The sequence below is a fragment of the Micromonospora sp. DT68 genome, from assembly GCF_049847245.1.
GTDB lineage: Bacteria > Actinomycetota > Actinomycetes > Mycobacteriales > Micromonosporaceae > Micromonospora > Micromonospora profundi.
Window position 1 is genome coordinate 222,398 of record NZ_JBNCNZ010000007.1, and the last position, 57,342, is coordinate 279,739.

General features: G+C 70.1%; 51 protein-coding genes (2 of these 51 only partly in view). 36 read left to right on the top strand and 15 right to left on the bottom strand.

The window, feature by feature from the left end; genetic code table 11:
* The 8 genes in view from ACPXB1_RS15660 to ACPXB1_RS15695 are tightly spaced (at most 12 nt apart) and all read left to right on the top strand, a layout consistent with a single transcriptional unit that may run on beyond the window.
* Positions 1-420 carry the 3' portion of a CoA transferase subunit A gene (locus ACPXB1_RS15660; RefSeq protein ID WP_355596239.1) on the top strand. Its footprint begins 399 nt before the window's first position, so 420 of the gene's 819 nt are visible here — the last part of the coding sequence; its start codon lies off the left edge, out of view; its stop codon occupies positions 418-420.
* The gene (locus tag ACPXB1_RS15665; RefSeq protein ID WP_425735456.1) at positions 417-1,220 is read left to right on the top strand and encodes a CoA-transferase subunit beta; all 804 of its coding nucleotides are present in this window, start codon (positions 417-419) and stop codon (positions 1,218-1,220) included. The genes ACPXB1_RS15660 and ACPXB1_RS15665 overlap by 4 nt, the downstream gene beginning before the upstream one ends.
* 12 nt (positions 1,221-1,232) lie before the next feature.
* Complete coding sequence (gene pcaH, locus ACPXB1_RS15670; RefSeq protein ID WP_355596237.1) at positions 1,233-1,985, top strand: protocatechuate 3,4-dioxygenase subunit beta; 753 nt, start codon at positions 1,233-1,235, stop codon at positions 1,983-1,985.
* Positions 1,978-2,550 carry a protocatechuate 3,4-dioxygenase subunit alpha gene (gene pcaG / locus ACPXB1_RS15675; RefSeq protein ID WP_355596235.1) on the top strand — a complete coding sequence of 191 codons (573 nt, stop codon included), beginning with the start codon at positions 1,978-1,980 and terminating at the stop codon, positions 2,548-2,550. The genes pcaH and pcaG overlap by 8 nt, the downstream gene beginning before the upstream one ends.
* Complete coding sequence (pcaB, locus tag ACPXB1_RS15680) at positions 2,525-3,865, top strand: 3-carboxy-cis,cis-muconate cycloisomerase (protein ID WP_355628762.1); 1,341 nt, start codon at positions 2,525-2,527, stop codon at positions 3,863-3,865. Before pcaG ends, pcaB begins: the two co-directional genes overlap by 26 nt.
* Positions 3,862-4,641, top strand: a complete 780-nt coding sequence (gene pcaD / locus ACPXB1_RS15685; protein WP_355596231.1) for a 3-oxoadipate enol-lactonase — start codon at positions 3,862-3,864, stop codon at positions 4,639-4,641. Before pcaB ends, pcaD begins: the two co-directional genes overlap by 4 nt.
* Positions 4,638-5,018 carry a 4-carboxymuconolactone decarboxylase gene (pcaC, locus tag ACPXB1_RS15690; RefSeq protein ID WP_355596229.1) on the top strand — a complete coding sequence of 127 codons (381 nt, stop codon included), beginning with the start codon at positions 4,638-4,640 and terminating at the stop codon, positions 5,016-5,018. The genes pcaD and pcaC overlap by 4 nt, the downstream gene beginning before the upstream one ends.
* Positions 5,015-5,872, top strand: coding sequence for an IclR family transcriptional regulator (locus tag ACPXB1_RS15695; RefSeq protein WP_355628765.1), 858 nt, complete (start codon positions 5,015-5,017; stop codon positions 5,870-5,872). Before pcaC ends, ACPXB1_RS15695 begins: the two co-directional genes overlap by 4 nt.
* Before the next feature lie 58 nt (positions 5,873-5,930).
* Here the strand turns inward: ACPXB1_RS15695 and ACPXB1_RS15700 are convergent, their stop codons facing one another.
* From ACPXB1_RS15700 to ACPXB1_RS15715, 4 genes are all read right to left on the bottom strand, one after another.
* Positions 5,931-6,635, bottom strand: a complete 705-nt coding sequence (locus ACPXB1_RS15700; protein WP_355596225.1) for a DUF4386 domain-containing protein — start codon at positions 6,633-6,635, stop codon at positions 5,931-5,933.
* 194 nt (positions 6,636-6,829) lie between these two features.
* Positions 6,830-7,864 (bottom strand): hypothetical protein, encoded by a 1,035-nt coding sequence (locus ACPXB1_RS15705; RefSeq protein ID WP_355596223.1) that lies wholly within the window; start codon positions 7,862-7,864, stop codon positions 6,830-6,832.
* A gap of 73 nt (positions 7,865-7,937) precedes the next feature.
* On the bottom strand, positions 7,938-9,083 hold the full coding sequence (locus ACPXB1_RS15710; RefSeq protein WP_355596221.1) for an SPFH domain-containing protein: 1,146 nt from the start codon (positions 9,081-9,083) through the stop codon (positions 7,938-7,940).
* Positions 9,084-9,463: 380 nt separating this feature from the next.
* Complete coding sequence (locus ACPXB1_RS15715) at positions 9,464-10,798, bottom strand: cellulose binding domain-containing protein (protein WP_355596219.1); 1,335 nt, start codon at positions 10,796-10,798, stop codon at positions 9,464-9,466.
* 790 nt (positions 10,799-11,588) lie between these two features.
* On the opposite strand from ACPXB1_RS15715, the gene ACPXB1_RS15720 reads away from it, so the two are divergent.
* From ACPXB1_RS15720 to ACPXB1_RS15780, 13 genes are read left to right on the top strand one after another with little or no spacing between them, the layout of a single operon-like run.
* A complete protein-coding gene (locus ACPXB1_RS15720) occupies positions 11,589-13,244 on the top strand; it encodes an ABC transporter substrate-binding protein (protein WP_355596217.1) in 1,656 nt (551 codons plus the stop codon).
* A gap of 14 nt (positions 13,245-13,258) precedes the next feature.
* Entirely contained in the window at positions 13,259-14,269 is a 1,011-nt protein-coding gene (locus ACPXB1_RS15725; protein WP_355596215.1) for an ABC transporter permease, read from the top strand.
* Positions 14,269-15,153, top strand: a complete 885-nt coding sequence (locus tag ACPXB1_RS15730; RefSeq protein WP_355596213.1) for an ABC transporter permease — start codon at positions 14,269-14,271, stop codon at positions 15,151-15,153. The genes ACPXB1_RS15725 and ACPXB1_RS15730 overlap by 1 nt, the downstream gene beginning before the upstream one ends.
* A 2-nt stretch (positions 15,154-15,155) precedes the next feature.
* Complete coding sequence (locus ACPXB1_RS15735; RefSeq protein WP_355596423.1) at positions 15,156-17,192, top strand: ABC transporter ATP-binding protein; 2,037 nt, start codon at positions 15,156-15,158, stop codon at positions 17,190-17,192.
* Positions 17,189-19,240 (top strand): hydantoinase/oxoprolinase family protein, encoded by a 2,052-nt coding sequence (locus ACPXB1_RS15740; RefSeq protein ID WP_425735457.1) that lies wholly within the window; start codon positions 17,189-17,191, stop codon positions 19,238-19,240. The genes ACPXB1_RS15735 and ACPXB1_RS15740 overlap by 4 nt, the downstream gene beginning before the upstream one ends.
* On the top strand, positions 19,237-20,925 hold the full coding sequence (locus ACPXB1_RS15745) for a hydantoinase B/oxoprolinase family protein (protein WP_355596209.1): 1,689 nt from the start codon (positions 19,237-19,239) through the stop codon (positions 20,923-20,925). The genes ACPXB1_RS15740 and ACPXB1_RS15745 overlap by 4 nt, the downstream gene beginning before the upstream one ends.
* Positions 20,918-22,582: a hydantoinase B/oxoprolinase family protein gene (locus ACPXB1_RS15750; protein ID WP_355628770.1), complete on the top strand. Its 1,665-nt coding sequence runs from the start codon at positions 20,918-20,920 to the stop codon at positions 22,580-22,582. The genes ACPXB1_RS15745 and ACPXB1_RS15750 overlap by 8 nt, the downstream gene beginning before the upstream one ends.
* Positions 22,579-23,844, top strand: coding sequence for an amidohydrolase family protein (locus ACPXB1_RS15755; RefSeq protein ID WP_355596205.1), 1,266 nt, complete (start codon positions 22,579-22,581; stop codon positions 23,842-23,844). Before ACPXB1_RS15750 ends, ACPXB1_RS15755 begins: the two co-directional genes overlap by 4 nt.
* Positions 23,841-24,254 (top strand): nuclear transport factor 2 family protein, encoded by a 414-nt coding sequence (locus ACPXB1_RS15760; protein WP_355596204.1) that lies wholly within the window; start codon positions 23,841-23,843, stop codon positions 24,252-24,254. Before ACPXB1_RS15755 ends, ACPXB1_RS15760 begins: the two co-directional genes overlap by 4 nt.
* Positions 24,251-25,255 (top strand): zinc-binding dehydrogenase, encoded by a 1,005-nt coding sequence (locus ACPXB1_RS15765; RefSeq protein ID WP_425735458.1) that lies wholly within the window; start codon positions 24,251-24,253, stop codon positions 25,253-25,255. The genes ACPXB1_RS15760 and ACPXB1_RS15765 overlap by 4 nt, the downstream gene beginning before the upstream one ends.
* A complete protein-coding gene (locus ACPXB1_RS15770; protein WP_355596200.1) occupies positions 25,252-25,581 on the top strand; it encodes a TIGR04076 family protein in 330 nt (109 codons plus the stop codon). The genes ACPXB1_RS15765 and ACPXB1_RS15770 overlap by 4 nt, the downstream gene beginning before the upstream one ends.
* Positions 25,578-26,576 (top strand): LLM class flavin-dependent oxidoreductase, encoded by a 999-nt coding sequence (locus tag ACPXB1_RS15775; protein WP_425735459.1) that lies wholly within the window; start codon positions 25,578-25,580, stop codon positions 26,574-26,576. The genes ACPXB1_RS15770 and ACPXB1_RS15775 overlap by 4 nt, the downstream gene beginning before the upstream one ends.
* A gap of 5 nt (positions 26,577-26,581) precedes the next feature.
* The gene (locus ACPXB1_RS15780) at positions 26,582-27,676 is read left to right on the top strand and encodes an alpha/beta hydrolase (RefSeq protein ID WP_425735460.1); all 1,095 of its coding nucleotides are present in this window, start codon (positions 26,582-26,584) and stop codon (positions 27,674-27,676) included.
* Between the two features lie 89 nt (positions 27,677-27,765).
* On the opposite strand, the gene ACPXB1_RS15785 is transcribed toward ACPXB1_RS15780, so the two are convergent.
* Positions 27,766-28,401, bottom strand: a complete 636-nt coding sequence (locus tag ACPXB1_RS15785; RefSeq protein ID WP_355596421.1) for a helix-turn-helix domain-containing protein — start codon at positions 28,399-28,401, stop codon at positions 27,766-27,768.
* Positions 28,402-28,582: 181 nt separating this feature from the next.
* The gene (locus ACPXB1_RS15790; protein ID WP_425735461.1) at positions 28,583-30,616 is read right to left on the bottom strand and encodes a nuclear transport factor 2 family protein; all 2,034 of its coding nucleotides are present in this window, start codon (positions 30,614-30,616) and stop codon (positions 28,583-28,585) included.
* 275 nt (positions 30,617-30,891) lie between these two features.
* Between ACPXB1_RS15790 and ACPXB1_RS15795 the strand changes: the two genes are divergently transcribed.
* Both ACPXB1_RS15795 and ACPXB1_RS15800 read left to right on the top strand, forming a co-directional pair.
* A complete protein-coding gene (locus ACPXB1_RS15795; RefSeq protein ID WP_425735462.1) occupies positions 30,892-31,836 on the top strand; it encodes an acyltransferase domain-containing protein in 945 nt (314 codons plus the stop codon).
* Between the two features lie 160 nt (positions 31,837-31,996).
* Positions 31,997-32,389, top strand: a complete 393-nt coding sequence (locus ACPXB1_RS15800) for a YybH family protein (protein ID WP_425735463.1) — start codon at positions 31,997-31,999, stop codon at positions 32,387-32,389.
* 120 nt (positions 32,390-32,509) lie between these two features.
* Here the strand turns inward: ACPXB1_RS15800 and ACPXB1_RS15805 are convergent, their stop codons facing one another.
* Positions 32,510-32,839 carry a TraR/DksA family transcriptional regulator gene (locus ACPXB1_RS15805; RefSeq protein ID WP_355598627.1) on the bottom strand — a complete coding sequence of 110 codons (330 nt, stop codon included), beginning with the start codon at positions 32,837-32,839 and terminating at the stop codon, positions 32,510-32,512.
* An 836-nt stretch (positions 32,840-33,675) separates the two neighbouring features.
* On the opposite strand from ACPXB1_RS15805, the gene ACPXB1_RS15810 reads away from it, so the two are divergent.
* A complete protein-coding gene (locus ACPXB1_RS15810; protein ID WP_355628795.1) occupies positions 33,676-35,217 on the top strand; it encodes a non-reducing end alpha-L-arabinofuranosidase family hydrolase in 1,542 nt (513 codons plus the stop codon).
* 81 nt (positions 35,218-35,298) lie between these two features.
* Here ACPXB1_RS15810 and ACPXB1_RS15815 read toward each other — a convergent pair whose 3' ends face one another.
* Complete coding sequence (locus ACPXB1_RS15815; RefSeq protein WP_355598347.1) at positions 35,299-36,015, bottom strand: hypothetical protein; 717 nt, start codon at positions 36,013-36,015, stop codon at positions 35,299-35,301.
* A gap of 106 nt (positions 36,016-36,121) precedes the next feature.
* On the bottom strand, positions 36,122-36,997 hold the full coding sequence (locus tag ACPXB1_RS15820) for an alpha/beta fold hydrolase (RefSeq protein ID WP_355598349.1): 876 nt from the start codon (positions 36,995-36,997) through the stop codon (positions 36,122-36,124).
* 153 nt (positions 36,998-37,150) lie between these two features.
* On the opposite strand from ACPXB1_RS15820, the gene argG reads away from it, so the two are divergent.
* From argG to ACPXB1_RS15855, 7 genes are all read left to right on the top strand, one after another.
* Positions 37,151-38,602: an argininosuccinate synthase gene (gene argG / locus ACPXB1_RS15825; RefSeq protein WP_355598351.1), complete on the top strand. Its 1,452-nt coding sequence runs from the start codon at positions 37,151-37,153 to the stop codon at positions 38,600-38,602.
* Positions 38,603-39,073: 471 nt separating this feature from the next.
* Complete coding sequence (locus ACPXB1_RS15830; protein ID WP_355598353.1) at positions 39,074-40,639, top strand: pectate lyase family protein; 1,566 nt, start codon at positions 39,074-39,076, stop codon at positions 40,637-40,639.
* A 212-nt stretch (positions 40,640-40,851) separates the two neighbouring features.
* Positions 40,852-41,259: a YciI family protein gene (locus ACPXB1_RS15835; RefSeq protein WP_053657123.1), complete on the top strand. Its 408-nt coding sequence runs from the start codon at positions 40,852-40,854 to the stop codon at positions 41,257-41,259.
* Positions 41,256-42,395, top strand: coding sequence for an RNA polymerase sigma factor (locus ACPXB1_RS15840; RefSeq protein WP_355598355.1), 1,140 nt, complete (start codon positions 41,256-41,258; stop codon positions 42,393-42,395). The genes ACPXB1_RS15835 and ACPXB1_RS15840 overlap by 4 nt, the downstream gene beginning before the upstream one ends.
* A gap of 113 nt (positions 42,396-42,508) precedes the next feature.
* Positions 42,509-43,489 (top strand): DUF2804 domain-containing protein, encoded by a 981-nt coding sequence (locus ACPXB1_RS15845; protein ID WP_355598357.1) that lies wholly within the window; start codon positions 42,509-42,511, stop codon positions 43,487-43,489.
* A 115-nt stretch (positions 43,490-43,604) separates the two neighbouring features.
* Positions 43,605-44,048 carry a DUF6010 family protein gene (locus ACPXB1_RS15850; protein WP_355598359.1) on the top strand — a complete coding sequence of 148 codons (444 nt, stop codon included), beginning with the start codon at positions 43,605-43,607 and terminating at the stop codon, positions 44,046-44,048.
* A gap of 17 nt (positions 44,049-44,065) precedes the next feature.
* A complete protein-coding gene (locus ACPXB1_RS15855; protein ID WP_425735464.1) occupies positions 44,066-45,007 on the top strand; it encodes a GlxA family transcriptional regulator in 942 nt (313 codons plus the stop codon).
* 8 nt (positions 45,008-45,015) lie between these two features.
* Here the strand turns inward: ACPXB1_RS15855 and ACPXB1_RS15860 are convergent, their stop codons facing one another.
* Positions 45,016-45,456, bottom strand: a complete 441-nt coding sequence (locus ACPXB1_RS15860; protein ID WP_425735465.1) for an iron chaperone — start codon at positions 45,454-45,456, stop codon at positions 45,016-45,018.
* A gap of 210 nt (positions 45,457-45,666) precedes the next feature.
* Between ACPXB1_RS15860 and ACPXB1_RS15865 the strand changes: the two genes are divergently transcribed.
* On the top strand, positions 45,667-46,689 hold the full coding sequence (locus tag ACPXB1_RS15865; RefSeq protein ID WP_355598365.1) for a LacI family DNA-binding transcriptional regulator: 1,023 nt from the start codon (positions 45,667-45,669) through the stop codon (positions 46,687-46,689).
* A 27-nt stretch (positions 46,690-46,716) separates the two neighbouring features.
* Here ACPXB1_RS15865 and ACPXB1_RS15870 read toward each other — a convergent pair whose 3' ends face one another.
* The 4 genes from ACPXB1_RS15870 to ACPXB1_RS15885 form a co-directional block, all read right to left on the bottom strand.
* Entirely contained in the window at positions 46,717-48,429 is a 1,713-nt protein-coding gene (locus ACPXB1_RS15870) for an amylo-alpha-1,6-glucosidase (RefSeq protein ID WP_425735466.1), read from the bottom strand.
* 32 nt (positions 48,430-48,461) lie between these two features.
* Positions 48,462-49,286: a carbohydrate ABC transporter permease gene (locus ACPXB1_RS15875; protein ID WP_355598369.1), complete on the bottom strand. Its 825-nt coding sequence runs from the start codon at positions 49,284-49,286 to the stop codon at positions 48,462-48,464.
* Positions 49,283-50,122, bottom strand: a complete 840-nt coding sequence (locus ACPXB1_RS15880) for a carbohydrate ABC transporter permease (protein ID WP_355598371.1) — start codon at positions 50,120-50,122, stop codon at positions 49,283-49,285. Before ACPXB1_RS15880 ends, ACPXB1_RS15875 begins: the two co-directional genes overlap by 4 nt.
* Positions 50,123-50,275: 153 nt before the next feature.
* Positions 50,276-51,511 carry a sugar ABC transporter substrate-binding protein gene (locus ACPXB1_RS15885; RefSeq protein ID WP_355598373.1) on the bottom strand — a complete coding sequence of 412 codons (1,236 nt, stop codon included), beginning with the start codon at positions 51,509-51,511 and terminating at the stop codon, positions 50,276-50,278.
* Between the two features lie 295 nt (positions 51,512-51,806).
* On the opposite strand from ACPXB1_RS15885, the gene ACPXB1_RS15890 reads away from it, so the two are divergent.
* Positions 51,807-53,642, top strand: coding sequence for an RICIN domain-containing protein (locus tag ACPXB1_RS15890; protein ID WP_425735467.1), 1,836 nt, complete (start codon positions 51,807-51,809; stop codon positions 53,640-53,642).
* Between the two features lie 207 nt (positions 53,643-53,849).
* Entirely contained in the window at positions 53,850-55,436 is a 1,587-nt protein-coding gene (locus ACPXB1_RS15895; RefSeq protein ID WP_355598377.1) for an arabinofuranosidase catalytic domain-containing protein, read from the top strand.
* A gap of 124 nt (positions 55,437-55,560) precedes the next feature.
* Here ACPXB1_RS15895 and ACPXB1_RS15900 read toward each other — a convergent pair whose 3' ends face one another.
* Complete coding sequence (locus ACPXB1_RS15900; protein WP_355598379.1) at positions 55,561-56,181, bottom strand: TetR/AcrR family transcriptional regulator; 621 nt, start codon at positions 56,179-56,181, stop codon at positions 55,561-55,563.
* Between the two features lie 106 nt (positions 56,182-56,287).
* Between ACPXB1_RS15900 and ACPXB1_RS15905 the strand changes: the two genes are divergently transcribed.
* Together ACPXB1_RS15905 and ACPXB1_RS15910 are read left to right on the top strand one after the other, a co-directional pair.
* Positions 56,288-56,755: a MarR family winged helix-turn-helix transcriptional regulator gene (locus ACPXB1_RS15905; RefSeq protein ID WP_355598381.1), complete on the top strand. Its 468-nt coding sequence runs from the start codon at positions 56,288-56,290 to the stop codon at positions 56,753-56,755.
* A protein-coding gene (locus ACPXB1_RS15910) for an MDR family MFS transporter (protein ID WP_355598383.1) crosses the window boundary here: on the top strand, positions 56,752-57,342 show its 5' portion. 1,047 nt of this gene lie beyond the right edge of the window; 591 of the gene's 1,638 nt are visible here — the first part of the coding sequence; the start codon lies at positions 56,752-56,754; its stop codon lies off the right edge, out of view. Before ACPXB1_RS15905 ends, ACPXB1_RS15910 begins: the two co-directional genes overlap by 4 nt.

Here is a 57,342-nt window from a genome sequence, read left to right on the forward strand (position 1 = left end):
CACACGACCAACATCCGGCCCATCACCTGCCCCTTCACCGGCGAAACCCTCACCGCCGTTCCCGCCCTGCGCCCCGACGTGACAGTGGTGCACGCGCAGCGCGCCGACCGGGCCGGCAACGTGCAGATGTGGGGCATCACCGGTGTGCAGAAGGAAGCGGTGCTCGCCGCCCACCGCTCGCTTGTCACAGTCGAGGAGATCGTGGACGAGTTGCCGCCCGTCCCGGGGCAGGTGGTCCTGCCGGGTTGGGCGATCACGGCAGTGGCCGAGGTGCCCGGCGGCGCACACCCCTCCTACGCCCACGGCTACTCCGTACGCGACAACGACTTCTACCGGGCGTGGGACGCCGTCAGCCGGCACCGCGACACCTTCCGCGACTGGCTGGACCAGCACGTGCACCGGGCCGGGGCGACAGCGTGAGTGACGGCTCGGCGGCCTGGACCGCTGACGAGATGATGACCGTCGCGGCGGCCCGCCAACTGCGCGACGGCGCCGCCTGCTTCGTCGGGATCGGGTTGCCCAGCACCGCGGCGAACCTGGCCCGGGTCACCCATGCCCCGAACCTGGTGCTCGTCTACGAGTCCGGCTGCCTCGGCGCCAAGCCGGACCGGCTTCCACTGTCCATCGGGGACGGCGTGCTGGCCGACACGGCCGACGCGGTGGTGTCGGTGCCGGAGGTGTTCAACTACTGGCTCCAACCCGGCCGGATCGACGTGGGCTTCCTCGGGGCCGCGCAGCTCGACAGGTACGGCAACATCAACACCACTGTCGTCGGGGGTGACTACGACGCCCCGGACGTCCGCCTGCCCGGCGCCGGGGGAGCCCCGGAGATCGCCGCCTCCTGCCGGGAGGTCGTGGTGATCGTCAGGCAGAACCGCAGGACGTTCACCGAACGCGTCGACTTCGTCACCTCGGTCGGCTACGGCTCGGGCCCGGGTGACCGGGAACGTCTCGGTCTACGCGGCGGCGGGCCACGCCTGGTGATCACCGATCTCGGCGTCCTCGAACCCGACCCGGTCACCTGCGAGCTGACGCTTACCCGCCTGCACCCCGGCGTGACCCGGGAGCAGGCGCGCGCGGCCACCGGCTGGGACCTCGCCGTCGCGGAGCCGCTCACCACCGGCGAGCCGCCGACGGCACACGAGTTGGCGGTGCTGCGGGCGCTGGAGGCGACCAAGCAGCCACTGCCGCAGCGGCAGGCCGTGGCACCGGAAGCCTGACGGGAGACGACAATGACCCAGAACTCCGTCCACCCTGCCGACGCCGGCCTGGTGCTGCCGCAGTACCGGCGCGACGACATCGACGCCCACCCGCCGCTGCTCAGTCCCGGCTACAAGTCCACAGTGGGGCGTGCGCCGAAGCAGCCGCTCACCTACCTGCCGCAGCGGCTGACCGAGATCACCGGGCCGCTCCTGGGGGAGGGTCGGCTCGGCGAGCTCGACCACGACCTGACCCGGCAACACGACGGGGAGCCGCAGGGGCAGCGGATCATCGTGCACGGCCGGGTCCGGGACGGCGACGGGCAACCGGTGCCCCACACGCTCGTCGAGATCTGGCAGGCAAACGCCGCCGGCCGGTACCGCCACGCGAGCGACACCTGGCCTGCACCGCTCGACCCCCACTTCGAGGGGGTGGGCCGGGCGCTCACCGACGAGCGGGGGCGCTACCGGTTCATCACAGTGCAGCCCGGCGCCTACCCCTGGCGCAACCACGACAACGCCTGGCGGCCGGCGCACATCCACTTCTCTCTCTTCGGCCGCGCGTTCACCCAGCGCCTGGTGACGCAGATGTACTTCCCGGGTGACCCGCTCTTCTTCCAGGATCCGATCTTCAACTCGGTCCGCGACCCGGACGCCCGCAACCGGATGGTCGCCCGGTACGACCACGCCACGACGGTGCCGGAGTGGGCGCTGGCGTACGAGTTCGACATCGTGCTGCGGGGCCGGGCGAGCACTCCCTTCGAGGGCGAGGACGACGATGAGTGAGCGGTTGGGTGTGACGCCGGCGCAGACCGTCGGGCCGTACCTGCACATCGGTCTGCGCTGGCCCGACGGCCCGTACGCCGTCCCCGAGGGCACGCCCGGGGCGTTCTGGATCCGCGGCCGGATCCTCGACGGCGCCGGGGAGCCGGTTGTCGACGCGCTCGTGGAGAGCTGGCAGGCGGACCCGGACGGCCGTTTCGACCACCCGGACGACCCGCGCGGGGCACGACCGCCAGCGCTGGCGGGCTTCCGTGGCTTCGGGCGCAGCGAAACCGACGGGCAGGGGTGGTACGAGCTGCTGACCGTGAAGCCGGGGCCGCTGCCCGACCCGGACGGCGGCACCGAGGCACCCCACCTGGCCCTGTCGGTCCTCGGTCGAGGGCTGCTGCACCGTCTCGCGACCCGGCTCTACTTTCCCGACGAGCCGGCGGCGAACGGCGACGACCCCGTGCTGCGCAGCGTCGACGCCGCCCGCCGGGACACACTGATCGCCAGTCCCGCGCCGGACGGGCTCCGCTTCGACATCCGCCTCCAGGGTGACCGTGAGACAGTCTTCTTCGCCGTCTGACGGGCTGCTGAGCAGCCTCTCCGGCGCATCCGACGTCGACCTGGAACTCGGCGACGCGGCAGTGCTGCGGGCCCTGCTCGACGCGGAGGCCGCGCTCGTCCACGCCGCTGCGGACGCCGGTGTCCTACCCGCTACCGCGGCCGACGCGATAGTCGAGCAGTGCCGCGCCGAACGGTACGACGCGGCGTCCCTCGGCCGGGCGGCCGACGCCGCCGGCAACCCTGTCGTCCCGCTGGTGCGGGAGCTGACCGCCGCAGTGCCGGAGCACGCCCAGGGTTGGGTGCACATCGGCGCGACAAGCCAGGACATCCTCGACACCGCGCTGAGCCTGGTGGCCGTACGGGCGCTCGGACCGCTGCTGCGCCACCTCGACGCCGCAGTGGATGCCGCCGTCCGGCTCGCCGACACCCACCGGGACACCGTCCTGGTCGCCCGGACCCTCGGGCAGCAGGCGGCACCCACCACGTTCGGGCTCAAGGCCGCAGGCTGGATGACAGGCCTTGTCGACGTCCGGGACCGGCTCCGGCAGGCGGGTGCCGCCCAACCCGCGCAACTCGGCGGCGCGGTAGGCACCCTTGCCGCGCTCGGCCCGGCCGGCCCGGACATCGCCGAGCGGTTCGCCGCGCACCTGGGTCTACCAGCCAGCCCGCTGCCCTGGCACACCCGCAGACAGCCCCGGCTCGACCTGGCCGCCGCCCTCGGTGGGCTCCTCGCGGCCACCGGCAAGGTCGCGCTCGACGTCGGGCTGCTGGCCCAGACCGAGATCGGCGAGGTCGCCGAGGGCGGGGCCGGGCGGGGCGGCTCCTCGGCGATGCCGCACAAGCACAACCCGGTGGACTCGGTGCTCATCGGCTCCGCCGCGCGGCGCGGTCCAGGCCTCGTCGCCACGCTGTTCGCCGCCGCCGTGCAGGAGCACGAACGGGCCGCCGGCGCGTGGCACGCCGAGTGGGAGCCCCTGCTCGACCTGCTGCACCTTGCCGGCGGCGCGGCCAGCCGGTGTGCGCGGATGCTGGCCGAGCTCCAGGTCCGCCCGGAGCGGATGCGCAGGAACCTCGATGCCACGGGTGGGCTCGTTCTCGCCGAGGCAGTCGCCGCGCGGCTGGCGCCCGCCCTCGGCCGCAGCGCCGCACACGACCTGGTCACCCGCGCCGCCGCCGCGCCCTCGTTCCGGGCGGCACTGCTCGCCGACCCGCAGGTTCGCGCCCACCTGTCCGAGGCGCAGGTCGACGAGGCGCTCGACCCGCACCACTGGCTCGGCTCGGCCGGCCGGTTCGTCGACAGCGCCCTGGCCGCCGTGCGAGGGCCGCAGACGTGACATCGCGACTACACAACTCTGAGGATGGTCCGGCCGCCGCGCCGGTGCTGCTGCTCGGCAGCTCCCTCGGCACCACGGGCGCGATGTGGGAGCCCCAGGTGGCGGCCCTCGCAAAGCGGTTCCGGGTCATCCGGTACGACCACCTGGGCCACGGCCGCTCGGCGGTGCCGTCCGGCCCGTACACGATGGATCTTCTGGGCCGTGAGGTGCTGCGGACGCTTGACGACCTCGACGTGCCGTGGGTCCACTACGCGGGCCTGTCCCTCGGCGGCATGGTCGGCATGTGGCTTGCCGTACACGCGCCCGACCGGGTGCGGCGGCTGGCGCTGCTCTGCACGTCGGCGTCGCTCGGCCCACCCGAGCAGTGGCGGGATCGGGCGGCGACGGTACGAGCCGCCGGGCTGGAGGCGGTCGCCGACGCTGTGGTGGCCCGCTGGTTCACTCCCGGCTTCGCTGCCGACCAACAGGGCGTGGTCGCCACCCACCGTGCCATGCTCACCGCGACGTCGCCCGCCGGTTACGCCGCGTCCTGTGAGGCGATAGCCACAATGGACCTGCGCCCCGATCTGGCCCGCATCGACGTGCCGACACTTGTCGTCGCGGGCGCCGACGACCCGGCCACCCCCGTGGAGCACGCGCGCGAGATCGTCGGGCGCATCCCCGGCGCCCGGCTGGCAGTGGTCGGCGCGGCGGCGCACCTGGCAAACGTCGAGCAACCCGAGCAGGTGAGCCGACTCCTGTTGGACCACTTCGACAAGAGACCGGGAGACCGATGAACGACAGGGAACGGCACGAGGCAGGCATGACGGTACGCCGGCAGGTGCTGGGCGACGCGCATGTCGACCGCGCGGTGGCCGGCACCGACGAGTTCACCGCCGACTTCCAGGACTTCATCACCCGCTACGCGTGGGGGGAGGTGTGGAGCCGGCCCGGCCTCGACCGACGTACCCGCAGTTGCATCACCCTCGCCGTGCTCGCCACCCTGCACCACGACGAGGAGTTGGCGATGCACGTCCGCGCCGCGCTGCGCAACGGACTGAGCCCGGCGGAGGTGGCGGAGGTCCTGCTCCAGGTCGGCGTCTACGCTGGCGTACCGGCGGCCAACCGGGCGTTCAAGGTGGCCCGGGAGGCCCTGCGGCAGGAGGCCGGGTGAGCGTACGCGCGGAGGCGACGAGATCGCCGGAGTTCGTCCAATCGCTGGAGCGCGGGCTCGCGGTGATCCGGGCGTTCGACGCCGACCACCCGCAGCTCACGCTCAGCGACGTGTCCCGCAGGACCGGGCTGACCCGGGCCGCCGCGCGCCGGTTCCTGCACACCCTGGTCGAGTTGGGCTACGTGCACACCGACGGCCGGCTCTTCTCGCTGCGGGCGCGGATCCTCGACCTCGGCTACGCGTACCTGTCGAGCCTGAGCCTGCCCGAGGTCGCGCAGCGGCACATGGAGGCGCTTGTCGCGCAGGTGCGCGAGTCCTGCTCGATGTCGGTGCTCGACGGCGACGAGGTTGTCTACGTGGCCCGCGTACCCACCAAGCGGATCATGACGGTGGGGATCAGCGTCGGCACACGTTTCCCCGCGTACGCCACGTCGATGGGCCGGGTGCTGCTCGCCGCGCAGCCGGCGGACTGGCTGGACGCCTACCTCGCCACGGCGGACCTGCGGCCGTTGACCCGGCGGACCATCACCGACCAGGCCAAGCTACGCGCCGTCCTGACGAAGATCGCCGCCCAGGGGTACGCGATAGTGGACCAGGAGTTGGAGGAGGGACTGCGGTCGCTCGCCGCGCCGATCCACGGCGAGAACGGGACGGTGATCGCCGCGGTGAACGTCTCCGCGCACGCCAGCCGCGGGTCGTTCGAGACGATCCGTCGGGACCTGCTCCCGCCGCTGCTGGCCGCCGCGAAGCGCATCGAGGAGGACGTCCGGGGCGGCCACACCCGGGCAGGTGCCGACCCGTCCGCCACCCACGTCGGCGGAGCGGGCCACCTGATTCGACAAGCCAGCCGATGAGCGAGGTCCGGCGGCGCGCGGGCCTGAACCGCGGCCGGCGGCAGCCGCTGCCCCTCGGTCAGACGGTGGCGTCCTGGACGGGCCGGACGCCGTTGACAGCCAGGTCGGCGGTGACCGGCGAGGGCTTGAAACCCTTGACGATCAGATAGACGCCGAGCGAGAACTCCCATACGGCGATGGGGAGGGCGGCGACCGCCGTCACCGGGGACAGCCGGTCCCAGAGGTCGAACAGGATGCCGAGGTCGGCGGCGACGAGCAGTGGCGCTCCGGCGAGCCCGAGCAGCGGCAGAACCCGTGGCACGAGGCGTGACTGGTACAGCAGGGAACCCAGCAGCAGGGCGTTCACGGCCGGCAGGAAGCTCTGGCTGAGCAGGAAGACCGAGTCGTAGAAGGCGACAAGCATCTGACCGGTGACGAGCGCGTCCGCTCCGGCGTCGGCCCGCCGCAGGGCCACGACCGTCAGGAGGCTCGCGACGCCGATGAAGATGCCTGCGGCTTCGAGAACCCGGGCGCCGACGAAACCCAGCGCACGGCCCTCACCCTGCCGCTTGAGCACCGGATACAGCGCGATGGCGGTGCCCATGCAGGCGAGGGCGACGATCACCTCGAGGGCGGCGCCCACGGCGACCGAGGTGTCCGACGTGGCGGTCACGATGAAGTCCGCCTCGCGCGCTGGCGCGTACAGGGAGAGAGTGGGGATCGAGACGAAGGTGAGCAGGTAGAACACGCCCGCGGTCAGCGAGGTCTTTCGCAGTGGATCCATCGGGGCACCTTCCCGTCGCTGCCGCTCAATCGATTGTGGTCATGCCGTCACCCTCCTGCGGATCGCGGCGGTCGCGAATCGCCCACTCGGACAATCCTCGCCGCGCCCGCCGAATCACCGCGGCGGCAGGAAAGCGCCAACGGCACGGGCAACCGGTATCCGTTCCCGGTGGCCCGTGCCGCGTTGTGGGGGCGCTAGCGGCTCATCACGTACGCCACCACGAGCGCCGCGACCAGCGCCAGCGCAGCCAGGACCGCCGCCGCGATCTTCGCCGCGCTGTACGGACGCTCACCGATGACCTCACCGGTCCGGGCGTTGACAAGAACCTGGTACGACTTGCCGGCGTGCAGGTACGCGGCGATCCACACCGGCAGCAGCATCAACTTGTACGCCACGTCCGAGTAGGCGGTGTCCACCGAGGAGACCCGCTGCTCGTCCCCGCCGATGTCCGACCGGCAGTCCCCCTCGATGACCGGTGCCATCCGCGACTTCGCCTCGACGAGCCCCGCCTCGGGCTCGGTGTCGTAGCGCAGCGCGTGATATCCGGCCAGGTAGTCGCTGTGGTAGGCGACCGCCTCGGTCAGCGGCCACGGGGCCAGCTCGTCGAGCTGCTTCGCCGGCAGGTGCGTGGTGGCGGGCACCAGCACGTCGTCGAAGTCCCGGCGGACGGTGCCGCTCGCCGGGTGCCACCGGGTGTGGCGCACCTGTCGGGTGCGCGTCTCCTGCCGGCCGTCCACAGTCACCGTGTACGTCTCGGTGACGTAGTAGTGCTCACCGCGCTGACCCTGGTAGTCCGACACGGTTCGCGCGTCGAACGTCCAGTGCGGCAGGTAGGTGCCCTTGAGGGTCTCCGCCTCGCTTACCTTCTTCAGGCTCCCCGGCGCGAACCAGCGGCTGCGGCACCAGGTGCCCAGGGCGGTGCGCACGCCCGCCCGGTCCACAGCGAACGGCAGCACCGCCTCCGGCGCGATCAACTCGCCGGTCACGTTCTCCGCCACAAGCGGGGTGGCGCAGAACTGGCAGCGCTTCGCGATAGCGTCGCTCTCGGTGTGAGCGCCGCAGGCCGGGCAGACGTACGCGTGCGCGGCGACGCTCGCCACCGGCTTGCGCGGCAGGCTCGCCAGTTCGTTGTACGCGTGCTCGCGCACCTCCCGGCCGGCACCGGCGATTTCCTGCCGGTACCCGCAGTACGGGCAGCTCAGCGCTGCCGCGCCCGGCGTGTACTCCACGCGTGCGCCACAGCCCCCGCACCCGTACGAGGGCGGGGAAACCGCAATCTCGCTCATGCCGGCACTCGCCTCCTCACTGCGGCGGCAGCGGTGGCGGGACGCTTGCCAGCACCGCCGCCAGCTCCGGCACCTGCCCGGCGGGCTGCCACTGGGCCATGCCGGCCTGCCAGACGAGCGTGTCCGGGCCCAACGTGCCCGCACCGACCTGCTCGGCCAGACCACCGAGGTCGTACGGGCCCTGCCGCTGCCCGGCGACGCCGACGTACCACTGCGCCTGGTTCGGCAGCGGCGGCGGCTCGGCGGCGGACGGCTGAGCGGGGGCCGGCTGCGCGGCGGCCGGTGCCGGCTGCGGCGCGCCCGAGCCGCCCGCCATCGCCCGGGACATCTGCTGGCCCATGGCCATGCCCATGCCCAGCCCGATGCCGGCGCCCGCCTCGCCGCCTGGGTTCTTGGCGGCGGCCTCCATGGCGTTGGCCGCCTGGAACTGGGTGTACCGGCCCAGGTCGCCGACCGCGCCCATGCTGGTTCGCTTGTCGAGCGCCTGCTCCACCTCTGGCGGCACGGAGACGTTCTCGATGACGAACTTGGGGATCGCGATACCGACCTCGGCCAGCTCCGCTGTCAACACGCCCGCGAGGCGGCGGCCGATCTCGTCCTGGTGCGCCGCCAGGTCCAGCAGCGGCACGCCCGCCGTGGCGAGCGCGTTGCCCAGTCGTCCCACGATGAGCTGCCGCAGGTATTCCTGCACCTCCTCGGTGCGGAACTGCGGGTCGGTGCCGACCAGTTCCCGCAGGAGCTGTGACGCGTCCACCACCCGGGCCGCGTACGCGCCGAACGCCCGCACGCGCACCACGCCGAACTCGGCGTCACGCAGGATGATCGGGTTCTGCGTGCCCCACTTCATGTCGGTGAACTGCCGGGTGTTGACGAAGTACACCTCGGCCTTGAAGGGCGAGTTGAAGCCGTACTTCCAGCCCTTGAGCGTGGACAGGATGGGCATGTTCCGGGTTTCCAGCGTGTACGTTCCCGGAGGGAAGGCGTCGGCGATCTTCCCCTCGTTGACGAAGACCGCCGTCTGGGACTCCCGGACGACCAACTGGGCGCCCATCTTGATCTCGTTCTGGTACCGGGGGAACCGCCAGACGATCGTGTCCCGGCTGTCATCCAGCCACTCAACGATGTCGACGAGTTCGCCCCGGAGCTTGTCCATCAGCCCCATCGCACACCCTCCCGTCGGCGCCGAGGTCCGGCGTCGCGGCGACCATAGCAACCCCCCGCCACCTGCGAAAAGCGAGTCTTGGACACCGATTCGCCGCCGCCGATCGCCCTTTCGACCGGTGGCTGAGGGCCTCTTGCACCGAACGCACGGGTGGGTCGGCACTGGCGTACACCGGCCGGTGCAGACCTGGGCGGGTGGCGGTGGCCGATCGGTCAGGAGGCGTCGCCGGAGGGCTGTGCGCTGCCCGCGTTCGCTCAGGTGGCGTCGCCGGTCGTCGTCTCTGATCGGACGTACTCGCGGTACACGTTGTCCATGTCGGACAGACCTGCCGCGCCGTGTGCCCGGAGCCGGCTGGCCCCGGGCACACGTGTCGCTGTCGGTCAGGGGCTGGTGCAGGTGACGCCGCTGGGCGGCGTGGCGCCGTTGCCGGTGGCGGTGAATCCGAAGGTGGTGGAGGCGTTCGGGCCCAACGAGCCGTTGTAGGCGGCGTTCTGGACGCTGACGGTGCCGGTGGTGCCGGTGTTGACGCCGTTCCAGAGGCTGCTGATGGCCTGGCCGGAGGCCAGGCCCAGGCGGACGGTCCAGCCGTTGAGCGGGGCGGTGCTGGTGTTGGCCACGGTGACCTCAGCCTGGAAACCGCCGGGCCAGGTGTTCACGGTGCGGTAGGTGGCGGTGCAGACGCCCGGTTCGCCGGTGGGTGGCGGGGTGGTGGGTGGCGGGGTGGTGGGTGGCGGCGTGGTGGGCGGGGGCGTGGTGGGCGGCGTGGACGTGGGTGGCGGGCTCGTCGGCGGCGCGGTGGTGGGCGGCGGCGTGGTCTCGAACTGGGTGAAGAACCGCCAGATCTCCGCAGAGGTCCACGTCCGGGAGTCGTTCGGGCTGGACGACCCGTCGACAGGGCTCGGGGTGTGGTCGCCGTCGAAGGCCGCCCACTGCACCGGGTATCCGGCCCGGCAGCCGGAGTAGGTGGTGGTGATGTGAGTGAGGCTGCCTCGGCTCGGCTCGCGTGGGCTCTGCGCGGTGCAACCGTTGTTCCGGACGAACGTGTCCCGCAGCGATCGACCCATGGAGATGTTGAGGACGCTGTCGAAGGTGCCGTGGATGCCGAAGTAGGCGACGGGCTGGGTGCCGCCGTTGCATCCGCTGAGGTTCGCGCCGGAGATCACGGTGACCGCCCGGACGACGGTGGGTCGCGCGCAGGCCACCGCGTAGCTCATCGCCCCGCCGTAGCTCCAGCCGAGGGCGAAGCGCTGGGTCGTTTCGACGCAGAGGTCGTTCTCCACCTGCCGGGAGATGTCGTCGAAGAGGGTCAGGTCGCGGCCGTTGGTGTTGGCCCAGCCGTTGTCGATGCCCTGGGGCGCGACGAAGATCGTGCTGTTGTTCGACAGCGGCAGCAGACCGTAGTAGCCGGCCGAGGCGACGTTGTTCGCCGAACCGTTCAGCCAGTGGAAGCCGAAGATCAGCCGGTAGGGGCGGTTCCTGTCGTAGTTGTCCGGGATCCGCAGGATGTAGGTGCGGTTCTGCCCACTGCTGGAGATGGTGCGCGTCCCGCTGGTCAGCGTGGGCGCCTTGCCGCAGCCGGCGGTCGCCGCGAGCGTGCCGTTGGTCGCGGCCTCCGCCGTGGCGCCCAGTGCGCCGCTCAGCGCCGCGCCGGTGGTCGCCGCGAGGAGAACGGCCGCAGCGGCGATCGTTGACAACAGCTGTGTACGTTTGACCATTGCTTGCCTCCTTGCCCTTGTTCGTCTGGGCCGGTGGTGCGCACGACGTCGACCGAACGACCCGCCGGCTGTGTGCGGCTCGCCCGCCGTCGACGAGCCGGTTCGTGCCCGGGCTCTCCGTCGATGCGGGGGCGCCCGTACGGGCGGGGGGAGGCTGGGCATGTGGCCGGGTCGGAATCGCCCGACGGCCGCCTGCGGTCAGCCAACATCGGCGGAGCGGCCCGGACTTGTCGCCGACCGGCCAGGCGGCGCGGTGGTGGTGCCCACGAGCGCCCTGCCGATTGACTGGGGTGACGGGAGCGTGCCCTGCGCTCCCGCGCCGAAAGATAGCAGTTTATCGATAACATCTCCAGCCGTCGTCTTGCGGAAAGCAGGGTGACGGCTGCTGTCTCCCGGGGACGCGGCACCGCCTCGCCGAGCCGGTCCAGGGCATCCTGGCGGCACGTTCCTCCGCCGTAACTATCGCGCCGCCGACCGCAAATTCCAGAGGTGTGGTCGCCCGGACGCGTGTGAGCGCTCACAGGGCGTCGGGTCGCACACGGGGCGACCGGGGGAACCGCTGGAGCCCTTCATTCAGGCGGCTCGCCGTGAACAGGTTTGGTAACGATTCTGTGAACCGTGTGAACGCTTCCTACCTGCTAATCCCGCACTTCGAGAAGGGTTTCGGGCAAAGGTGCAGAGACGGCCCGTGAACACCGTTCACCCGCTTGTTCACTCTCGCTTAATCCTGTAGAACTCGGGGTGGGTCCGCTGGGCGGCCCGTCTCCCTCTGGTTCTAGGAGGACTACTCATGGCTCGTTCACACCGCTCGGGCGCCTCCTCGCCCGCGCTTTCCCGCCGCGGGGTTCTGCAGTTGGGCGGCAGCGTCGCGCTCCTTCTGGCCACCGGCGCCTGCGCTGCGGACAGTGGCAACAAGCCGAAGGACGGCGCGTCGGGCGGCCCCGCCGCCAAGACGTTGCGCATCGCTGTCTCGAGCTACCTGTCGAGCTGGGACCAGGACTTCGTCGGCTTCGACCTGACCGCGCTGATGCTCTACAAGAACGTCTTCCCGTACCTGATCGACTACGGGGTCACCACAGCCAGCGGCAGCCAGATCCTCGACACCCAGAACGTCACCCCGACGTTCGCCGAGTCGTTCGAGCCCGACGCCGAGCAGAAGGTGTGGACGCTCAAGCTGCGTCGCGGCGTGAAGTTCGCGAGCGGCAACGAGATGAAGGCCGCCGACGTGAAGTGGTCGAAGGACCGCGCGTTCGCCGCCCAGGCCAACGTGGCAGGCGTCTACCGCACCATCGGCCTCACGAGCGCCGACCAGGTCAAGGTCGTCGACGACTACACGGTCGAGTTCCACCAGGCGTTCCCCAGCGCCCTCACCCGGCAGATCCAGGCGATCTCGCTGTACGTCTTCGACTCCGTCGAGGCCAAGAAGCACGCCACCGCCGGCGACCCCTGGGCCAAGGAGTGGTTCGCGAAGAACCCGCCCACCGGCGGCTACTACAACGTCGCGAAGGCCACCCAGGGCCAGGAGATCGAGCTCAGCGCGAACACCGACTACCCGGGTCCCGACCCGGCCAAGACGCCGACCATCCGGATCTCGGTCGTGCCGGCCGCGTCCAACCAGCGGTTGCAACTGCAGGCCGGTGACGTCGACGTCGCCCTCGGCATCAGCCAGCGCGACATCCAGGACCTCAAGAAGACGCCTGGGATCAAGGTCATCTCGGCCCCCAGCAACCGCCAGGTCGCCATCCAGATGTCGGTCACCTCGGCGCCGTTCAACGACGTGAACGTCCGCAAGGCGCTCGCCTACGCCGTGCCCTACGAGCAGATCATCAGCAACGTGTACGGCGGTGACGCCCGCGCGGCCAAGAGCACGGTGCCGCTGGACATGCCAGGGCACGACGACAACGGCTACCCGTACGCCCACGACATCGACAAGGCCAAGGCCGCGATGGCCGCCGCCGGCCGCTCGTCGCTGGACTCCGAGCTGGTCTTCGAGTCCGACAACGAGGAGCAGCAGAAGATCGCCGTCCAGGTGCAGAGCGAGGCGGCGAAGGCGGGCATCAGGCTCAAGCTGACCCCGCTGGACCCCGCGACGCTCGGCGAGCGACGGACCAAGAAGAACATCCCGCTCCAGATCACCTCCGGGCAGCTCTGGGTCGACGACATCGAGTACATGCTCGCCACGAGCTTCGTGAAGGGCGCCAACCTCAACTACTCCAACTACAGCAACCCGGAGATCGAACAGATCTACGAGAAGTCGCACACCACAGTCGACACGGCTGCCCGTAACGCGCTCTGGAAGCGGGTCCAGGAGATCCTCGCCGCGGACGTGCCGTGGGTGGTCATCTGCCAGCCGAACTTCAACCTGCCCGTGCGGGAGTCCGTGGCCGGTTGGGTGCAGCCCATGGACGGTCTCGCCCGCCTGCGGTACCTGAGCGCGTCGGCCTAGGACGCCATCCGCTCATGCGTATCTTCCGGTTCGTCGTCAGGCGACTGCTCCAGCTGATCCCCGTTCTGCTCGGAGTGGTCGTCCTGGCGTTCCTCCTGGTCCGCGTGCTGCCGGGCGACCCGGTGCGCAGCATCCTCGGGCCGAACGCCAGCGCGGAGGACGCCGAAGCCGCCCGGGTCCGCTTCGGCCTGGACCAGTCGCTGTGGCAACAGTTCCTCGACTACCTCGGGGGGTTGGTCACCGGGGACTTCGGCACCTCCATCCAGAGCGGCAACTCCGTGGGTTCGGAGATGGCGCTACGGATCGGGCCCACCCTGGAACTCGTCGTCATCGCCGTGACCATCGCACTTGTGGTGGCGACTGTGCTCGGCGTCTGGTCGGCCCGACGGGCCAACCGGCTCGGCGACCACAGCGTCCGGATGTTCGCCCTGGCCGGCAACTCCGTACCCGAGTTCTGGCTCGGCCTGGTGCTGGTGCTCGTCGGCTACAGCATCCTCGGCTGGTTCCCGGCGCCCAACGGACGCGTCGACCCCGACACGAACCTCACGCCGATCACCGGCGCCGACCTCGTCGACGCCGTGCTCACCGCCAACGGACCGGCGTTCGCCTCCGCCGCGGCGTACCTGGCACTGCCAGTGCTGACCCTCGTCGTCGGCGTGGTCGCGCCGCTGCTGCGCAGCGTCCGGGCCTCCGCGCTGGAGGTGCTGCACTCCGAGTCGTACGCCGCGGCGCAGGCACACGGCCTGCGTGGCCGCACCCTGCACTACGGCTACCTGATGCGGGCGACGCTGGTCCGGCTGCCGTCGCTTGCCGCATTGGTCTTCGGCACCGCCATCGGCTCGACGGTGCTCGTTGAGTACGTGTACTCGTGGCAGGGCTTCGGCCAGTGGGCCCTGCGCGGTCTGCTCTACCGGGACTACCCGGTGGTGCAGGCGTCGGTGCTGGTCATCGCGTTGTGCTACGTGCTGGTGTTCCTCATCGCCGACGTGGTCCACGCGATCCTCGACCCGAGAGTGAGGCTCTGATGGCCGAGCTGCGCACCGCCGTCACCGGCGACTCCACGGCGCCCGTGGTCATCCCGGGTGGCGACCGGGACAGCCGTTTCGCACGGCGCCTGATCATTGCCGGCGCGACGATCCTGTCGGTGGTCGCGCTGGTGGCGGTGTTCGCGCCCCTGCTGAGCCCGTGGGGCGAGACCGAGATCGACCCGGCGAACACCCTTGTCGCCCCGGGTGGCAACCACCTGCTCGGCACCGACGGCAACGGCATGGACATCTGGAGCCGGATGCTCTACGCCGCCCGCCTGGACCTGGGCATCGCCCTGGCCGCGGTCGCGCTCGCCGTGGTCGTCGGCACCCTGCTCGGCCTGATCGCCGGCTACTTCGGCGGCTGGCTCGACGACGTGCTGATGCGGGTGGTCGACATCTTCCAGTCGTTCCCCACGTTCATCCTGGCGCTCGCCGTGGCAGCCCTGCTCGGCAACGGCACGATCAACCTCATCATCACGATCGCCGCGGTGAACGCCCCGGCGTACGCCCGGCTGGTCCGCGCCGAGGTGCGGTCGCTGCGCGAGTTGCCGTTCGTGGACGCCGCGATCACCTCCGGCGCCTCGCCGGTGGGCGTGCTGTGGCGGCACATACTGCCCAACAGCCTCACTCCCGTCCGGGTGATCGCGCCGCTGAACTGCGGCTGGGCGATGCTCACCCTGGCCGGGCTCTCCTTCCTCGGTCTGGGTGTGAGCATCCCCGAGGCGGAATGGGGTGCCATGATCAGCCTGGGCGCCGCAGACGTGGTCGGTGGACGGTGGTGGACCTCGGTCCCACCCGGCCTGGCCCTGTTCGTCTGCGTCCTCGGGTTCAGCCTGCTGGGCGAGGGCCTGCAGGACCGCGCGAACGCGAAGCGGCGGTGACCATGCTGTCCATCGAGAACCTTTCCGTGCTCATCCGCCGGCCCGGCCGGCAGGTGGCAGCGCTCAGCGACGTGAGCTTCAGTGTGCGACCGGGCGAGGTCGTCGGCCTGGTCGGTGAGAGCGGTGGTGGCAAGAGCATGGTGGCCCGCGCCATCGTCGGCCTGCTCCCCGGCGGCTCACACGCCACCGGGCAGGTGCTCTTCGACGGGTCGGACGTGCTGCGCATGGACGACACGGCGTTGGCCGCCCACCGAGGGCGGGGGGTGGCGATCTGCTTCCAGAACCCGCGCGGCGCACTCAGCCCCACCCGCACCATCGGCAAGCAGCTCGTCGACCGGCTCGCGACCCACCAGGAGATGTCCGGCGCCCAGGCTCGCGAGGCGGCGCGTGAGCTGTTCGAGGCGGTCGGCATCCGCAGCCCGCAGCGCCGGCTCGACGCGTACGCCCACGAGCTGTCCGGCGGCATGGCCCAACGGGTGATGATCTCGCTGGCCACCGGGTGTGCCCCCGATCTGCTGATCGCCGACGAGCCGACCACCGGCCTCGACGTGACGCTGACCCGGGAGATCCTGCGGCAGTTCCGGCACGCCGCCGACACCGACGGCCGGGGCGTGCTGCTGATCTCCCACGACCTCGCCTCCATCGCGGAGGTCTGCGACCGGGTGGTGGTGCTCTACGCCGGAACGGTCGTGGAGAGCGGCCCGGCCGAGCAGGTGTTGCGGGAGCCCGCGCACCCGTACACCAGGGCGTTGCTGCGCTCGGTGCCGGACGTCGGCGGACGGCCGGTGGTCGCCACCCCGGGCGCCATGCCCCTGCTCACCCAGGCACCGGAGAACTGCCCGTTCGTCGCCCGCTGCGCGCACGCCGACGGCACCTGTTCGTCACGGCGGCCGGCCACCAAGCCACTCGCCGCCGGCGGCGGGAACTGGTCCCTGGCCTGCTTCCACCCGCAGACCCGGCCGCTGGACGCCGGCGCGCCGTCGACGTCGCCCACAGCTGCCGAGGCCGGCGCGGAGCCGGCCGAGGCGGACCGCAAGGCGGCCGTGCTGGAGATCGACGACGCGCACGTGGTCTATCGCAGCCGGTTCGGCTCCGGCGGGCACCACGCGCTGCGGGGCATCACACTGCGGCTCGCACCGGGCGAGACGCTCGGCGTGGTGGGCGAGAGCGGCTGCGGCAAGAGCACGCTGGCCAAGCTCATCATGGGTCTGGTCGCGCCCACGTCCGGCACTGTCACCGTCGCCGGGCAGGCTTTGGTCAAGCAGCCGGGCCGGTCCCGACCCCGTGGGCGGGCGCTGCGGCGCGCGCGTACCCGTGCCCAGCTCGTCTTCCAGGACCCGATCGGCTCGCTGAGCCCGCGCCGCGCGGTCGGCGACTCCATCGCCGAGCCGCTGCGGGCCGCCGGCCTGTCCCCGGCGGAACGGAACGCGCGGGTCACCGCCGTGCTGGACCGCATGGAACTGGACCGTTCGATCCTCCAGCGGTACCCGCACGAGCTGTCCGGAGGCCAGGCGCAACGGATCGGCATCGCCCGTGCCCTGGTCGGTGAGCCGAATCTGATCGTCTTCGACGAGCCGACCTCGGCCCTGGACGTCACAGTGCAGGCGCAGATTCTCGCGGTGATCGCCGACGTGGCCGCCGACGCGGACCGCGCCTCGGTGTTCATCTCCCACGACCTGGCGACCGTCCGGGGCTTCGCCGACCGCGTCGTGGTGCTCTACCTCGGCCGGATCGTCGAGGAGGGACCGGTGGACGTCGTCTTCGACAACCCCCGGCACCCCTACACCCGGGCGCTGCTTGGCAGCGCACCCCGCCTGGGCGGGACGGCCGGATCCGACGGCCAGGCCGTTGAACTGGTCAAGGACCTCGAAGAAGCCGACGCTGCGACCGGGTGCCCGCTGGCCGCCCGGTGCCCGTTCGTCACCGACCGGTGCCGTGCGGAGCAGCAGGAGCTTCAGTCGTACGGCGAGAGCCGGGCCGCCTGCTGGCGCGTTCCCGAGCTCCCCGCCCTCATCGGAAGGCAGGCTGTCACACCATGACCCGTCGCCCCATCCGGCTCGCCGTCGACATTGGCGGCACCTTCGTGGACGCCATGGAACTCGACACGCGCACCAACCGGGTCCGCTTCCGCAAGGCGGCGACGACACCGGCCCGACCCGCGGACGGCGTGCTCGCCGCGATCACCGCGCTCGGCACCGACCTGTCCGAGGTGGAGTTGTTCATCCACGGCACCACCCTCGGGCTCAACGCGGTGCTGGAGCGCCGAGGTGGGCGCACCGGGATCATCACCAACGAGGGTTTCCGGGACATCTTCCTGATCGGTCGCGGCAACGTGCCCTCCGACCACATGTACGACTTCCAGTACCAGCGGCCCGAGAGCCTCGTGCAGCGCCGCTTCACCGCAGGCGTACGGGGCCGACTCGACTACCGGGGACGGGTCGTGGAGGAGCTGGACCCGGAGAGCGTCCGGGCCGCCGCCCGCACACTCGTTGTGGACCAGCAGGTCACCTCGATCGCCATCTGCTTCCTGCACTCGTTCCTCGACCCGAGCCACGAGCGGGAGGCCGCGCGCCTCATCCACGAGGAGTTCCCCGACGTCAGCCTGTCGCTGTCGACGGACATCGTGCGCGAGTACCGCGAGTACGAGCGGACGAGCACCACAGTGCTTGAGGCGTACATCCGGCCGATCTTCGAGCGCTACGTGGACGAGCTGGAGGCCGGGCTGGCCGAGCGCGGCTTCGACGGCCGCTTCCTGATCATGCGCTCCGGCGGCGGTTCGATGACCAGCGCGGTCGCCAAGACGGCACCCACCCACACAGTGCTCTCCGGCCCGGCCGGCGGCATCGTCGGCGCCGCCTACATCGCCTCCGAGTTGGGCCGCGACAACGTGCTCACATTCGACATCGGCGGCACCTCGCTTGACGCCTGCGTGATCGAGCGCGGCAATCCGGTCGCCGCGTACGAGGCGCAGCTTGAGCACTTCCCGCTGCTCATCCCGACGTACGACATCCGTACCATCGGCGCTGGAGGCGGCTCGATCGCCTGGCTGGACCACGGCCTGCTCAAGGTCGGTCCGCAGAGCGCCGGGGCCGACCCCGGCCCGGTCTGCTACGGCCGAGGTGGCACGAAGCCGACAGTCACCGACGCGGCAGTGGTGCTCGGCTACATGGACCCGGACCGCTTCCTCGCCGGCACCATGGGTCTGCGCGACGCCGAGGCGCGCGCGGCCATCCAGGAGCAGCTCGCCGAGCCGCTCGGCCTGACCGTGGAGAACGCGGCGGCCGGCGTGTTCGACGTGCTGCTGGCCCGCACCGTCGGCGCGGTCCGGCAGATCACCGTCGAGCGGGGTCACGACCCCCGGCAGTTCGCGCTGCTCGCGTTCGGCGGTGCCGGGCCGCTGCTCGCCCCGCTGCTGGCGCGGGAGATGGGCATCGGCGAGGTCATCGTGCCGTTCGCGCCGTCCGGTTTCTCCGCGTGGGGCATGCTGTCGGCCGATATCGTCAACGACTTCAGCCGCACCGTCATGGCCACCCTGGACGACGCGGACCTGACCGAGGTGGACCAGCTGTTCAAGGCGGTCGAGGCCGAGGCGGTGGCGTCGCTCGTGGCGCAGGGGGTGCCGGCCGGCGAGGCGGTGCTGGAGCGGCAGTTCGAGCTGCGCTACCTCGGCCAGGAGCACAGCCTCATGGTCACCGTCGGGCGCGAGTTGGACCGCGACGCGATCCGCGCCGCGTTCGACGAGACGCACCGCGGCCGGTACGGCCACACGATGGGCAACCCGTTGCAGATCCTCAACCTGCGGGTGCGTGGCATCGGCCGCACCGATCGGCCGGAGCTTCAGACCCGGCCGCGCGGCGACGGCGACCCGTCGCGGGCCCTGCTGAACCACCGGGACGCCTACGACTTCGGGCAGCAGGCTGTGGTGCCGTTCGCGGTCTACGACCGGGCCGGCCTGGAGCCGGGCGACACCTTCGACGGGCCGGCGCTTATCGACGAGGGCACCTCCACCACTGTGGTGCCCAGCGGCCAGCGCGTCACCGTCGACGACCACGGATACCTGCTCGTCACTCTGGAGGAAGCCGCATGACCACGCTGGACGGAGCCCAGGTCGAGGTCGTCCGCAGCTATCTGTTGTCGGCGGCCGAGGAGATGCGGGCCACGCTGATCCGTACCTCCTTCAACCCGGTCATCTACGAGGTGCACGACTTCGGCCTGTCGATGTACGACGCGGACCTGCGGTTGGTCGCCGAGGCCACCGGGCTGACGTTCTTCCTCGGCGCCAACGACTTCTCGCTGCGCAAGGGCGTGGAGTACGTGGGGCGGGAGAACCTGCACCGGGGTGACGTGGTGCTGCTCAACTACCCGTACTGGAACGCGGCGCACGCCTACGACGCCACGCTGTTCGCACCGGTCTTCCGGCCTGACCCGGCCGACCCGGACGCCGACGGCGATCTCGTCGGGTTCCTCTGCGTCCGCGCGCACTGGATGGACCTGGGGGCAAAGGACCCGGGTTACGTGCTCGACTCGACCGACATGCACCAGGAAGGGGTCATCTTCCCGGGCACGAAGGTGGTCTCCCGTGGCGAGCCGGTGCACGAGATCCACGAGCTGATCCGCTTCAACTCGCGGATGCCCGACGCGGTGCTCGGCGACCTGCACGCGCAGATCGCCGCGCTGCGCACCGGCGAGCGCCGGATGCTGGAGATCATCGAAAAGTTCGGCCGGACCACTGTGGACCAGGCCATCGACCGGATCATCGCCGACGGCGAGACCCGGGCCCGTGCCGCGCTGGCGACCCTGCCGCAGGGCACCTGGACCGCCGAGGACTGGGTGGACGACGACGGCATCACCGACGATCCGGTGAAGATGCGCGTCACCGTCACCGTCGCCGACGGACGCTTCATCGTGGACTTCGCCGGGTCGGCCGCCGCCACCCGCGGCCCGATCAACATGCCGTTCGGCGCGACCGAGGCGATCTGCAAGGTCGTCCTGAAATCGCTCACCTCGCCGGACGAGCCGTCGAACGCGGGCACCGTGGCGCCGTTGGAGGTGCGGGCCGAGCCGGGCAGCCTCTTCCACGCCGTCTACCCGCAGCCCACGTTCACGCTCTGGACCGGCATCGTCGCCGTGGAGTTGATCCTCAAGGCGTTGGCGCAGGGCATGCCGGACCGGTTGCCGGCCTCCAGCGGCGGCGACGTGCCCGGGTTCATGATGGTCGGCCTGCACCCGGACACCGGAAAGATGTTCGCGGTCAGCAACAACGACCTGGTGGGCTGGGGCGGCACGCCGCAGCACGACGGCATGGACGCCGCCACCCACGTCTCCGGCAGCACCGGCCGGGGCACCCCCATCGAGGTCATGGAAGCCAAGACGGGGATGTTCTTCGAGCGGTGGGAGATCCGGACGGACTCCGGTGGCGCCGGCCGGTTCCGGGGTGGTTGTGGCCTGCGGCGGGACATCCGCTTCCTGACCCCTGGCGAGTTCCTGACGGTGATCAAGAAGACGAAGAGCGCTCCGTGGGCCCTGGAGGGCGGCGAGCAGCCCGAGCCGAACCAGGTGGTGGTCTTCCCCGGCACCGATCGGGAACACCGGGTGAGCACCAAGCGTACGACCGTGGCGGTGGGGGACCGGGTGACGTTGTTGACCGCCGGTGGTGGCGGGCATGGTGACCCGGGGAGTCGGGATCCGGAGGCGGTCCGGCGGGACGTGGCCGAGGGCTACGTCTCACCGGAGGTGGCCCGGGAGGTCTACGGAGTGGACGTCGATGGGTGAACCCACCGGGGCGACCGTCGAGGTCGTCCGCAGCCATCTCGTCTCGGCCGCCGAGGAGATGCGCGCCGCGCTGGTGCGCACCGCCTTCAACCCGGTCATCTACGAGGTGTACGACTTCGGCATCTCCATCTACGACCGGGAGCTGAGGCTGGTCGCGGAGTCGACAGGGCTGTCCCGCTTCCTCGGCGCCAACGACTACTCGCTGCGCAAGGGCGTGGAGTACGTGGGCAGGGAGAACCTGCACCGCGGCGACGTGGTGCTGCTCAACTACCCGTACTGGAACGCGGCGCACACCTACGACGCGACCCTGTTCGCGCCAGTCGTCCTGCCCGACAGCGACGAGCTGGTCGGCTTCCTGTGCATCCGCGCGCACTGGATGGACCTGGGCGCCAAGGACCCCGGCTACGTGCTCGACTCCACCGACATGCACCAGGAGGGGATCGTCTTTCCCGGCACGAAGGTGTATTCCCGTGGCGAGCCGGTGCACGAGATCCACGAGCTGATCCGTTTCAACTCGCGCATGCCGGAACTCGTCATCGGTGACCTCAACGCGCAGATCGCGGCGCTGCGTACCGGCGAGCGGCGGGTGACCGAGCTGTACCAGCACTACGGCACGCCCGTTGTGGACGCGGTGGTCGACCAGGTGATCCGCCACGCTGCCCACCGCGCCACGGAGGCGGTCGCCGCGCTGCCGCAGGGCAGTTGGACCGCCGAGGACTGGCTCGACGACGACGGTGTCACCGACACCCCGATCCGGATGCGGGTCACCGTCACCGTCGCCGACGGCGAGTTCACTGTGGACTTCACCGGTTCGTCACCCGCGGTGCCCGGGCCGGTGAACCTGCCGCTGGGCGCCACCATCGCCACCTGCCGGGTCGCGTTCAAGGGCGTCACCACCCCTGGGGAGCAGACAAACGCCGGGCACTTCGCGCCCCTTCGGGTACGCGCCGAGCCCGGGTCGCTGTTCCACGCGCAGTACCCCGCCGCCACGTTCACCCAGTGGACCGGAACTGTCGCCCTGGAGCTGATCCTCAAGGCGTTGGCGCAGGGCATGCCGGACCGGCTGGCGGCCTCCAGTGGCGGCGACGTACCCGGGTTCATGATGGTCGGCCAGCACCCGGACACCGGCCAGCTCTTCGCGGTCAGCAACAACGACCCAGTGGGTTGGGGCGGCACGCCGCAGCACGACGGCATCGGCCCGGCGAACCACCTCTGCCAGACCCAGGCGCGCAACACACCCGTCGAGGTGCTCGAGGCGAAGACGGGGATGTTCTTCGAACGGGTGGAGATCCGGACGGACTCCGGTGGCGCGGGTCGTTTCCGGGGTGGTTGTGGGTTGCGGCGGGACATCCGGTTCGCGACGCCCGGTGAGTTCCTGACGGTGATCAAGAAGACGAAGAGCGCGCCGTGGGCGTTGGCCGGTGGGGTACAGCCGGAGCCGAACCAGGTGGTGGTGTTCCCGGGCACGGATCGGGAGCACCGGGTGAGCACCAAGCGTACGAGCGTGGCGGTGGGGGACCGGGTGACGTTGTTGACCGCCGGTGGCGGTGGGCACGGTGACCCGGGGAGTCGGGATCCGGAGGCGGTCCGGCGGGACGTGGCCGAGGGCTACGTCTCAGCGCGGTCCGCCCGAGACATATATGGAGTGATCGCGTGAGTGCCGCCTATTCGCCCGAGCCGTCGAGCCTGCTGCTCGGCAACTGCACAGTTCTGGACGCCCGCGTCGTGGACGGGATGGAGCCCGTCACCGATGCCGGGGTGTGGATCCGCGGCGACCGGATCGCCGCCGTCGGCCGGTACGCGGAGGTGGCCGCCGAGGCGCGGGCCGCCGGCGCACTGACCAACGTGGACCTCGACGGGGCGTACGTGACCCCCGGCCTGGTAAACATGCACACCCATTTCTCGCTGTCGCTGCCCGGCTCCGGGGGCGACAACGTCAAGGGCATGGGCCCGTACGACCTCGCCCACTACATGGCCAACGGAGCGCGGCGCACGCTGCGCTCCGGTGTGACCACGGTGCGCTGTGTGGCGGAGAAGGACCACGCCGACTTCGCCCTGCGGCGGGCCATCAACGCCGGACGTACCGCCGGTCCCCGCATCTACACCGCCGGTCGGGCGCTGGTCTGCACGGGCGGGCACGGCCACGAGAGCAACGACACCCTCGAATGTGACGGCCCTGTCGGCTTCCGTCAGGGCGTACGCAGCCAGATCAAGGCCGGCGCGGACCTGATCAAGGTGATGATCTCCGGTGGCATCGCCGGTGAGCACGAGCGCATCAGCACGCCTCAGCTCTTCACCGACGAGATGACCGCGGTGATCGAGACCGCCCACGCGTGGGGCCGCAAGGTGACGGCGCACGCCGGTCCGGCCGACGTGATCGGCGCGGCCGTGGAGCTGGGACTGGACTGTGTGGAGCACGGCTACCAGCTCACCCCGGAGGTGGCGGCGCGGATGGCCGAGCGCGGCACCGCGCTCGTGCCGACGCTGCTGGTGACCCGGTGCAAGGAGTTCTTCGACGAACTCGGCGTGCCGGAGTGGATGCAGTGCCGCTCGCTCGGCGCCGGCCCCCGGCACCTGGAGAGCTTCGACATGGCAATCGCCGCCGGGGTCGAGGTGCTCCTCGGCAGCGACATGCCCCCGTTCTGGGAGTTCGAGGGCACCACCGCCTCGGTGCGGGAGTTGGAGTACATGTCCGAGCGGATCGGGACCGCGCGGGCGATTCACGCCGGCACGCGTGGCCCCATCCGCTGGCTCGGCGCGGAGTCCGACCTCGGCACCGTCGAGGTCGGCAAGCTTGCCGACCTGATCGCGATGGACGCCGACCCGCTGGCCGACACCTCGGCCTTCCGGGACGTGCGGTGGGTGATGAAGGGCGGACAGATCGTCCGCGACGACCAGAACCAGGAGGACGTGCGATGACGTTCGTGGAAGCAGGCGCGGCGGCGATCGCCGCTGGCATCGATGACATGTACGACGCGTTCCTCGCCGGGGACACCGAGCGCTTCGACACGCACCTGCACGCCGAGGTGACCACCTGGGAGACGCACCTTCCCGGGCCGCTGCGTACCCGTGCCGAGTTGAACGACTACCGCGCGCAGCGCGACGCCGCGGGCCACCGGCCCCGGTTGGCGGTGCTCGCCGCGCGGGACAAGCGCATCGACGTGTGGGACGATTTCGGCGTCGCCCGGTACGTGCTGGTCTCCCAGTTGGGCGCTGACGACGAACCGGAGTTCACCCGGGTCACCGATGTGCTGCGTCGGATCGACGGCCGCTGGGTGATCGTGCACCACCACGCCGAGTTGGTACGGGATCCGGTGGTCGCGGCATGATCCGGCGGCTGGTCGCCGAGCGGACCGGCGAGCCGGCGGACGTGCTGTCGGTGGCCGAACTGCCCGACGACCCGCCGCCGGGCCCGGGTGAGGTACGGCTCGCCGTGCGCACGGTCGGCCTGAACTTCCTCGACGTCCTGCTGTGCCGGGGCGAGTACCCGGTGCGGCCGGACCCGCCCATGACGCCCGGCGTGGAGGCGGCCGGGCGGGTCGTCGCCGCGGGCGCCGGAGCCGAGCACCTGCTGGGTCAGGAAGTCGTGGCCTGCCCGACGTTGCCGCGCGGCGCGCTCGGGACGACAGTGACTGTGGACGCCGCGGTGGTCGTGCCGCGGCCGTACACGGTCGACCCGGTGACGGCGGCGGCGCTGCCCGTCACCTACCAGACGGCGTGGTTCGCGCTGGAGCGGGCCGGCCTCACGGCCGGGCAGACGGTGCTCGTGCACGCCGGCGCGGGCGGTGTCGGCATCGCCGCCATCCAGCTCGCCGTGGCCCGTGGCGCGCGGGTGTTCGCCACCGCCGGTGGCCCGGCCAAGACGGCGATCTGCCGCGACCACGGCGCGGCGCTCGCCGTCGACTACGCCTCGGAGGACTTCGTGGCGGCCGTGCTCAAGGCCACCGACGGCCGGGGCGTGGACGTCGTCGTGGACCCGGTGGGCGGTGACGTGTTCGCCAGGTCCTGGGAGTGCCTCGCGTTCGAGGGTCGTCTTGTCGCGGTGGGAACGGCAGGTGGAGCACCTCCACCTGTCGACCCGGTCCGGTTGATGGCGGCGAACGCGACACTGATCGGCCTGTCCTGGGGTTCCCGGTACCCGTGGCAGCGCGCCTCGGCGGTCGAGGCCGCCTACCAGGAGTTGTTCGACATGTGCGCGTCCGGCGCGGTCCGGCCGCCGGTCAGCCGGGTCGTCCCGCTGGACGAGGTGCCGGCGGCACTTACCGAACTGGCCGCCCGACGGACCACCGGCAAGATCATCGTACGGATCGACGAGGGGGAGGAACCGTGAGCCACAGCGCCGACGGCGACATGGAGATCTACGACCTGAAGGTGACAGTCGACCGGATCGAGGGTCGGTCGGTGTGCGGCATGGACGTGGGCGACTACTTCGAACTGACGAACAGCGCGCACCTGCGGCTGCCCGAGGGAAAGCACTTCTGCGTGTACGCGCTCGCGTCGGTGCTTCCCTTCCTCGCCGCGAAGCAGCGCGACCTGGCGGAGGGGGACTGGCTGGCCCAGGACTCCCACTTCATCTGCCCCGACCCGGAGGAGCGACTCGTCATGAAGGTGGAACGGACCTGCCGGCGCACGATGAACTCGGCGGACCTGACATGACCGTCGAGATCGGACTCGGCCTCCAGAGCGACAAGCCCGCCGGCGCGTACGCCCGGCTGGCCCGCGCCGCCGAGTCGCACGGCTTCGACGTGCTTACCGTCTTCGGTGATCTCATGTACCAGCCGCCGATCTTCCCGCTGCTGGAGATGGCGCAGGCGACGAGCCGGGTACGTCTCGGCGCGGCCTGCCTGAACCCGTACTCGATGGCACCGTACGAGATCGCCGGTCAGCTCGCGGCGCTTGATCTGGCCTCGCACGGCCGGGCGTACCTGGGGCTGGCGCGCGGGACGTGGCTGGGCGCGGTCGGGCTGCCGCAGCAGCGGCCGTTGACAACGATCGAGGAGGCCGTGGAGGTCGTCTACCGCCTGTTGCGGGGCGATCGGACCGGTTTCACCGGCAAGGTCTTCTCGCTGGCGCCGGACACCGCTCTGCGCTACGCCGTGCAGCGGCCCAACCCGCCGCTGCTGGTCGGCGCGTGGGGTCCGCAGGGCGCGGCCGTCGCCGGACGGATCGCCGACGAGATCAAGGTGGGCGGCAGCGCCAATCCCGACATGGTCGCGGTGATCCGTGAACGGGTCCGGGTGGGGGCGGAGAAGGCCGGGCGCGACGTCGACGACATCGGTATCGTGCTCGGCGCCGTGACGGTGGTCGACACCGACGGCGAGGCGGCGCGCGCCAAGGCCCGCACCGAGGTGGCGATGTACCTGGCGGTCGTGGCGGAACTCGACCCGACGGTGGCGCTTCCCGACGGCCTTGTGGAGCGGGTCGGCGCTCTCGTCGACGCGGGCGAGGACGAGGCGGCGGGCCGGCTCATCCCGGACGACGTGCTCGACCGGTTCGCCTTCTCCGGCACGCCGGAGCAGGTCGCCGCGCAGGCCCAGGCGCTCATCGACGCGGGCGTGCGCCGGGTCGAGTTCGGCACGCCGCACGGCCTGACCGACGAGCGCGGCGTGGACCTGCTCGGTTCCGCCGTCCTGCCCCTGCTGCGCAGGTGAGTCCCGTGCGGCTCACCGTCGTGCTCGGTCCCGGCCTGGTGGCCGACCACGCGCTGCTGGCGTCGCTCACCGCCGCCACCTGCGCCGAACTCGATGTCACAGGCCGGGTCGTCACCGCCGCCTCGGCTGACGAGATCCGGTCGCTGCTCGCCGCCGCGGATCCGCCGGCGGTGGTGCTGCCCGGCCCGACACCCGAGGCGCGCGCCCTCATCGGCGCCGAACCGCAACACACCGTCTGGTACGACCCGACGGTCGAGCCGGCGGTCCCCGGCGCGGTCCACCTGGCCGGCCGGGGACTGTGGGGCGTGGTGTGGGCCATCCGGCACGCCGTGCACCGCCTGCGCTCACCCGCAACCCGGATCGCCTACGGGCAGCATCCGGACCAGTGGGGCGACCTGCGGCTGCCGTCCTCTCCATCCGGCGAGGCGGCGCCGGTCGCGGTGCTGCTGCACGGCGGCTTCTGGCGATCGGTCTGGGGAGCGGACCTGATGGACGCCGTCGCCGTCGACCTGGCCGGGCGGGGGTACGCGTCCTGGAACATGGAGTACCGGCGTCCGGACCGGCACGGCTGGGAGGCGACCACCGAGGACGTGGCGGCCGGCATCGCTGCGCTGCGTGACCTCGCGGGCGACGGTTCGCTGGACGCGGACCGGGTCGTGATCCTGGGCCACTCGGCCGGCGGGCAGCTCGCCCTGCGGGTCGCGGCGGACCTGGCGGCGGGTGAGCGCGCTGCCGTCTCCGTCGCGCTTGTGGTATCGCTGGCCGGGGTGCTCGACCTCACCGAGGGCGAGCGGCGCAACCTCGGCGACGGCGCCATCACCGAGGCCCTGGGCGGCTCGCCGGCCACGGCCCCGCGCCGGTACGCCGAGAGCGACCCGATGCTGCGGCTGCCGATCCGGGTGCCGGCCCTGCTCGTGCAGGGCACTGAGGACAGCCTGGACCTCGTCGACGCCAACCGGCGGTACGCAGAGGCGGCCCGCGACGCGGGCGACGACGTGCGCTACCTCGAACAGTCGGGGGACCACTTCGCCGTCATCGACCCGGATTCGGCCATCTGGCAGGCCACCATGACCGCCGTGGGACGTCACGTCGACCCGTGAGGCACGACCTCTCCGGGTGCCCCGCAAAACCCCCGTCACTCTGTTCACATATGTGAACAGAGTGACGGGGGTCGGGGCGCCCGGAGGCGTCAGAACAGCCTGGGCGTGACCACCGAGACCACAGTCGTCACCGAGTCGGTGTCGTTGTACAACTGGTGCGGCACCGACGACCGCAGGTGCACGCTGTCACCCGGGCACAGCCGGTGCTCGACACCCTCGACCTCGTAGAGCAGCTCGCCGGAGATGACGTAGGCGAACTCCTCGCCGCTGTGGCCGTACGCGTTCTCCCGCCGGCCACCGGGGGCGATGTGCACAAGCATCGGTTCGAGCACAAGCTCCGGCCCCCGGTCGGACAGCATGCGGTAGGTCTGCTGCCCGGAGACGTACTGCGTGGTCACCGTCTCCGCCCTGGTGAGCGTGAAATGCCGGGGAAGCGGCGCCACGGCGCTGTCGGGGGAACTGGTGCCGGAGTCGAAGAAATCCGCCACCGAATGGTCGAGCGCCTTCGCGACGCTGCCGAGCGCGGTCAGGCCGATGGACGAGATGCCGCGCTCCACCTGGGACAGGAAGCCGATCGACAACCCGGCGCGGGAGGCGAGGCCGCGCAGGGTGAGCCCGCGCTCCTTGCGGTACCGCCGGATGCGGGCGCCGACCACGCCGGCCGGTGTGCTCTCCTCCGCTGGGCCACCCGGGCCGGCCTGCTCCGACGGCGGCTGACTGTTCATGGACCGCACGAGGACCTCCTGTCGAGGTGGCGGGGGAGTCCGCCCGACTTTGTTCGATGGTATCGAACAAGCTGGTAGACGTGCGAGGGGGAGCGCGAGGAAGCGCCCCTCCCGATCGGGACCAATCGGGAAGGGCGCCTCGTCATCGGCTCAGCGCGAGCGCCGGGCCTTCAGGGCCGGCTCAACCGACCTCCACGCCGTCCACCTGCGGGCCGGTCGGCGGCAGCTGATAGCCGTGCCGTGTCATGCTCCAGTCCGGCCGCACCTCGCAGGGAGCGCAGTCGTACCAGAACGTGGCAGGTGTCCGACCGCTGACCGGGTTGCGGTAGTGGAACCACATCGGCACGATGTCGGGCCACTGGATGTACCCGGGGCTGCCGCCACGGAAGCCCCTGGACCGCTCGCCGAGCGCGCTGTGCAGGACGTCCGGTGGGTAGATGTTCACGAGGTTGCTCGGCGGCGGATCGGGCAGGCTCGGGTCCCGCGGCACCGCGTCGCCCCAGCCCCGGGCCCAGTTGGCCGACTGCCAGTAGAACTCGTCGATGTCCAGGCTCCAGATCCGCCAGATCCCGTCCTCGAGGACGAACTGGTCGTTGTACATCGCGCCGTTGATGTACCCGGCGTTGTTCGCCGACGCGTTGACGTGCATCAGTCGGGCCCGGACCGCCGTCGAGCGACCGTCGTGCGAGACGTCGATGACCGGCTGCGGTCGCCAGTGCAGCACGAGGAAGGACTTCGTCGTCGGCGGCGGGGTGTTGCCGTACGTCGCGACCACCGAGCCGAGGATCCGTTCGCGAGTGCCGTTCCAGCCGGCGAACGGCGACAACTTGTGGCCCTCCACCGCGTGCACTGCCGCCATCTCCGGCCAACGGCTGTCGTCGATGTAATAGCTGTACGCAGCCGAGACGTTCTCGGACCCGTCGTAGGCGAGCGAACGGCTCAACCTCCGCTGGAGGTCAGCGAGGTCGTGCTTCGGGCCCTTCGGCGCGCCGGTAGCCTTGCCGGGCTTCGACGCGGGCGTACGGCCGGCGACGTCGAGGAACTTCGGCACCTTCACGGACGCGACCGGGTCGTTCCCGCCATCGCCCCAACCCGTGCCGTACGGTGCCGTGATCAAAGGCGTCAGGTGCATCTCCTTGAGCTTCCACAGGCCGCCCTGTTTGACGAAGCTGTTCCTGAAGACGGAGAACTGCCAGGACGCACCGTTCGCGTCGTTGAGCATGCCGACCTCGATGCCGCGCGTGGTCGCCTTGGTGCCGTTCTTCTCGACGTCGACGATCGTGTCGAACAGCGGCCGGTCGTTGAGGATGCCCTGCGTCAGGCCCTCCGGACCCATGCGCTCCATCGCCTGGCGTACGCCGCTGGCGTTGCGGAAAACGCCCACGCCGTCGATGGTGACCTTCGCGCCGTTGGCGAAGAGGTCGACCACATCCGTCCACATCCGACGGTCCACGTAGTAGCCGTACGAGTGCTGGAGATTGCGCACCGAGTCCTCGTCGTTGAGCGCCTCGATGCGGTCGGCAAGCTCCTTCGCGTTGAACCTGGTCCTGGGTGCCTCCCCGGTCGCCGTTGGGATCGGCACTCCGGCGACGTCGGGCGTGAAGTGGTAGGGAACGACAGGTACCGGTTGCCGGTTGATCGTCCGGAAACCGGTCGCGTAATCGCCTTCGTAGAGCGGGTAGTAGCGCAGCAGCGAGATCTTCCACTCGCCGTTCTCCAGCACGTACTCGTTCTGGTAGATGCCGCCGTCGATGCGGGCCGCGCCGGCGCCGTCGCCCAGGAAGCGGATCCCGGACCAGCGGCCCTTCGCGGTGCGACCGTCGGCCGAGAGGTTGACAAGCGGTTGGTCGATCACCGTGGTGTGCAGCGCGCCCGGGTTCGCGCCGTTCATCGCCCCGGCCTCGGCGGCGAGCCATCCCTTGATGGACTGATGGCCCGTCACGACCTGGTTGCCCCACTGGAGCGTGCCGTTGCCGCTGAACAGTTTCGCCATGTCCGTCCAGCGACCGAACTGGGCCAGGTGGGCGTAGGAGCGCTGCACGTCCTTGACCTCGCGCAGCGCTTCGACCCGCTCGACGTCGCGGGCGAGCGAGTCGAGGCTCACCGGGGCGTTGGTGTTCGCTGAGGCCTGCGGTGCCCGCACGGCGACGTTCGCGCTGACCGCCAGCAACAGTCCTGTCGCCGCTGCCGTCAGCCGTCTTGTCGAAGGTTTCATGGTCACATCCCTATCCGTGCTGCCGCGCGGATCCCCGCGCGGTCGGGTGGGGGGACATTGGCATCGCCAGTCCGGGATGGAGGGCGATGCCGTGAAACGTACGCGACATGTTCATGCAACGCAACGGCCGAACCATCTAGCGAACTTCATCGGGATGGCTAGTCGCTTTTTGACATCTTCCGAACATTGGGTTCGTCTGGTGCTCATTCTGTGTGTCGACGGGAGTGGGAAACGGCGGCCGGAGAGTCGGCCCGCCAGCCGGTAGGGTCGTCCGCGTGGATCTGGACGAGACGGCCGCCCGGCTCGAGGTGCCCGTGGCGGACGTCGAACGCGTACACCGCCTCGCCGGGGACCACCCCTCGGCTCCGCTGCCACCCAAGGGCGACGCGCCCGCGCTCCTCGACCGACTGGCCGTACCGCCGGACGACGCAGCCGAGATCATGGCCGGCTGGCCCGATCCGGGCTCCCCACTGTGGACTCCTGAGCTGCGCTGGCTCCTCGACCGCTCGACCGCCCTGGTCCGCGCCGACCTCGGCGGCCACACCTGGCTGTCGCCCGGTCCGGAGCTGCCCCGCGACCGAGGCCCCGCCTGGCGGCACCTCTACGTGTACGCGTACCTGGCCCTGGTCGACGTCGCCCGGGGATACCACCGAGGCCACGGCGTCGCCGACGCCGTCTCCTGGACGTCCCTCGCCGACCTCGGCCGCAACCTCGCCGTCGACCGACGGATGCGCGGCGAGGGCTGGCCGGTGATGCAGAGCTGGCTGACGCTGCACGCGCGCGGTGCCGTCTACGAGCTGGGCCGGCTGCAACACCATCGCGGCGGCACCGGCATCGACCTGCACATCCCCGAGGCGGGGCCGCTGACCCCGCAGGCGATCGACGCGTCGCTCGACGAGGCCCGGACGTTCTTTCCGCGCCACTTCCCCGACGAGCGCTACACGGAGTTCACCTGCGGCTCGTGGCTCCTCGATCCGCAACTGCGGGAATACCTGCCGGAGGACTCCAACATCGTCCGGTTCCAGCGGCGGTTCGAGTTGGAGCCCTACGAGGAGCCGGAAGGACTGGACGCCGACGTCGAGGTGCTGCGGTTCGTGTTCCGGACCCTGACCACGCCGCTCGACCAACTGCCACGCCGTACCGTGCTCCAGCGAGCCGCCGTCGACCATCTCCTGGCCGGACGGCACTGGCGCTGGCGCCGCGGCCGCTTCCCGATCTAGGCGCACCTGTTCGGCCCGGCTTCGTTGACTTCGACGGCGTCCCGAGTCGTGGGCATCGCTGGCGCGGAGGCATCGCGACCGCCGGCCAGCAGCGACGTTCAACGCCACAGGGACGTCGTTTGGCCGGCTGCACCGCCCGGCGGATGGCAGGGTGATGTCCATGAACAGGAAGGACGTCGCCGATTGGATCGCCGGCTACGAGCGGGCGTGGCGGACGCCGGGCACGGACGCGCTTGCCGCTCTCTTCACCGAGGACGCGAGCTACCAGCAGGGCCCGTACTGGACGCCCGTCGTCGGTCTGCCGGCCATCGCCCGGATGTGGGAAAAGCAGCGCGAGGGCCCCGACGAGATATTCCAGATGACCACGGAGATCGTCGCGGTCGACGGCGACACGGCGGTGTCGCGCCAGGAGGTCCGCTACGGCGACCCGGTCCACCAGGAGTACCGCGACCTGTGGGTCATGCGGTTCGCCGACGACGGACGCTGCCGGTCGTTCGAGGAGTGGCCCTTCTGGCCGGGACAGCAGCCGGCCAACTCGCCGGACGGGCCGTGAACCGAGCCTCCGCGCCACGGTCACCTGACCGGCAGGGGCCCACTACCGCGTCCGATCAACGACCTCGCGCCGGTGGTGTGGCTGCCGTGCTGTAGGGCGGCACGGCAGCCACCTCGGGTGTCACCTGTTGTGCTTCTCCTGGCACGGCACGCAGAAGCGGGCGTGCGGGAGAACCTCGAGCCGTTCCGCCGGAATGGACTTGCCACACTTCTGGCAGGCGCCGTAGGTGCCGTCGGAGATGCGGCCCAGCGCGCCGGTGATCTGCTCGATGTTGCGGCGGGTGGCCGACAGCAGCGCGGCCTGGTGGTGGGCCTCGCTGGGGTCGCCGGTGTCCGCGCTGAGTTCGGTCAGTTCCCGCAGCCGCGCCGTCTGTGTGGCGAAGTCGTCGGCCAGGGACGCGCGCAGATCAGCCAGCCAACTGCGGTCGACAGGACGATGGTCGATGCTCATGGTCTGCCTTTCAACAAGATCCGGGTAAAGAAAAAGGGCCGAAGCTGGATAGCTTCGCCCTGGCGGTCGTTTTGGGATGCAACGATTCCGCGGGAGGGCTTCGACCGCTTCGCGCCGGGCTCGACAGCCCCTGTGTAGGCGCGAAGTGCGGTGCGCGGACCACAGGCACGCGCATCCCCGCCATGCGGTGCGTCGCCGCCGTCACGAGGGCAGCGCCGAGCACCGTCACGTGAGTGACGGTAGGCGAGCAGAACGTGACCGGTGGCATGCATCCACCATAGGTTGATGTCTGGCCTAAAGCCAACGCCCTTCGCCGGATGGCCGGCTCGGCGGCGTGACCCGCGCGGCGAGCCGCCCAGGCTGCGGTGGTTCGTTCCCTTGACTGCCGGCCTGGGGCTCCGGGTCCGATTCGTCTGCCCCCCGGGCCGACCCGCGGCGCGGGTCGGTTGATCAAGTCATGCGTTGGCGTCGATGTTAGCGCCAGTCAGCCGCCGTCCCCAAAGTGCCCAGCTCTGAGCCGTTGCGGCTGTCGGCGGTAAGGCTCACGGTGGTCGACCAGGAGTGGTCACGCCCGTGGCAACAGGCTGTTACCGCCTGATGATTCCGGAACATTACGTCTTGACGAACGGCATGTTATCGCTCACAGTCGATGCTCAAGGACGACGATGCCTGTTGCTTTCCGGGCGAGCCTGCTTCGTCGATCTGGATTCAGGCGTGCGCCAGGCATGCAGACGTCTTGTAACCGCACATGTTCTCGACGCATGCCTCCGGCCACGCGTCGCGGTGGGCCCATCTTCGGGCAGACCGTTCGGCTCTTGGTCATGTCAAGGAGGATCATGTCTGCCTTTGGTAGGTCTCCATCGATCGCGCCGCCGTCGAAGCGACGGCGCGGATGGTTGCCGCGGTTGCTCACCGCCGGCGTGGCGGCAATGCTGGTAGGCGGTGCCGCCGTGGCGGTGGTGTCATCACCCGCCGCAGCGGCGACGGTCGATACCAACGCGTGGTACGTGCTGGTCAACCGCAACAGCGGCAAGGCCCTGGACGTGTACAACCTGGCCACGAATGACGGCGCGCGGATCACGCAGTGGGCGCGCAACAACGGCAACCAGCAGCAGTGGCAGTTCGTGGACTCCGGCGGTGGCTACTACCGGGTGAAGTCACGGCTGTCCGGCAAGGTGTTGGACGTCTACAACTTCTCCACCGCTAACGGCGCCAACATCGTGCAGTGGAGCGACGGCAACGGCACCAACCAGCAGTTCCGGTTGGCCGACTCGGACAGCGGCTACATCCGGCTGATCAACCGGAACAGCAACAAGGTCGTGGAGGTGCAGGGCGCCTCGACCGCCGACGGCGGAAACATCGTCCAGTACGACGACTGGAACGGCGCCAACCAGCAGTGGCAGCTCGTCCGCGTCGACGGTGGAGGCAACCCCACCACGCCGCCGCCGACGACTCCGCCGCCGGGAGGAACGTGCAACCTGCCGTCGACGTACCGGTGGTCGTCCACCGGCGCGCTGGCACAGCCGAGGTCCGGCTGGGTGTCGCTCAAGGACTTCACCGTCGCGCCGTACAACGGCAAGCAGCTGGTCTACGCCACCACGCACGATTTCGGATCGAGCTGGGGTTCGATGAACTTCAGCCTGTTCACGAACTACTCGGAGATGGCGTCGGCGTCGCAGAACGCGATGAATTCGGGAACGGTGGCGCCGTCGTTGTTCTACTTCGCGCCGCGCAACATCTGGGTGTTGGCGTATCAGTGGGGGCCGACGGCGTTCTCGTATCGGACGTCGACGGATCCGACGAATGCTAATGGGTGGTCGTCGGCGCAGACGTTGTTCACCGGGAGTATCTCCGGTTCGGGGACGGGTCCGATCGATCAGGCGGTGATCGGTGATGACCAGAACATGTATCTGTTCTTCGCCGGTGACAACGGCAAGATCTATCGGGCGAGTATGCCGATCGGGAACTTCCCGGGTAGCTTCGGCAGCAACTACACGACGATCATGAGTGATTCGACGAACAACCTGTTCGAGGCGGTGCAGGTCTACAAGCTTCAGGGTCAGAGTCGGTATCTGATGATCGTGGAGGCGATCGGGTCGCAGGGTCGTTACTTCCGGTCGTTCACGGCCACCAGTCTGGGTGGGTCGTGGACTCCGCAGGCGGCCACGGAGAGCAACCCGTTCGCGGGTAAGGCCAACAGTGGTGCGACGTGGACCAACGACATCAGTCATGGTGAGTTGTTGCGGACCAACGCCGATCAGACGATGACTGTGGATCCGTGCAACCTGCAACTGCTGTACCAGGGCCGCTCGCCCAACTCCGGTGGTGACTATGGTCTGCTGCCGTACCGTCCGGGCCTGCTGACCCTGCAACGCTGACCGGACAAAGCCGAACAACGGGCGGGCTCGGTGCCACACCGGGCCCGCCCCTTCGTGTCGGACGCGATCACCTGCCGCTTGTCAGACCAGGAGGCGTTCGCGCAGCATCGCGCCCAGGTTGATGCCACCCACCGGGCGGGGGCCGTTGGGGTCGTGGACGGCGACGGTGTTGTTGCGCCGCATCAGTTCCCGGACCGGAGGAGGCAGCCGGGGCGGATCGTCCACTGCGGTGAGGAGTTGCCCGGTGCTGGAGATCAGTCGGTCGGCAAGGGTGGCGGCGTGGGTGTCGACCCGCACCCGCCCGTACTCCCAGCCGGCGGTGGTGAGGTCGAGCACCTCGAACATGCGGGTCAGCAGGGGGTTGGGGTCGGTCACCCGGTCGAGCCGGGGCGCCTGACTGCCGATCACCGCGACGGCGGCGGTCACCTGCGCGTACGGGTGGAAGCCGGACGGCAACGCGAACAGTGGCCAGCGCAGGGCCGGACCGGCCTCCTTCCACAGTGGCCGGTAGTTGCGGCGGTTCACCACCAGCCGGCGGCCCGTCCGCAGGTGGATGTCGTGTGCCTGGGCCTGGAGGTCGCCGTGGGCCTCGTCGGCGACCTGGTTCACGATCTGGGCTGCCACCACCAGGCCGTCGTCACCGTCGAGCATCCCGGTGATCGCCTCGACCTGCTCGGGAAACCGGATCCGGGCGTGGGCGCCGTACCGGTGCCGGGTGTCGTGTAGCAGTGTCTGCTGCCGCTCGGCGTCGAGTTGGATCCGCCCGCCGCCGCCCAGCAACTGCCGGAGCCACCGCATGTCGCCTCATTTCAGCAGAGTCCGTCCGGACGGCCATGCTAGTGCGTCGGATGTCCCTTCTGTCGTGTTGGGGTGCCGGTTGGGCCGGTGTCTCGGAGCGTGCTGGTCAGCGGCCGTCGAGGACGTCGCGCAGCCTCGCCGCGAACTCCTCCGGCTTGCCCGCGTAGCCGTACTCACCGCCGAGGAAACCACCGTGGTGGCTCGGAAACACAACGGCTTCCTGGCCCAGCAGCGCCGCGGTGCCCAGTGCCGTACGCGCGGTGTACGTCCCTGCCGATTCCTCGCCGACCGCGATCACGATCCGGGTCGGCGCGGCGGTGAGTACGTTCGCGTCGGGAACGTAGTCGGTGATCGCCCACGAATTCTGGGACAGCAGTGGATCGTCCCGGTTGCCGTCGTCGTCGGTCGACAGGCCGAACATCGCCGGGTCGGGCGTGGGCTGGGCGAAGTAGGCGTCGGTGAACTCGCCCTGCCAGGACGTCATGGCGATGAACGCGGCCATGCCTGCCCCGGTGCCGTTGCTCTGGTACGCGTCGTAGAAGGCGGCGCGGGCGCGCTCGGCGGCGGTGGCGTCCGGGAGTACGGCGTTGATGGGCGGCTCGTGCGCGACAAGCGTGACGACGTCGCCGGGGTGGGTGGCGACCAGTTCGAGTGCTGTCACCGCGCCGCCGCTGCTGGCGAACACGTCGACCGGACCGGCGTCGAGCGCCTCGATCAACAGGTGCAGGTCGGCCGCCTGGCGCTGCGGTGTGTGGTCGGACCGGCCGTCCGAGCGGATGCTACGGCCCAGCCCGCGCGGGTCGTAGGTGACGACAGTGCGGTCGGGGAAGTGTGGGGCGAGGGCGTCGAAGCCCTCAGCCGTCATCGGCTGGCCGATCATGAGCAGTGGTGGGCGTCCGTCGGTCGGCGGCAGCGGGCCGCGAACGTCGTAGACCAGGTCGACGCCGGCTATGGCGAGGGTGTGCGCCTGCGGTTCCGTCATCCGGTGAGACTACGGCCGACGGGGCGGGGTCGAGGTGCGCGAATCGCGTGGCCCGAGCGCCGCTTCCGGCGGGAGGTCGCCCCATTGTTAAAACCTCGTGGCGTCGACCACTTCACTATGCATGACCATGCGGCATGGTGCATACTCTTCCTCGTGTCCAAGGTTCTCACCTCCCTGCCCATCGGCGAACGTGTCGGCATCGCCTTCTCCGGCGGCCTCGACACCTCGGTCGCGGTCGCGTGGATGCGCGACAAGGGCGCCGTCCCCTGCGCCTACACCGCAGACATCGGCCAGTACGACGAGCCCGACATCGGTTCGGTGCCCGGTCGCGCACTCAGCTACGGCGCCGAGGTCGCCCGGCTGGTCGACTGCCGTGCCGCCCTGGTCGAGGAAGGGCTGGCCGCGCTGACCTGCGGGGCCTTCCACATCCGCTCCGGCGGGCGGGCGTACTTCAACACCACCCCGCTGGGTCGGGCCGTGACCGGGACCCTGCTGGTGCGGGCGATGATCTCCGACGACGTCCAGATCTGGGGCGACGGCTCGACGTTCAAGGGCAACGACATCGAACGGTTCTACCGGTACGGCCTGCTGGCCAACCCGCAGCTGCGCATCTACAAGCCGTGGCTCGACACCGACTTCGTCACCGAGCTGGGTGGGCGCAAGGAGATGTCGGAATGGCTGCTCGAGCGCGGCCTGCCGTACCGGGACAGCACCGAGAAGGCGTACTCCACCGACGCCAACATCTGGGGCGCCACGCACGAGGCGAAGACCCTCGAGCACCTCGACACCGGCATCGAGACCGTCGAGCCGATCATGGGTGTCCGGTTCTGGGACCCGTCTGTGGAGATCCCGACCGAGGACGTCACGATCGGCTTCGACCAGGGTCGCCCGGTGACGATCAACGGCAAGGAGTTCGGCAGCGCTGTCGACCTCGTGCTGGAGGCCAACGCCATCGGCGGCCGGCACGGCCTGGGCATGTCGGACCAGATCGAGAACCGGATCATCGAGGCCAAGAGCCGAGGCATCTACGAGGCGCCGGGCATGGCGCTCCTGCACGCCGCGTACGAGCGACTGGTCAACGCCATCCACAACGAGGACACCCTTGCGAACTACCACAGCGAGGGCCGTCGCCTCGGCCGGCTGATGTACGAGGGCCGCTGGCTGGACCCGCAGGCGCTGATGCTGCGCGAGTCGTTGCAGCGCTGGGTCGGCGCGGCGGTCACCGGCGAGGTGACGCTGCGGCTGCGCCGGGGCGAGGACTACTCGATCCTGGACACCACCGGGCCGGCGTTCAGCTACCACCCCGACAAGCTGTCGATGGAGCGTACCGAGGATTCGGCGTTCGGTCCGTCGGACCGGATCGGTCAGCTCACCATGCGCAACCTGGACATCGCCGACTCGCGGGCGAAGCTTGAGCAGTACGCGACGCTTGGCATCGTCGGCGGCGGAAGCTCGCAGCGGATGGTCGGGGCCGCGCAGGCCGCCTCGACCGGGCTGATCGGCGCGATGCCGGAGGGCGGCGCGGAGGCGATCGCGTCCCGGGGCGTCTCGTCCGCCGACGACGCGGCCCTCGACCGCGCCGCGATGGAGTTCGGCGTCGACTGAGCGCAGTGAGGGAGTTCGGCGTCGACTGACGCCTCGTTCGATCTCCACCCGGCGGCCCGCCACGCAGCACGCGTGGCGGGCCGCCGCTGTCGGCGGCGACCCGTCGTACGGGCGGCCTGCGTCACGCGTGTGAGCCGCGCCGCCGGGACCGCGGGTGTGCCGACTCCGGCACCGACACTGCAACAAACCTGCAAGCGTCAGCTCTTGCCTCCAGGGAAACCGCTTTCCTACGATTGCCTTACATCGATGTTTCGTTCGTGGGTCGGGCAGCCACACATCGACAATTGCCGCCAGCCGCAGGGCCGTTCGCGCGACGGTTCCCCATTTCCTGGGCTGTGGCATTCCGGCGAGCTGTTTTGCGACTGACCGTCGCCGATTCCGGGCGGTCGGTGGTGCCCCGTGCCGAAGAAGCGCGGCCGCGACGGCTGCCGCACGCACTGGCAGAACCAAATCGATACGAAGTGAGGCGAGATGAGACGACCAGTCGCACTGCGACTTCAGGCGGTGGTGGCCACAGCGGCCGTGGGGATCGTGACAGGGCTGATCCTGTCGACCCCGCAGGCGTCGGCGGCTGTCGGCAGCGCCACCGGCTACGCCACCCAGAACGGCGGAACCACCGGCGGCGCGGGCGGGCAGACGGTACGCGCGACCACCGGTACCGCGATCCACGCGGCGCTGTGCGGGCGGGCCAGCAGCAGCACCCCGATCACCATCGAGGTCAGCGGAACCATCAACCACGGCAACACCAGCAAGGTGTCCGGTTCGAGCTGCAACACCGCGGACGGCGTCATCGAGCTCAAGCAGATCAGCAACGTCACGATCATCGGGGTCGGCAGTGCCGTCTTCGACCAGATCGGCATCCACATCCGCGACTCCAGCAACATCATCATCCAGAACGTGACGGTCCGGAACGTCAAGAAGTCGGGCTCGCCCACCTCCAACGGAGGTGACGCCATCGGCATGGAGAGCACGGTCCGCAACGTCTGGGTCGACCACGTCACGCTTGAGGCGTCCGGTGGCGAGTCGGAGGGCTACGACGGCCTGTTCGACATGAAGGACAACACCCAGTACGTCACGCTCTCCTACAGCATCCTGCGCAACTCCGGTCGCGGTGGCCTGGTCGGGTCGAGCGAGAGCGACCTCTCCAACGGCTTCATCACGTACCACCACAACCTGTACGAGAACATCGACTCCCGTACTCCGCTGCTGCGCGGGGGCACCGCCCACATCTACAACAACCACTACGTGAGCCTGCGCGAGTCCGGCATCAACTCCCGGGCCGGGGCCAAGGCCAAGGTGGAGAATAACTACTTCCAGAACTCCAAGGACGTGCTGGGCACGTTCTACACGAACGAGCGGGGCTACTGGCAGGTCAGCGGCAACGTCTTCGACAACGTGACCTGGTCCAGCGCCGGCAGCGAGAACTACCCCGCCGGCCCCAACCCGACGTCCAACACCACTGTCAACATCCCGTACTCGTACAGCCTCGACGGCGCGAGCTGCGTGCCGGGCATCGTCCGTCAGACGGTGGGTGCCAACACGGGCCTGAGGGTGTCGAACGGCAGTTGCTCGCCGCAGACCCCGTCGCCCACGACGCCCGCGCCGACCACCCCGCCGCCGACGACGCCGGCCCCCACCACGCCGCCGCCGACCACCCCGCCGCCGTCGGGCGGGACCAACCTCAGCCTCGGTGCCGGCGCGGACGGCTCCAGCAAGGCAAGCGGGACCAGCTACGGCAACGTGCGTGACGGCAACCTCGGCACCTACTGGTCGCCGGCCGGGGCGACCGGCACTATCTCGATCAAGTGGGGCTCCGCAACCAGGGTGTCCCGTGTGGTCATCCGCGAACCGTCAGGCACCCAGGGCTCCATCGGGTCCTGGCAGCTCATCAACAACGACACCGGAGCCGTCCTGGCCTCCGGCAGTGGGGCGGGCTCCATCAGCTTCGCGGCAACCTCACTGACAAAGATCAACTTCAAGATCAACAGCTCCGGTGGTACGCCCCGGGTCGGCGAGTTCGAGACGTACGCAAGCTAGGCGACTGGTTTCCGAACCCGTCACCGGCTCCCCTCAGAGCGTGATTCCGCTCCGGCATCGTGATGTCGGAGCGGAATCACGCTCCTGCACGTGCCCTGCCCGGCGGGGCCGCGCAACTTTCTTCGGACGCTGATGTCGAGAACGCGGGTCTGGTTCCGTCCTCGGGATGAGCGCGACCACAATGGGTCGGATCAGCATCGAGGAGAGACGCGATGGCCAAGTACCTGCTGCTCAAGCACTACCGCGGTGCACCGCCGGCGGTAAACGACGTCCCCATGGACAAGTGGACCCCGGAGGAGATCTCCGCGCACATCCAGTACATGAACGACTTCGCGGCCCGGCTCGAAGGCACCGGCGAGTACGTCGACGGGCAGGCGCTCGCCCCTGAGGGCACGTTCGTCAGGTACGACGGTGAGGGCCGCCCGCCGGTCACCGACGGCCCGTTCGCCGAGACCAAGGACCTCATCGCCGGCTGGATGGTGATCGACGTCGACAGCTACGAGCGCGCCGTAGAGCTGGCCGGGGAGCTGTCCGCCGCTCCGGGGGCCGGCGGGAAGCCCATCCACGAGTGGCTTGAGCTGCGCCCGTTCCTCACCGCACCGCCCACGATCACTGAGTGAACGAGGTCCTGCTCCGGCGCCTCCTGCCGAGCGTGCTCGGTGTCCTCGTCCGCCGCGGAGCTGACTTCGCGGCGGCCGAGGACGCCGTGCAGGACGCCCTGGTCGAGGCCGTCCGGGTGTGGCCGACCGACCCGCCGCAGGATGCAAAGGGCTGGCTGGTCACAGTGGCCTGGCGCCGGTTCCTCGACGCGACACGCTCCGACGCCGCACGTCGGCGGCGCGAGGACCTCGTCGACGAGGAGGCGGCACCCGGCCCGGCGAGCGCGGTGGACGACACGCTTCAGCTCTACTTCCTGTGCGCGCACCCGTCGCTGACGCCGTCGTCGGCTGTCGCGCTCACCCTGCGCGCCGTCGGCGGGCTGACCACCCGCCAGATCGCGCGGGCCTACCTGGTGCCCGAGGCCACCATGGCGCAGCGGATCAGCCGGGCCAAGCGCACCGTCTCGGGCGTGCGGTTCGACCAGCCCGGCGACGTCGCCACCGTGTTGCGCGTGCTCTATCTGGTCTTCAACGAGGGCTACTCGGGAGACGTCGACCTGGCCGCCGAGGCCATCCGGCTCACCCGGCAGCTCGCGGCAGCCATCGACCATCCGGAGGTGGCGGGACTGCTCGCCCTGATGCTGCTGCACCACGCCCGGCGGTCCGCCCGGACCGCGCCCGACGGCAGCCTGGTGCCGCTCGCCGAGCAGGACCGTAGCCGGTGGGACACCGCGTCGATCGCCGAGGGCATCGGGATCCTCCAGGCGGCCCTCGCCCGCGACCGGCTGGGCGAGTTCCAGGCCCAGGCGGCCATCGCGGCCCTGCACGCCGACGCGCCCACCGCCGAGGAGACCGACTGGGTGCAGATCGTCGAGTGGTACGACGAGTTGGTGCGGCTTACCGACAGCCCTGTCGTGCGGCTCAACCGGGCGGTGGCCGTCGGTCAGGCCGACGGGCCGCGCGCCGGCCTGGCGGCGCTCGCGGCGCTGGACGACGCGCTGCCCCGCCACACGGCGGTCGCCGCCTACCTGCGCGAACGCGACGGCGACCTGGCGACGGCGGCGCGGCTGTACGCCGAGGCGGCTCTGAAAGCGCCGAACCTCGCCGAACGGGACCACCTGACGCGCCAGGCCGCCAGGCTCAACGCCCGCCGCTGACGCCGTGGCCGGATCGAGGGGACTGCTCGCCGGGTCGTCGCAGGCGAGCCGTGTTTGCCAGACGCGCCCTCGTCACGGCTGGTGGTGTGCCGTGTGGCGGCTATCCTCCCACCGTGACCCACGAACGTGAGCTGACCTCACCTGTCGATCTGTGTCAACCGGACGGGCGGCTCAATCCGGCTGCGGTCGGCTGGTCCCGGCGTCCCCTGCACACCGCGAACCTGCGCGGCTGGGGCCGGACCAAGCGGTGGGAGTACTGGGGCATCGTCACGCCACGACACATCGTCGGGCTTGTCGTCTCGTCGCTCGACTACGCCGGTGTGCACAGCAGCTACGTGCTCGACCGGGAGAGCGGCGTCGAGACGAAGACCGATGTGGTGGTGCCACTGGCGCGCGGCGCGGTGCTACCGCCGCGCAGCGGTGCGGGCGAGGTTCGGGCGCGCAGCCGTGACCTGGACATACAGATCGACCAGCGTCCGGACGGCACCGCCATCTCGGCGAACGCCCCCGGTGTACGACTGGAGGTGCTGGTGCCGCTGCCCGCCGGGCACGAGTCGCTCGCAGTTGTCGTGCCGTGGAGCCCGACGCGGTTCCAGTACACGGTCAAGGACGTCGGCCGCCCCGTTTCCGGCACGCTTGAGCTGCACGGCCAGACGTACGAGATCGGAGGGCCGGACGCGTTCGCCGTGCTGGACCACGGTCGCGGCAGGTGGCCGTACTCGATCACGTGGAACTGGGCGGCCGGCGCGGCGCCGGGGCGGGCGATCCAGCTCGGCGGTCGGTGGACCGACGGCACCGGGGTCACCGAGAACGGCCTGTTCGTCGACGGTCGGCTGCACAAGATCGGCGACGAGGTGCGATGGACCTACGACCGGTCGGACTGGCTTCGCCCGTGGCGGATCAGCGGCGACCGGGTCGAGGCGGAGTTCCAGCCGTTCCACGAGAAGGTGGCCCGCACCAACCTGGGAGTCGTCGCGAACGAGACGCACCAGTGTTTCGGGCACTTCTCCGGATGGGCCAGGACCGACGACGGGACGAAGGTGAGCCTCGACGGGCTCGTGGGCTGGGCCGAGGAGGCGCGCAACCGCTGGTAGGCCGGGTACCGCCCCGCTGGCCGGAACCCGTCGAGGTGTGGCAGCTTCGCCTCTCGCTGCCGCGGTTTTCCCTGCCTAGGCTGCCTTTTCGATACAGAGTTCCGAAAAGGTGATCATGCTTCGCTATGTCCTGCCGGTCGTCATCGGGCTGGTCTACGTCGGCCTCAACTCCCTTGTTCCCGAGCCGCACCGCCGCCGTCTGAACGCGCTCATCGTCACGGGCGCCGGTGCCGCCTACATCAGTGGCGGTGGATTCGGCCTGTGGGAACTGGCCTTCTGCGCCGTGCTGGTCGTTGTGGGCTACGCAGGCCTCAGCTCCTACACCTTCATCGGCGTCGGATGGCTGCTGCACACCGCCTGGGACGTCCTGCACCACCGCCGCGGCACCCCGCTCATCCCGTCGCTGCACGACTCGTCGTTCGGCTGCGCCCTCTGCGATCCCGTCATCGCCCTGTGGTGCTTCGCCGGGGGCCTGTCGATCAGAGACATGTACGGCCGTGTCCGCCGCCGGGCGACCGGTGCGGGCAGACCCGCGTCAACCGTCGGCGTCGAGGCCTGACTGGCTAGATTTCAGCGATGCGCACCGTGGCAGTGCTCGCCCTCGACAGTGTCGTCCCGTTCGATCTCGCCACACCGATGGAGGTGTTCCAGCGCACCCGGCTGGCCGATGGCCGGGCCGGCTACCAGGTGCGGATCTGCGCGGCGACGCCCACGGTGACCACCGGCGCGTTCAGCATCGCGGTGCCGTGGGGGCTGGACATCCTCGGCGACGTCGACACGATCATCGTGCCCGGTGTCACCGACCCGGGCGCCGCCGTCCAGGCCGCCGCTCTCGACGCGCTGCGGGCCGCCGCCGCGAAGGGCACCCGTATCGCCTCGATCTGCGGTGGTGCCTTCACCCTGGCCGCCACCGGCCTCCTCGACGGGCTCCGTGCCACCACCCACTGGGTCGCCACCGACCAGCTCGCCGCCCAGTTTCCGCGGGTCCAGGTCGACCCGAACGTCCTCTACGTCGACAACGGCCAGTTCCTGACCTCGGCGGGCGCCGCCGCCGGGCTCGACCTGTGCCTGCACATGATCCGGAGCGACTACGGCGCCACGGTGGCTGCCGACGCCGCCCGCCTGTCGGTAATGCCGCTGGAACGCGCCGGCGGGCAGGCGCAGTTCATCGTCCACGAACCGCCGATCCCCGACGGGATCACCCTGGAGCCGCTGCTGGCGTGGCTGCGCGACAACGCCCGTCGCGAACTGACCCTCGCCGACATCGCCCAGCACGCCGGCATGAGCATCCGTACCCTTAACCGCCGCTTCCGTGACCAGACCGGCAGCACCCCACTGCAGTGGCTGCTCCGCGTGCGCGTCCACCAGGCCCAGCGCCTCCTGGAAACCACAGCCCATCCGGTCGACCGCGTCGCCGCCCGGGTCGGATTCGGCTCCACCACCGCCTTCCGGGACCGCTTCAAACTCGTCACCGGCACCAGCCCGCAGGCGTACCGCCGAGCCTTCCGCGGCACCTGACCCCGGGGTCAGGAGATCGCGGCACGCATCAACTCGATGACCTTCTTCTCCACGGCGGGGCTCCAGGCCGTCAGCGCGTACGCCACGGGCCACAGGTCGCCGTCGTCGAGGTTTGCCGAGTCCTGGAAGCCGACCGTGCAGTACCGGTAGTTGAACTTGCCGGCGTCCTGGAAGAAGACGACGATCTTGCCGTCGGCGTTCGTGTACGCGGGCATCCCGTACCAGGTCTTCGGTGCCAGCTCGGGGGCGGCGGTGGTGATCGCCACGTGTACGCGTTCGGCGAGCACCCGATCCTCCGGTGCCATCTGCGCGATCCGGTCGAGGACGGCCTGTAGCCCGTCGGCCTTCTTGGCGCCCTTCCTGCCCTCGGCACGCATCTCGGCGGCGCGCTCCTTCATCGCGGCACGCTCGGCGGCGCTGAAACCATCGGATTCGGTGGTCGTGGCCATTCTCGGCTCCCTCGTTCACGGCTCGGCGTGCGCCGGCCACCTGGGAAAAGGTTAGGACCGGCGGCAGTCGGTGTGCTTCTTGATTCCTGACCGAAAGGGCGGCGCTGCCGAGCTGTCGCCGAGCCGGGGACGGGAATCCGGGCGGATATGCTCGCGTCGGCGGAGCATGCTGCGTCCCCACTTCGGGGCAGGTGTCGATTCGAGGCGTACATGAACATCGGGGAGATCGCCCGCCGGGCCGGGGTGTCCCGTAGCACCGTCTCCTACGTGCTGAGCGGCAAGCGGGCGGTGTCGCAGGCGACTCGGCAGCGGATCCAGGCGGTCATCGACGAGCTGGACTACCGGCCGAACGCCAGCGCCCGCGCCTTGAAGGAGGGGCGCACTCGCACCCTCGGGCTGGTGATCCCGCCGGCGAGTCAGCGGTTGACCGACATGCAGTTGGGCTTCGTCGCCAGCGTCGTCGAGGCGGCCGCCCGCCATGACCTGGACGTGCTGCTGTCCCCGTCCGGTGGTGATCACGACCGGTCGTTCGAGCGGATCGTCACCGGTCGCCGGGTCGACGGCGTGGTCCTGATGGAGATCCGGCTGGAGGACGACCGGGTGACCCGGCTGGCGAAGGCGGGTCTACCGTTCGTCACGATCGGTCGGACCGCCGAGCCGCGCGGCATGAGCTGGATCGACGTCGACTACGCCGGGTTGATTGCCCGTTGCGTACACCATCTGGCCGATCTGGGACACCGGCAGGTCGCGCTGGTGAACCGCTCCGCCGAGCTGGTGGCGGCGGGGTACGGCCCCAGCCACCGGGCGCTGGCCGGCTTCCGGGAGGCGGTCGCGGAGCGGGGGCTCAGCGGCTTGGACGTCTGCTGCGGCGACGACACGGCCGCCGGTGAGGCGTGCGTCGAGCAGCTGCTCGCCACGCACCCGGAGGTGACGGCGGTGGCCACCATCAACGAGGCGGCGTTGCCCGGAATGCAGCGGGCACTGACGAACGCCGGGCTGTCAGTGCCGGCCGACTTCTCCGTCACCGGAGTCGCCGCCCAACATTGGGCGGAGGACTTCCGCCCACCGCTTACCGCCGCGGACGTGCCGACCCGGGAGATGGGCGCCGAGGCGGTGGCGCTGCTGTTGGAGAGCATCGCCGAGCCGGGGGCGGTGCCCCGGCACCGCCTGTACAGCCCGCCCATCTCGTTGCGTTCAAGCACCGGGCCGAGGACTCGTGAGCCGATCCGGTGACGCTTTCCGCCGCGTCCGGCCCGATGCCTACCCGCCTGTCGTCCGCCGCTGTTCCTGGGCGGCGGCGAGGATGAGATAGCTGCTTGCCGTCCAGGTGTACGCGCGGTCCCGCAGCCCGGCACCCGTCTCGGCGTCGAAGTTCTCCGCGAAGCCGGACTTCTCGCACAGAGCGAGGAACCGTCGGCTGACATCGTCGGCGATCCTGGTGTGCCCGGCCCGCCGCAGGCCGTCCTCGACGAGCACAGTGGAGGGTGCCCAGATCGGCCCACGCCAGTAGCCGTCGGCGACATAGTGGGCCGAGTCCGTCGGCTCGGTGGCCAGGCCGTGCGTCGTCAGGTGGGCCTCGACGCCCCGGGCCAGCGCGGCGCTGACCGGGGCGGGTAGGTCCGCGCCGAGCGCGATGGGCATCAGGTCGAGCAGGCTGCGGCTCACCCGCCGCTGCCCGGTGAGTGGGCTGCGGGCGGTGAAGCGCTCGCCGTCCCACAGGTCACGCAGCAGCGCCGTGCGAACCCGGTCGGCCTCCCGGGACCACTGCTCGGCGGGTTCGCCAAGCTCGACGGCGAGGTCGGCGAGACAGCGCAGTTGCGAGACCAGGAACGCCGCGAGGTCGGCGGTTTGCAGGACCCGATCGTGGTCGAAGGTGCTGGCGTTGTCCCAGCCGCTGTCGTTGCCGTGCTGGTAGTGGGGGAGGTCGTGGCTGGGGGCGCGGCGCGCGTCGAGCCAGAAACGGCTCCAACGGGCCAGCCGGTCGTATGTCTCGGCGAGCGCCACCCGGTCCGGGGGTTGGGGGAGACGTCGGCGCAGTTGTCGTAGGGCCCAGCCGTGGATGGGAGGTTTGACGTAGTTGTGCAGGACCTCGGAGTGGGCGACCGAGTCCGGCAGGGCACCGGCCGCGTCCTGGTGGTCGAAGGGCAGGTGGAACTGGTGCCAGGCCAGCTCCGGCTCGCCGGCGGCCAGGGCGATCGCGTTGAAGCAGTGGTCCCAGCTCCACACCTTGTCCATCCAGTGCTTGGACATCAGGACGGCCGGTCGGGCGAGGAAGCCCGCGGGGGAGACGGTGGCCGACCAGAGGACGTACGCGGCAAGCTCGGCTGCGGGCGTGTCCGCGCCGCGCCACGGAGCGACCGCGTCGACGAACGCGGCGAACTCGCTGCTGCGGCGACGGCACAACTCGTCGAAGGTGGCCGACGGGGTGTACGGCCGGCGTGCGGTGGCGTACTCCTCGATGGCGATCTCCCACTGTTGCTCGCCACCGAGGTCCAGGAACCGGTCGGCGGTGCCGAGCGCCTCCACGCCGGCGGTCAGCCGGAGCGCGCCGGAGAGCACTGTGATCCGGTAGCGGCGGCCGGTCTCGTACGAGGTGAACACGTGTGACCCGTCGGTCGGGTCGAGGTACAGGTAGGTGCCGCTGAACGGGGTGAGGGTGTCCGCCGCCGCGGCTATCCGCAGGCCGAGCCGTCGGCCCCGGATCCGTAGGGCGGCCGGCCCGTCGTAGACGGCCTCGATCCGGTCGGCGCCGCTGCGCCAGGTCAGCAACGCGGGCGTGGCGACGACCGTGGTGCCGGCGACCGTCGGGGTGAGGCGCAGCACCGGATGCAGCCCGGTCTGGTGCGAGACCAGGTGCACATCGTCGGCGTACGTCTTCTCGGCTACCACAGGCGAGAGGTTGAACCAGGATCCGCGGTAGCTGAAGGGGATGTCCTGGATGGGAAACTCCGGACCGGGGGAGGCGACGGTCATGGGTAGCGGTTGCCTTTCTGCGCTGTGGATGGTCAGTCCTTGACCGCGCCGGCAGTCACGCCCGTGGAGACGTACCGCTGGGCGAGGACCAGCAGCACGGCGGCCGGGAGGGAGGCGACGACGGCGGTGGCCATGATGGCGTTCCACTGCTGGTTGTTGTTGCCGATGTAGTGGTAGATGCCGAGGGTGATCGGCTGGTGGTCGCCGCCACCGGCGAGGGTCGAGGCGAAGATGAAGTCCGACCAGGACCACAGGAACGCGAAGAGCGACACAGTGACGATCGAGTTGCGGCTGACCGGCAGTACTACCGACCAGAAGGTTCTCAGCCGGCCGGCGCCGTCGACCACGGCGGCCTGGAGCAACTCGTCGGGGATCCCGGACATGAAGGCCGTGAAGATCAACACCCCGAACGGTACGGCCAGTGTGGAGTCGGCAAGGATCAGACCGGGCAGCGTGTTGAGCACGCCGAGGTGGAGATAGACGGCGTAGAAGCCCATGGCCATGATGATTCCCGGGATCATCTGCGCGATCAGCAACACGAAGCTCAGCGCCGGCCCGCCGGGCGGGCGGAGCTTGGCCAGCGCGTATCCGGCCGGGGCGGCCAGCGCCAGGGTCAGCGCCACAGTGCCGAGACCGACAAGGAAGCTGGTGCCGAGGTACGGGAGTTGCTGGTCGAGCACCGCGCGGTAGCCGTCAAGGGTGCCGTCGGTCGGAATCAGGTGCGGGGGCGTGGCCCGCATGTTCTGGTCCCGGGTGAACGACACGTTGATCATCCAGTAGACCGGAAAGAGCATCAGCCCGGTCAACAACAGTCCGACGCCGGTCTTCCACCAGGCGCGGGACGGGGAGGTGGTCATCGTAGGGCCTGCCTGCGCTGGAAACGGATGTAGCCGAGCCCGGCCACCAGGGCCATCACGATGAGCAGGTTGCCGACGGCCGCGCCGGGCCCGAAATCCGGCAGCAGATTGCCGAAACCGAGCCGGTACGACCAGGTGGAGAGCGTGGCGGAGGAGTCGGTGGGGCCACCCCTGGTCATGATCCAGATGATGTCGAAGACCTTCAGCGTGTAGACGAGCCCCAGCAGCAGGGTGATCGCCGAGACGGGACGCAGCAGCGGAAGGGTGATCGACCAGAACCGTTGCCAGCCCGTCGCGCCATCCAGCGCCGACGCCTCGTACACCTCGGTCGGGATCGCCTGGAGGCCGCTGTGCAACACCACGAGATTGAACGGGATGCCGATCCAGACGTTCGCGATGATCACCGAGGTGAGTGACCAGCCCGGCGTGGTGAGCCAGTTGACCCTGTCGATCCCGAGGACGCCGAGCGCCGCGTTCACCAACCCGGAGTCGCTGTTGAGCAGCCACGACCAGGTCGACGCCGAGACGATCAGCGGCACCAGCCACGGAATGAGGATCACCGCCCGCAGTGTGCGTGACAGGGGGAAGTGGTTGTGGAAGAAGAGCGCCAGAGCCATGCCGATTGTGAACTGGAAGAACAGCGACGCGCCGGTGAAGACCACTGTGTGCGCCAGCGTCGACCCGAAGGCGCTGTCGGTCAGGACCGTGCGGTAGTTGTCGAGCCCGGCGAAGGGCGCGCCGCCCTGCACGAACGAGCGGACGGTGTACTCGCGCAGGCTCAACTCGACATTGCGGTAGAGGGGATAGGCGTAGAAGGCGGTCAGGTAGACGGTCACGGGCGCCAGGAAGCCCCAGGCCGGCCATCGGCTGGGCGGGCGTCGGACACGGGACGGGGCAGGCCCGGGTGAGGTGTCCGTGGCCGGTGCGCCCGGTTCCCGTGCGCTGGTGGAGGTCTGTGTCGTCGGGGGCATGGTGTCGGTTCGGCGCGCTTACCTGGTCGCCGCCGCGGCCTGCGCGGCGCTCAGCGCTTCACGAGGCGATCTCTGACCGCTCAGGGCAGCCTGCACCGCCGTCCACAGGGCCTCGGAGATCTTCGGATACTTCGTGCCGAGGTTGTCCCCGGTGCGACCCTTCGCCGCCCGGACCGCCTGCACCCAGACCGTGAGCTTCGGGTCCGCCGCCGCCTGCCGATCCTGCACGGCCGTGACGGGCGCTACGTAGGAGAGCGTGGTGTCGGTGGTGAGCAGGTTGTCGGCACTTGTCAGGCAGGTGACAAGCTTCTGCGACGTCGCGTACCGCTTGGTGTTCTTCTGCACGGGGATGGAGACGAACTCACCGCCGGTGGGCGCCGGCGCCGGACCACCGGCGCTTGCCGGAATGGCGATGGTGCCGTACGGGAACCCGAGCTTCTCGGCGTTCGCCAACTGCCAGGTCCCGTTCTCGGCGAACGCGTAGTCGCCGGTGGCGAACTCCTGCCAGCTCGTGGTCTGGGTGTTGTTGATGACGGAGTTGGGGGCGTACCCCTGCTTGAGCCAGTCCGTCCAGAGCGTCAGCGCGGAGGCCGCCTGCGGCGAGTCCAGGCTTGTCAACTGGGCTCCGGCGCCCCAGAACCACGGCAGGAACTGGAAGCTGCCCTCCTCGGTGCCGATGGCGGAGAAGGTGATGCCCTTCTTTCCCGCGGCCTTGATTTTGGTAAGCGTCGTGGTCAGTGACGTCCAGTCGGTGATGGTGGCCGGATCCACGCCGGCGGCAGTCAGCAGATCCTTGTTGTAGTAGAGCGCGAGGGTGTTCGCCCCGATCGGCACCCCATACGTCTTGCCCTCGCTCTGGCCCGCGCCGAGCAGGTTCGGTGCCATGGCCGAGACGTCGAGCTTGTTGTCGTCGGTGGTGGTGAGCGCGCCCGCCTCGGCGAGTGTGGAGATGACGGGGTTGTCCACGATCAGCACGTCCGGCGAGTTTCCCTGCTGCGCGGCGAGCAGCGCCTTGTTCGTCAGGTCGGTGGTGTCGTAGCCGGTCCGTTCGACAGTCACCCCAGCGGAGGTGCCGCATTTGTCGAGCAGTGCTACCCACTCCGAGTCGTCGGCGAACTGCGGGTACGGATCCCAGACGACGTACGCGGCGTCGTCCGGATCGTCGGCGGAGGACGAACAGGCGCTGCCGGCGGCGACGGCGAGTGCCGTCACGGCGGCAGCGGCCAGGCGCCAATGGTGGCTGGGTCGAGTCATCTGGTGCCTCACTTCACGTCGATCGTCAGGTGGGGTGGGATCGGCCGTCGGGGGGGCGTCTCGGTTCGGCGGGGAAGCGAACCGATTCGACAAGTGGTTCGGCCGAAGATAAGTCGGCCCCTGCCCGGAGGTCAACAGCTGATCGCCGTGGATGCACGGCTGCCTGGAAACGCCCGCTTCATCGAATCGTCATCGCATTGACATGGTTGAGTATGCGGCCCTACGATCCGTGCGAATCGATTCGCAAGCGCTGCCCTCCGGAGAGCGTCCCCACGCCCCACCAAGGAGCCGCCCCGTGCAAACCCCGTCCCGTGGCAGGTCAGGACGAACCCGCGCGACAGTCGCCCGACTCGTCGCCGGCCTGCTCACCGTCGCCGCCACCACAGTCGCCGTCGCGTCTCCGGCCCAGGCCGCCGACGAGTCGATAAGCGTCAACTTCTCCACGACAAGCGGTACGCCGACCTACCGCGCGTCCGGCTGGATCTACGGCATGACCGAGAACGCCAGCGGCCCGCCCGACCACTTCTACCGGGACGTCAAGTTCCAGTACATGCGCGCGGGCGGAGCGCAGCTGCCGGGAAGTGGCTGGGTCGGTGGGAACTACGACCGCCGGTGGAACTCCACAGTCGCCCAGGCGCGTCGCACCGTCGCCCTCGGCGGTCAGTTCATCCTGCTGCCGCACGATCTGTGGGGCGCCGACGGCGCAGGGATCTCCCGCTTCCCCGGCGACAACGGCAACTGGGCCGACTACGACGCCTTCCTGACCCGCCTCGTCAACGACGTCCGGGCGTCCGGGCTCTCCGTGCAGTGGGACATCTGGAACGAACCCAACATCACCATCTTCTGGAACCGGCCGATCTCCCAGTACCTCGAACTGTGGCGGCGCACCTACCAGCGCATCCGGGCGGAGTTCCCCAACCAGCTCATCGTCGGGCCGAGCTGCGCCTGCGTCCCGTCCACCACGCACACCTTCTGGAACCAGTACCTGGACTTCGTCCGCTCGACGAACACAGTGCCGGACATCATCAGCTGGCACTCGCTGCCGGGCGACCCGGTCGCCAACGTCGCCGCCGCCAACGCCACCCTCGACCCGCGCGGCATCGCCCATCCCCGCCCGTACCAGATCAACGAGTACGGTGCGCCCGAGGAGCAGAACCCTGCCGACGGAGCGTGGTACATCGCCCGTCTGGAGCGAGCGCGCGCCGATGGCCTTCGCGCCAACTGGGCCGGCGGCGGCAACCTGCACAACGACCTCGGCAACCTGTTGGTCCGCAACTCGGCAGGGCAGCACCAGCCCAAGGGCGAGTGGTGGGCGTACCGCTTCTACGCCGGGCAGACGGGGCAGGTGGTCGCGGTGACCGCAAGCCAGTCGTACGACGCGTTCGCCACGAAGGCGACCGGCACGGCGAAGGTCCTCGTCGGCGGCGGTCGGACCACCGGCAACCTGACGGTCAATCTGCAACGCCTGGACACGACGAGCGGCATCGTGCAGAACAACCAGCTCCGGGTCCTCGTCCAACGCATCCCGCACAACGGTGGCGGTGCCGTGCAGGGGCCGATCACCGTCTCGAACAGCGTCGTCGGCGTGGCAAACAACAACGCCACTGTGACAGTGCCGTACACCAACCAGACCGACACGTACACGATCACCCTGCTGCCGCCGTCGGATGGCGGGTTCCAGTCGGTGGCGGTGGCCCAGCACTCCCAGCAGTGCCTGGAAAATCCCGGCTCGGGCACCTCGGACGGCAACGTCCAGCAGCAGTTCTACTGCGAGGGCGGCGACCAGCAGCTCTGGAACTTCCGTCCGGTCGCTGGGGTGGCAAACACGTACACGGTGGTCAACCAGCAGAGCGGCAAGTGCCTCGACGTCAGCGGCGTCTCCACCGCCGACGGCGCGGCGGTGCACCAGTGGACCTGCCTGAACGGCCTCAACCAGCAGTTCACCCTCCGCAAGGTGACCTACGCGGGCAACGACTCGCACGACTACCAACTCGTGGCCCGCCACAGTGGCAAGTGCGTCGATGTCAGCACGATCTCCACGGCGCCCCGGGCACCCGTGCACCAGTGGACCTGCAACCTGACCGGTCAGGGTAGCCCGTTGAACCAGACGTGGCGGGTCCTGGGCCGGTAGGTGCCCTCGGGGAAGGCGCTGCGCTGACCGTCCGTGCGGTGGCCAGCGCAGCACTCGGCGGAGGGCATTCATTGACACAAATTGATTAAAGATCCTACGATTCCTTGCGAATCGATTCGTTGGCCCACCTGCGCCCGTGGCGCGTCGACCACCGCCGTCCGTGGCGCGTCGACCACCTCCCACCTCCGCGACTTCGAGGAGCCCTTCGTGCGAACCCCGTCCCCCGCTGGGCGGCCTCCAACGGCCCCCGAGCCCATCCCGAGACGCCGCCGCGGCGGACGTCTGATCTTTCTGGCCGCTGCCCTGGTCGGCGTTCTCGTCGGCTACGGAACCACGTCGGCCACCGCACCTTTCGCCGCCGAAGCCGCCGCGGCCGTGGCCGCCGCGATCGAGCCGGGGCAGAGCACCACGATCGTCGGCACCCAGTCCGGTCGGTGCCTGGAGGTGCCGAACTCCAGCACCACCAACGGCACCCAGACCCAACTGTGGGACTGCAACGGCAGCGCCGGCCAGACCTGGACCTGGACGTCGAGCAAACAGCTCACGGTGTACGGCAACAAGTGCCTGGACGCCAACGGCCGAGGCACCACCAACGGCACCCAAGTGATCATCTGGGACTGCAACGGCCAGAACAACCAGCAGTGGAACGTCAACACCAACGGCACCATCACCGGCGTGCAGTCCGGGCTCTGCCTCGATGCCAACGCCGCCTCGACCGCCAACGGCACCAAACTCATCCTCTGGGCCTGCAACGGCGGCGCGAACCAGCGATGGACCTCGCCGAGCACCTCGCCGACGACGCCGCCGCCGACCACCCCGCCGCCGAGCGGTGCGCGTCCGTGCGACATCTACGCCTCCGGCGGCACCCCGTGCATCGCGGCGCACAGCACGACGCGGGCGCTCTACCTGGCGTACGCCGGCAACCTGTACCAGGTCCGGCGCTCGTCGGACAACACGTCCCGCGACATCGGGCTGCTGAACGCCGGTGGCACCGCCAACGCGGCCACGCAGGACGCGTTCTGTGCCGGCACGACATGCGTGGTGACAGTCGTGTACGACCAGTCCGGGCGCGGAAACGACCTCTGGTACCAGGGGTCGAGCGTGGTCCCCGGTTCGCCGCAGAGCAGGCCTGCGGTGGCGACCTCGGAGTCCCTGACCGTGGGCGGGTCCAAGGCGTACTCGCTCTACATCAACCCGGGGAACAGCTACTGGCGCGACGGGCACCTGACGGGGGTGCCGACCGGGGCCGCTCCCGAGGGCATGTACATGGTGACCAGCGGCACCCACGTCAACAACGGCTGCTGCTTCGACTACGGCAACAGTGAGACGACGAGGAAGGCCGACGCCGCCGGTGCGATGGACGCCATCAACTTCGGCACCCAGTGCTGGTTCGGCGGCTGCTCCGGCACCGGCCCCTGGGTGCAGGCGGATCTCGAATGGGGTCTCTTCCCGGGTGGCAGCCAGACCTGGAACCCCAACCAGCGTTCCTTCACCAGCAAGTTCGTCACCGCGACGCTGAAGAACAATGGCATTTCGCGGTTCGCCATCAAGGGCAGCAACGCCCAGTCGGGAAGCCTCTACACCCTCTGGGACGGCTCGCTCCCGCCCGGATACAGCCCGATGAAGAAGCAGGGCGCGATCATCCTGGGCAGTGGCGGGGACTGCTGCAAGCCCGACGGTGGCGCGAACCTGAGCGCCGGCACCTTCTACGAGGGAGCCATGGTCGCCGGCTATCCGTCCGACGCGACCGAGAACGCGGTGCAGGCCAATGTGGTGACCGCCGGCTACCGCTGAATCGGGCGCGCTCGCGGACCAATCCGGGTGGCTGCCGGCCACCGCTGAGCCGGCGCGCTCGCGGACCAACCCGCCCGCCGGTCATCACCGCACAGTGGTGGTGGCCGGCGGCGGTGCGTTCACGTCAGTCGTCGGCGGTGCTCGTACGATCCGGGCCGGCCGTCGGGGGAGCGACCTCGGCGAGCGCGGCCCGCACGGTGTCCAGCAACTGGTCGTCCGGGTGGTCGATCCAGTGCTGGATGGCGACGCGCAGGATCGCCAGGAACGTCGCGGCCAGGAGGCGGGCGCGTAGCGCCACGTCCGCGCCGGTGAGCCGAGGTGCGAGTTCCGTCGCCAGTTCGCGCTCGATCGCCGTGTACGCCGCGACCTGATGTGCGGCCAGGCCGGGGTGCCCACGCAACTGTCGGCGTCGGGGCAGCCAGGACCGGTCCCGCCCGCCGAACGCCTCGGGCGTGAAGCGCTCCGCCGCCCGGCTCAGCGCCGTCCACGGCGGCTCGTCCACCGGCCGCTCGTGGACCAGTTGCAGCAGCCGCCGCAGGCGTACGGTGTCGCCGTGAAAGAGCGCTTCTTCCTTGTTGGAGAAGTAGTTGGAGAACGTCCGCCGGGACACGTTCGCGGCGTCGGCGATCGCCTCGACTGTCACGCCGTCGGGCCCGTGTTCGGCGGCCAGGCGTAGCGCCGCCTCGTGCAGGGCGAGTCGGGTGGCCGCCTTCTTGCGCTCCCGTAGCCCGGTGATCTCGTCCATCGGCCCCAGCGTAGTGGGGTGATGTGCTTCTCAATGAGCAAACTTGCCTAGTGGGCAAGATCGGTAGATGCTTGCGTGAGGCAACCAACTAGGTGAGGGGCAGGGCGTGGACAGCACCGCGGGGGAGCTCGGCCTTCGGCTGTACGACCTGGTGCGGACTGTCCGGTTACTGAAGCAGCGCCGGGCTGACGAGGGGCAGGCCGTCGCGCCGGGCCTGCTCGGCATGCTCATGCAGATCGACAAGCTCTCCGGCAACTGCCAGGCCCGTGAGCTGGCCCAGCGCACCCGGCTCGACCCGTCCACCGTCAGCCGCTCGATCGCGGCACTCGTCGCGGACGGTCTGGTCGAGCGCCGGCCGGACCCGTCCGACAAGCGGGCGAGCTTCCTCGCGGTCACACCCGCAGGCCGGGCCGCCCTGGCCGAGAGCTTCGGCTGGTACGGCGACGTGCTGGGCCGTGCGCTGGCCGACTGGACTCCCGACGAGGTCGACGCGCTGAGCGGCGCCCTGGGCCGGTTCGCCCGCGACATCGAGGTTGCCCTCGGAAACCACGACAACCTGGAGGCCGCGCGATGAGCGCACCCACCATGACCGGCGCTGAGCCGATGACCCATCGGCGGACGCTGGAAGCGCTAAGTGGTCTGCTGCTCGTGCTGTTCGTCGCGATGCTCAGCAGCACCGTCGTCTCCACAGCCCTTCCAAAGATCATCGGAGCGCTGAACGGCTCCCAGACCCAGTACACCTGGGTCGTCACCGCCACCCTGCTCACCGCTACCGCGACCACCCCGATCTGGGGCAAACTGGCCGACCTGTTCAACAAGAAGGTCCTGATCCAGGTCGCCATCGTGGTCTTCCTGCTCGGCTCGGTCATCGCCGGGTTCTCGCAGACCGCAGGCCAACTGATCGCCGCCCGCGCGTTCCAGGGCATCGGGGTCGGTGGCCTTCAGGCCCTCGTCCAGGTGGCGATCGCCGCCATGATCCCGCCGCGTGAGCGGGGCCGCTACAACGGCTACCTCGGTGGCGTCATGGCGGTCGCGACCGTGGGTGGCCCGCTGCTCGGCGGCCTCATCGTCGACACGTCATGGCTCGGCTGGCGCTGGTGCTTCTTCGTCGGCGTGCCGGTCGCCGCCATCGCGCTGATCCTGCTCCAGGCCACCCTGCAC

Coding starts and splice junctions, on each gene's coding strand:
- ACPXB1_RS15850 (WP_355598359.1), top strand. CDS start 43,605: ATGCTTCGCTATGTCCTGCCGGTCGTCATCGGGCTGGTCTACGTCGGC.
- ACPXB1_RS15715 (WP_355596219.1), bottom strand. CDS start 10,798: ATGGTCAAACGTACACAGCTGTTGTCAACGATCGCCGCTGCGGCCGTT.
- ACPXB1_RS15875 (WP_355598369.1), bottom strand. CDS start 49,286: ATGACCACCTCCCCGTCCCGCGCCTGGTGGAAGACCGGCGTCGGACTG.
- ACPXB1_RS15785 (WP_355596421.1), bottom strand. CDS start 28,401: ATGAACAGTCAGCCGCCGTCGGAGCAGGCCGGCCCGGGTGGCCCAGCG.
- ACPXB1_RS15740 (WP_425735457.1), top strand. CDS start 17,189: ATGACCCGTCGCCCCATCCGGCTCGCCGTCGACATTGGCGGCACCTTC.
- ACPXB1_RS15745 (WP_355596209.1), top strand. CDS start 19,237: ATGACCACGCTGGACGGAGCCCAGGTCGAGGTCGTCCGCAGCTATCTG.
- ACPXB1_RS15800 (WP_425735463.1), top strand. CDS start 31,997: ATGAACAGGAAGGACGTCGCCGATTGGATCGCCGGCTACGAGCGGGCG.
- pcaH (WP_355596237.1), top strand. CDS start 1,233: ATGACCCAGAACTCCGTCCACCCTGCCGACGCCGGCCTGGTGCTGCCG.
- ACPXB1_RS15870 (WP_425735466.1), bottom strand. CDS start 48,429: ATGACCGTCGCCTCCCCCGGTCCGGAGTTTCCCATCCAGGACATCCCC.
- ACPXB1_RS15860 (WP_425735465.1), bottom strand. CDS start 45,456: ATGGCCACGACCACCGAATCCGATGGTTTCAGCGCCGCCGAGCGTGCC.
- ACPXB1_RS15815 (WP_355598347.1), bottom strand. CDS start 36,015: ATGCGGTGGCTCCGGCAGTTGCTGGGCGGCGGCGGGCGGATCCAACTC.
- ACPXB1_RS15700 (WP_355596225.1), bottom strand. CDS start 6,635: ATGGATCCACTGCGAAAGACCTCGCTGACCGCGGGCGTGTTCTACCTG.
- ACPXB1_RS15835 (WP_053657123.1), top strand. CDS start 40,852: ATGGCCAAGTACCTGCTGCTCAAGCACTACCGCGGTGCACCGCCGGCG.
- ACPXB1_RS15735 (WP_355596423.1), top strand. CDS start 15,156: ATGCTGTCCATCGAGAACCTTTCCGTGCTCATCCGCCGGCCCGGCCGG.
- ACPXB1_RS15830 (WP_355598353.1), top strand. CDS start 39,074: ATGAGACGACCAGTCGCACTGCGACTTCAGGCGGTGGTGGCCACAGCG.
- ACPXB1_RS15725 (WP_355596215.1), top strand. CDS start 13,259: ATGCGTATCTTCCGGTTCGTCGTCAGGCGACTGCTCCAGCTGATCCCC.
- ACPXB1_RS15710 (WP_355596221.1), bottom strand. CDS start 9,083: ATGGGGCTGATGGACAAGCTCCGGGGCGAACTCGTCGACATCGTTGAG.
- ACPXB1_RS15760 (WP_355596204.1), top strand. CDS start 23,841: ATGACGTTCGTGGAAGCAGGCGCGGCGGCGATCGCCGCTGGCATCGAT.
- ACPXB1_RS15810 (WP_355628795.1), top strand. CDS start 33,676: ATGTCTGCCTTTGGTAGGTCTCCATCGATCGCGCCGCCGTCGAAGCGA.
- ACPXB1_RS15820 (WP_355598349.1), bottom strand. CDS start 36,997: ATGACGGAACCGCAGGCGCACACCCTCGCCATAGCCGGCGTCGACCTG.
- ACPXB1_RS15900 (WP_355598379.1), bottom strand. CDS start 56,181: ATGGACGAGATCACCGGGCTACGGGAGCGCAAGAAGGCGGCCACCCGA.
- ACPXB1_RS15765 (WP_425735458.1), top strand. CDS start 24,251: ATGATCCGGCGGCTGGTCGCCGAGCGGACCGGCGAGCCGGCGGACGTG.
- ACPXB1_RS15805 (WP_355598627.1), bottom strand. CDS start 32,839: ATGAGCATCGACCATCGTCCTGTCGACCGCAGTTGGCTGGCTGATCTG.
- ACPXB1_RS15720 (WP_355596217.1), top strand. CDS start 11,589: ATGGCTCGTTCACACCGCTCGGGCGCCTCCTCGCCCGCGCTTTCCCGC.
- ACPXB1_RS15865 (WP_355598365.1), top strand. CDS start 45,667: ATGAACATCGGGGAGATCGCCCGCCGGGCCGGGGTGTCCCGTAGCACC.
- pcaG (WP_355596235.1), top strand. CDS start 1,978: ATGAGTGAGCGGTTGGGTGTGACGCCGGCGCAGACCGTCGGGCCGTAC.
- pcaC (WP_355596229.1), top strand. CDS start 4,638: ATGAACGACAGGGAACGGCACGAGGCAGGCATGACGGTACGCCGGCAG.
- ACPXB1_RS15750 (WP_355628770.1), top strand. CDS start 20,918: ATGGGTGAACCCACCGGGGCGACCGTCGAGGTCGTCCGCAGCCATCTC.
- ACPXB1_RS15790 (WP_425735461.1), bottom strand. CDS start 30,616: ATGAAACCTTCGACAAGACGGCTGACGGCAGCGGCGACAGGACTGTTG.
- ACPXB1_RS15885 (WP_355598373.1), bottom strand. CDS start 51,511: ATGACTCGACCCAGCCACCATTGGCGCCTGGCCGCTGCCGCCGTGACG.
- ACPXB1_RS15775 (WP_425735459.1), top strand. CDS start 25,578: ATGACCGTCGAGATCGGACTCGGCCTCCAGAGCGACAAGCCCGCCGGC.
- ACPXB1_RS15730 (WP_355596213.1), top strand. CDS start 14,269: ATGGCCGAGCTGCGCACCGCCGTCACCGGCGACTCCACGGCGCCCGTG.
- ACPXB1_RS15855 (WP_425735464.1), top strand. CDS start 44,066: ATGCGCACCGTGGCAGTGCTCGCCCTCGACAGTGTCGTCCCGTTCGAT.